Source organism: Kribbella sp. CA-245084 (assembly GCF_050942355.1).
Taxonomy (GTDB): Bacteria; Actinomycetota; Actinomycetes; order Propionibacteriales; family Kribbellaceae; genus Kribbella.
Window position 1 is genome coordinate 7,069,299 of the sequence record NZ_CP192053.1, and the last position, 56,289, is coordinate 7,125,587.

Sequence of the window (56,289 nt, forward strand, 5' to 3'; positions counted from 1 at the left end):
GGCTGCTCGCCGGGATCTTCGAGGCCGTCTGGGCGTTCGGCAGCCTGGTCGGCGGCGCTGTCGCGGGCGCATTGCCTGCTCGGTGTACGTCGTACCTGTGGCGGCGAGCTGCGCTGGTGGCGGCCGGGATGCTGTTGTGCGTGTTCGCGACCTGGTCGTCGGTCTCGTTGGGGATCGCGTTGCTGTTGTCGGGGCTGACATTGGCGCCGGCGATCGGCGCGCTGTACGAGCGGCTCGGTGCGTTGACGCCGGATGTGGCGCGGACCGAGGTGTTCGGCTGGATGGGCAGCGCGGCGATGGGTGGCGCTGCGATCGGTGCCGCGGTGTCGGGTGCGGTGATCGAGGGATTCGGCGTGCGGTACGTGTGGCTGCTGGCCGCCGTACTCGCCGGCGCGTCGATGGTGTTGCTGCTCAGAGTGCCGCCGGAACAGCACCCAGAGGCGGAGTCGACGGCGCAGGTCGAGCCGGAGCTACCGGCCGGTGGACTGCTCAGCGAGGGTGCGTAGGTTCTCGACCATGGCGTTGGGGTCGTCCGCGGCGTAGACGGCCGAGCCGGCTACGAACACATCGGCGCCGGCCTCGGCGCACTGCTCGATCGTGTCGGCCGCGACACCGCCGTCGATCTCGATCCACAGGTCGAGGCCGTGCTTGTCCAGCAGCTGGCGGGTACGGCGAATCTTGGGCACGCAGATGTCGAGGAACTTCTGGCCGCCGAAGCCGGGCTCGACGGTCATGATCAGGACCATGTCGAGCTCGGGCAGCAGGTCCTCGTACGGCTCGATCGGCGTTGCGGGCCGGAGCGCCATCGCGGCCCGCGCACCCTTGGCCCGGATCTCCCGCGCGGTCCGGATCGGCGCCCGGCAGGCCTCGATGTGGAACGTGACGCTCGAAGCGCCCGCCTCGACGTACCCAGGCGCCCAGCGGTCCGGGTCCTCGATCATCAGGTGACAGTCGAGCGGCATGTCGGTCGACTTCGCCAGCGACTCGACCACGGGCATCCCGAGAGTCAGATTCGGCACGAAGTGGTTGTCCATCACGTCGACATGCAGCCAGTCCGCATTGGACACCGCAGCAGCCTCGTCAGCCAGCCGGGCAAAATCGGCGGCCAGGATGCTAGGCGCGATCTGAATCCCCATGGCGCCAATCTATCGAGCCGCCACCGGCGCTCGCGAAGTGGCCGGGGACTGGGTCGTCGACGGGCGGATGTCAGTGGCTGGCACGCACCGCCCACTGAAGTGCCTGGTCGACGGACTCGACAGTCTCCAGACCTTCAGGAAGCGGTGGCCGGCGGATCACGACGACCGGGAGGTGGAGCTGACGGGCAGCGTCGAGCTTGGCCGAGGTGGCCGGGCCGCCACTGTCTTTGGTGACCACGACATCGATGCGGTGTTCGCGGAGCAGGGCCAGCTCGTCGTCGACAGCGAACGGGCCGCGGGCGAGGATCAGCGTGCACCACGTCGGCCGGGGTTCGGGCGCGTCGACGCAGCGAGCGAGCGTGCAGAGCCCGGTGGTCGCGAAGGCGTCAAGGCCTTGCCGTCCGATCGTGAGGAAGGCTCGGGAGCCGAAGGTTGGTAGCAGGTTGGCGGCTGCGGATGGGGAGTCCGCCCAGTGCCAGTTGTCGTGCGGGCCAGGGGTCCAGCCGGGGCGGCGGAGGACAAGGAGAGGTAGGCCGGTCTCGCGGCTCGCGGCGGCTGCATGCGCAGTCATCGTCGCGGCGAAGGGATGGGTAGCGTCGATCACCGCGTCGACCGGATGATCGCGAAGCCAGTCCGCAAGCCCTTCCGCGCCGCCGAATCCACCCGTCCGAACCTCGCCGACAGGCAGCCGTGCGTCAGTCGTCCGTCCGGCCAGCGACGAGACGACAGCGATCCCCTCGGCGGTCAGAAGCTCGGCAAGCGTCCGCGCCTCACCGGTCCCGCCGAGGAGCAGGACCTTCATCGCGTCCGGTCAGCCGAGTAGAGGTGGCTGTCGCGGAAGGTCGTTGCCGAGAGCACCTTTCCGACGATGATGACAGCGGTACGACGGATGTCCGCGGACTTCACCTGGTCCGCGATGTCGGCGAGGGTTCCGCGGAGGATCAGCTCGTCGTCGCGGGAGGCACGGGCCACGACGGCGACCGGGCAGTCGGGACCGTAGTTCGGCACCAGTTCGTCGACTACGCGGTCGATCTGTTGGACGGCGAGATGGAGGACGAGGGTCGCCCGGCTCGCGCCGAGGGTTGGAAGGTCTTCGCCTGCGGGCATTGCGCTCGCGCTGCCGCCGATGCGGGTCAGGATGACGGTTTGGCCGGCTTCGGGGACGGTCAGTTCGCGGGCGAGGGTTGCCGCCGCGGCGGCATAGGCGGGTACGCCGGGCGTCACGTCGTACGGGATGTCGAGGGTGTCGAGGCGGCGCATCTGTTCGGCCATTGCGCTGAAGACGGAAGGGTCGCCGGAGTGCAGGCGGGCGACGTCTTGGCCGGCGGCGTGCGCGGTGGCGAGCTCGGCGATGATCTCGTCGAGGATCAGGTTCGCGGTGTCGATCTTGCGGGCGCCGGGTGGGCAGTGGTCCAGGAGTTCGACGGGGACGAGCGCCCCGGCGTACAAGCAGACCGGCGACGCCGCGATCAGGTCGCGCCCGCGCACGGTGATGAGATCGGCAGCACCTGGGCCGGCCCCGATGAAGTGAACGGTCACTTCACCACGCTCCAGATCGTGACTGGCATGGCTGGACGCCAGCCGGTCATGGTGCCTACCGCGGAGGCGCGTTGCACCGAGAGGCGGACCAGGTCGCCGCCGTGGGATTTGTACCAGTCGGCGATAAGGGACTCGGTTTCGAGCGTCACGCCGTTCGTTACCAGGCGGCCGCCGGGTTTGAGTGCGCCCCAGCAGGCGTCGAACATGCCGGCCGCGGTCGCTCCCCCGCCGATGAAGATCGCGTCCGGCGCCTCGAGACCGTCGAGCGCTGCCGGCGCCGCACCTTCGACGACGGTGACTGACGCGCCGAGCGCGGCGGCGTTGCGTTCCAATCGCTTGGCCCGATCACCGTTGCGTTCGACGGCGATCGCTCGGCAGGACGGGTGATGACGGGACCATTCGATCGCGATACTGCCGGCGCCGCCGCCGACGTCCCACAGCAGTTGCCCGGGTACGGGGGCGAGTCGCGACAGGGTGACCGCCCGTACTTCGCGCTTGGTGAGCTGACCGTCGTTCTCATACGCGTCGTCGGGCAGACCGGGTGCGGTGGAGAGGACAGGACCCTCGCATGCGATGGCGATCACGTTGAGGGCGTCGACGTCCTCGGACCAGTCGGCGGCGCGTGATCGTCGTACCCGCTCGGTTGGTCCTCCGAGCTGTTCGAGGACGGTGAACTCGCTGGAGCCGTAGCCGCGGGCAACCAACAGCTGGGCGACCTCGGCCGGAGTCTGGGCGCCTCGGCTGAGGATGAGCAGCAGTCGACCGGGCTGGAGGTGCGGGTGGAGACGCTCGACCGGTTGGTTGACCAGGCTCACCACCTGCACCTGATCCTGCGGCCAACCGAGTCGCGCACAAGCCAGCGAGACGCTCGACGGATGCGGAATCACTCGTACGGCGTCCGCGCCGAGCATCCGCACCAGCGTCGTACCGATGCCGTGGAAGGTCGGATCGCCGCTTGCCAGCACGCAGATCCGCTGGCCGGCGTACTGCGAAAGCAACCCGGGAAGCGCCTCGGACAGGGGCGAAGGCCACGCGACACGCAAGCCTGTCGGCACGAGGGCCAGTTGGCGGGTGCTGCCCATGACGACGTCGGCTGACTCGACGGCGGCGCGGGCTGCGGGGGACAAACCGGGCCAGCCGTCGGCACCGATGCCTACGACCGTGATCGGGTCAGGCATTGCCGAGGACCTTGGTGATCGTGATCTCGATGACCACGCGTTGCGGGTTCACTCGCGGTTCCTTGTAGCGCTTGGCGTAGCGGCGCTCGGCATCACGCACACGCTCCGGGTCGTCGCTCACGACAGCCCGCCCCTCGAGCGTGCTCCAGCGCCGGCCGTCCACCTGCGTCACCGCGACGGCAGCCTCCCCCAACCGCCGGATCGCGCGCGCCTTGTACGACGTACCCGAGCAGATGACCCGCACGAGCCCCGCCTCGACGTCCAGCGTCGCCCCGACGGGCGTCGCGTGCACGGTCCCGTCAGCGCGGACGGTACTCAGCACGCACAGATGCCGCTCGGTCCAGAACTCGGCCAGTCGCTCACTCAACACCCAGCGATCGTAGACAAGACGGCCCGCCCGGTGCGGTGCCGGGCGGGCCGTGGTGCGCTGGACCCCTCAGACCAGCGCGGTCTATCAGCCGATGTCTCGGCGGCGGAAGGTGGCGAAGCCGGCCAGGGTCAGAGCGGCGGCGATCGCGGTCAGCCAGAGGACCGGGGTGACGGAGAAGTCGCCGCCGGGCAGGCGCGGGGTGTGGCCGTACGGGCTGAGGTTGATCATCCATTGCGGCAGGTTGAAGATCTCGCCGAACTGGCCGATCAGCAGGAACACGCCGTACAGGACCCAGCCGCCGGTGACGAGCTTCGGCGCGAAGCCGAACAGGATGACGACCAGCGCGGTCACCAGCCAGATCGCCGGCAGTTGTACGGCGGCCGCGCCGAGCATCCGCGGGACCTGACGACCCATGTTGCCGAGCGACGCCCCACTCGAGATCCCCGAGCCGAGTCCGGCGACCAGGATCAGTGCGCCGGTCCCCAGCAGTGCCATCAGCACGTGGCTACCGAGCCAGCGCGCCCGGGTGACGCCGGTCGCCAGCAGCGGCTCGGCGCGCAGCGCGGTCTCCTCGGAGCGGAGCCGGAGCGCTGCCTGGATGCCGAACGCCGACGCGAGCAAACCCATCACGCCCATCTCCGTCGCCAGGAACGCGTCGGTGATGCCCTCCACGCCGCCGAGCTTCTGCACCATCTCCTTGGCGCTATCGCTTGTGACGAACCCGTCGACGTTGCTGGCGATATTGCCGACCAGCAGGCCCAGCAGCAGGAACGCGAACCCCCAGGCGTAGAACGAGCCTCGGTGCAGCCGCCAGGCCAGTGCAAGCGGCGAGCGCAGCGACGCGGCTGCCCGCGGCGGACCGGGACGTGGTGGAACCAGTCCGGCGCCGAGGTCGCGCCGCCGAATCAGTGCGGTTGCAGCAGCGATCAGCACGACCAGGAACACCAGCGGGATCAGCAGTACGACGATCCGGTCACCGGCGTACGCACGGACCTGCTGCGACCATCCGATCGGCGACAGCCACGACACCCACTGGGTACTGCCATCCCCCGACGAGTCACCGATCGCCCGCAGTACGTACGCGACGCCGAGGACGACCGCAGTCAGTCCGTTGGCGGCCCGAGCGCTCTCGGTGACCTGCGCGGTCACTGCGCCCACACCGGCGAACGCCAGCCCGGCGCCGGCCCACATGAGCCCGAACGCGAACGAGCCCCTTGTGTCCAGCCCGCTCCCCATCAAAGCGAGTGCGGTGACCAGACCGAGCACGATGACAGTCACCGCGGAGACGATCAGCGCTGCGGTCAAAGCGGCGTACCGCCCGAGCACTCCGGCGCTCAGCAGCTCCAGCCGGCCGTTCTCCTCTTCGGACCGGGTGTGACGTACGACGAGCATGCCGGCGAGCAACCCGACCAGGAGCGCGCCAAAGGCCGTGAGCTTGAACAGCGAGACCTCCCCGAGCGAGGACTCGTCGAAGATCCGCCCGTACAGCGACACCAGCGCCGGCGACGCGTTCGACGTACGCGCGGCCTCGACCAGCGCGTTCTGGTCGGAGTACAGGTCGATCGACGCCTTGGCCGACCCGGCCGCCGAGATCACGAACACGACGATCCAGATCGGGATCAGCAGCCGGTCACGGCGCAGCGCGAGCCGCACCAGTGTCCCGGTACCGACGAAGTCGTTCATCGCACGGCCGCCTCAGACTCAGCCGGGGCGTCGTCCTCGTAGTGGCGCAGGAACAGCTCTTCCAAAGTCGGCGGCTGCGCGACCAGGCTCTTGATGCCGCTGGCGGACAACTGCCGCATCACTGCATCGAGCTGGGCGGTGTCGACCTCGCACCGGACACGGTTGCCCTCGACATCCAGATCGTGGACGCCGGGCAGTTGCGCGAGCCCGTTCGGCGATCCGGCCAGCTCGGCGTGGATCGACGTACGCGTGAGATGGCGGAGGTCGGACAGGGTGCCGGTCTCGACCACCTTGCCACGGCGGATGATGCTGATCCGGTCGCACAGAGCCTCGACCTCGGACAAGATGTGGCTGGACAGCAGCACGGTGCGGTCCTCGCGCTTGTCCTCCTCGATGACCTGCCGGAACACCTCCTCCATCAGCGGGTCCAGGCCGGAGGTCGGCTCGTCCAGGATCAGCAGCTCGACGTTCGACGCGAGGGCGGCGACCAGCGCAACCTTCTGCCGGTTGCCCTTCGAGTACGTCCGGCCCTTCTTGGTCGGGTCGAGGTCGAACCGGCGCAGCAGGTCGTCGCGCTTCTTCTCGTCCAGCCCGCCGCGGAGCCGGCCGAGCAGGTCGATCACCTCACCGCCGGTCAGATTCGGCCAGAGGTTGACGTCACCGGGGACATAGGCGAGCCGCCGGTGCAGCGTGGCGGCGTCGTGCCAGGGGTCGCCACCGAGCAGCGAGACATCGCCGGCGTCACCCCGCAACAGGCCGAGCAGGACGCGGATGGTGGTGGACTTCCCGGCGCCGTTCGGGCCGAGGAATCCGTGCACCTCGCCGGTCGCGACCTCCAGATCGAGACCATCGAGCGCGTGCGTACTTCCGTACGACTTGTGTAGTCCAGAGACCACGATGGCTGATGTCATGATTCATAACGTACACTGCGTTCAGAAGATTGTGAATCTTGCTAACAGCTTCCTGACAGCTCAGAGGGGATGATGGGGCGGTGAGTGCAGATCGAGACGACGACGCCGTCAAGCGGTACACCGAGCAGTTCGGCAACCTGCTCGCCGAGACAGGCTGGCCGCGAATGGCGGCCCGGGTCTTCGCCGCGATCCTGTCCAGCGTGTCCGGCCGGATGACCGCCGCCGAGCTGTCCGACCAACTGCAGGCCAGTCCCGCCGCGGTCTCCGGTGCGGTCAACTACCTGCTGCAGCTGCGCCTGGCCACCCGCGAACGCGAGCCCGGCACCCGCCGCGACGTGTACGTCGTTCAGGACGACGCCTGGTACCAGACGATGATGAGCGAGGACGCGTCGCTGCTGCGCTGGTCGGAGTCCCTCCGCAAGGTCCTCGACGCCTCCGGCGACGGCACCGACGCCCACCGCCGCATCCGCATCTCCCTGGGCTTCATCGACTTCATCAGCGAAGAAGTCAAAGGCCTCAGCGAACGCTGGATCAAACGCAAAGCCGACCTGGACGCAGAGATCGACGCCGAGCTCGCCACCTAATCGGAGCGGGGTTGACACAGGAACTGGGGCCCCGACACAGGTTATTTCCTGTGCCAGGGCCCCAGCTGTTGTGTCGACCAGTTATCCCCAGGTCGGGATTCGACGGCTGGCCGGAGGTGGTACGGCGGCACGTTGCCGGTATGAATCCGAAGTTGAGAATGCAGACCGATGTCCGAGGGGGATGGTTCAGCCGGGCCGACGCGTTGGCAGCCGGCTACGCAGACAGCCAGATCCGGGTGCGACTGCGTTCCGGTCAATGGCGACGGTTGACCCGGGACGCGTACGTCGAGCCCGCCGCCTGGCCCGTCGACGAGACCCCCTGGGAACGGAGCAGGCGTCTGCACCTGCTGATGATCAGGGCGGCGCTGGGACGGCTGTCTCCAGACGTGGTGGTGAGTCATCAGTCGGCCGCCGTGCTGCACGGGCTTCCGACCTGGGGGCTGGATCTGAGCAAGGTCCACGTGACCCGCATAGAGGGTCGACCTCGCTCGGACTCCTTGGCCGCCGTACACCGAACTCAGATCGGCATGGACGAGATCGTCGAGGTCGACGGGCTGCGGGTTGTCACGCCTGCTCGTGCGATTACCGAGACCGCCTGCGTCTCGTCGTACGAGGTTGGCGTCGTACTGGGGGACGCTGCGCTTCATCAGGGACTGGCGACTCCCGCACAGCTCGTGGCGCAGGCGGATCGGCATGCGTGCAGGCCGGGTTCGCCGGCGGCTCGTGCAGCGGCACGGTTCGCTGACGGGCTCAGCGAGTCGGTCGGTGAGTCGCGGTTGCGGGTGCTGATGGCCGACGAGCAGCTGCCGGCACCGACTCTCCAGGTGGAGATCCGCGATGACGACGGCAGACTCATCGGGCGGGTGGACTTCCTCCTGCTCGGCAAGGTGATTGTCGAGTTCGACGGCGCGGAGAAGTACGGCGACGCGCCTGCGGCCGTCGTACTCGCGGAGAAGCAGCGTGAGGATCGCCTGCGCGCCCGGGGCTACCGGGTTCTCCGGACGAGCTGGGGCGATCTCGACCGGCCTCGCATCACAGGTGCGCGACTTCGCGGCGCTTTGTGAGCAGCAGGTCGACCCACCCTGCGGTGGGTTGACACAAGCTATTACCTGTTCCGACCCACCATTTCCTGTGTCGACCCCCGCTGGGGTCAGAGCTCGTAGACGGTGAAGATTGTGCAGTAGATGGGTGGGGACTCGAGGCCGGGGTAGTACAGGCGGCCGGCCTCGTCGGTGATTTTGAAGTACGCCGTTGACGCGCCGACCTGCGCCGGGGCTTGGAGGTGCATCGTAACGATGACGGTCTCCCCCGGTGCGGCATCGGGGACTCGCGAGCGGGAGGGCGAGCGGAGCCAGCCTGGTGCGCCGGCGGCGCCTTGGCGGGTGAGCCAGCGGTCCTGCCACGGGCGCTCGCCGCTGTTGCGGATCTCCCAGGTCTTCTCGAAGGACTGATCGCGACAGACTCGTGTGCCGTCCGGGACCGTCTCCCCCGCCAGCTCGGCGCGGTCGTCGGGGTGATGGTCGATGGGTACGGATCCACCGAGCAGCACGGGTTGGACGTGCCGACGCATGTCCCGTTGGGAGACGTCGCGGCCGGCGCGTACGGCGGCGTCGAGCTCCATCAACTGGTTCACGAGGGACTGGCCGGCGCCGAACGAGACGTCGTACCACTCGGTGAGCTCGCGGCTGGGTTTGGTGTGGCCGCGCTCGACCCGGGACAGGTGCCCCTTGTCCCAGCCGGACTCCGCGGCGGCGCGACTCAAGGGCATACCGACCGCTTCCCGGAGCTCGCGCATCCGGGATCCGATCACAAAGCGAGCCTGTGCTGGCCTCACGGCGGACTCCCCGGTCCTGCTAACGGTCGTTGCCCACTGCGACAACACGGTAACCCTTTGATTCTCTGTAAATCAGTGTCACTTCGCCAGTCGCCCAGCGAAAAGGACCAACATCATGCGTACCGCCCTCCTGCGCATCACCCTCACCACCGTGCTGGCCACCACCGCCGCCCTCGGCACCGGCACGCTGACGGCCAACGCCGCCACCGGGACCGTGGTCACCGACAGCGGCCAAGGCGTCGCCATCCGATCCGGCAACGCGACCACCTTCGGCTCGGTCGGGACCCAGCCGAACGGACCGGTCGAGATCGACTGCCAGATCTACGGCGAGCCCGTCACCGGCAAGTACGGCCGCAGCCTGGTCTGGGACCACATCCCCGGCAAAGGCTTCATCACCGACTCCTACGTCAACACCGGCAGCACCGGGCTGATCGCCCCGCTCTGCACCAGCAACCCGCGCGCCGACGCCGCGATCGCCTGGTACGCCGCCCGCAGCGGCTCGACCGCCTACCAGGGGTACTGCGAGATGGCCGCCGAGAACTCGTACGGCAAGACCGCGATCTGGGCCTCCGCCAAGGCCGACTGGAACGACGCCGTGGCCCGCGGGGTCGCCCATCGCGGTGACCTGAACCCGCCGAAGGGCGCCCTGGTGTTCTGGGACCTCGCCGCGCCGTACGGCCACGTCGGAGTCGCCAAGGGAGACGGCACCTTCTGGGCCACCAGCGTCAGCGGCGCGATCGGCACCCGCGCACTGCCCTACTTCAACAGCTATCTCGGTTGGGCCTGGCCCAACTTCTGATCGCGAGCACCCGGACGCGCGTTCCGCCCCTCACGCGTCCGGGTGCTCGACCCTGTCCAGCCAGTCCGACACCAACGCGCGGTACGCCGCCAGTCCGGGCCCAGGCAGCAGGTGATCCTCCTGGTCCAGTACGGCGAACGTCGCGCGCGGATAGTCCTCGAGGATCGCCCACGCGTCGGCGTACCCGGCGGTGGTGTCCTGACGACCGGTCACGATCAGCGTCGGACGTTCGAAGCGGGCCGCGGGATCCTCACGCAGCGAATAGGTCGAGACCTCGCGCTGGATATGCCGCAGGAACGGCAGGTCCGCAGCGGCCTCTGCTGCGTCGTAGTACTCGTGCTGGCGTTGCCGAGCGGGTGCCCCGGGGGCGAGGTACTCGTCGGTCGGGACCGTACGCCGGGCGCGATCGACGACGATGCCCGGGGCCCTCAGCAACAATCCGAGAATGCGGGCCGGGTCGCGGCGCACGATGCCGCGGGCGTGCAGCCCGCCGGCCGACGTACCGGCCAACGCGAACGGCTCGCCGCCGGACAGGTCGTCGACCAGTGCGGCGATCGCGTCGAGCATCCCGTCCTGGTCGGTGATCGACGGAACCGCCGGCGACTTCCCGGTGCCGGGCGGGTCGACGTAGATCCGTCGCCAGCCCGCTCGGTCCGCGAAGACCGGCTCGTGGACGTCGCGACCTTCACCGGCATCGCCGCCCCAGCTGGGCAGGAAGAAGATCGGGCGGCCGGCACCGAAAGACTCGTAGTACACGTGCCGACCCTAGCGAGCGGTCCGCGGCTCATCGAGCCTTTCTCTTGGCAGCAGAATCCGGTGGGCGTTCGCCGGACCCGCGCTCGATCAGCCCGCACGGCAGCACGATCCGCTGCGGCGGACGGGTGTCGGCGCCGGACGCGCGATCGAGCAACAACCGCGCCGCGCTGCGACCGAGCTCGGCGATGTCCGAGGCAACGACCGTGACCGGCGTCGGCAGCATGTCGGCCAGCCGGAAGTCGTCGAACCCGACCACGGCCGGCTCGCTCTTGAGTTGGTTGCCGAGCTCGCCGAGCGCACGCAGTACACCCTCGGTGAGGAAGTTCGTCGAGGCGAAGATCGCGGTTGGCGGGTCCGGTCGCAGCATCACCTCGCGGGTCGCCTTCTCGGCAGCCTCCGCGTTGCCCTCGGGCAGCTGGATGACCAGCGACTCGTCGACGTCGATCCCAGCGGCCCGGTGCGCCCGCCGGAACCCGCGCAGACGGCGGCCGATCGTGTAGTACGACGGGGCGAGGAGGATCGCGATCCGCTCATGCCCTTGCGCCAGCAGGTGCTCGGTCGCGAGCCGCCCGCCGCCCTCGTTGTCGACCATCACGATGTCCGCGTCGATACCGGTCGCCGGGCGGTCGACAAACACCACCGGCACCCCGGCGCCTTCCAGAAACGCGTGATCGCCCTGGTCCGGCACGATCATCAGGCCCGCGACCTGCCTGCTGACGAGTTCTTGGATGGCCCGCTTCTCGCCCTCCGGATCCTCGTCGACACTTCCCAGTACGACGGCGAACCCGGACTGCCCCGCGATCTCCAGCGACGACTTCGCGATCGTCGCGTAGAACGGGTTGGTCAGGTCACCCAGCACCAGGGCCAGACTGGTCGACTTCTTCCCGGGCCGGAGCGCCCGCGCGACCTCGTTGCGCTGGAACCCGAGCTCGTCGATCGCGGCCCGGACCCGCTGCGCGGTCTCGTCCCTGACACCGTGGCCGCCGTTCACCACACGCGACACCGTGCCGAGCCCGACACCGGCCCGTCGGGCGACGTCGATCATCGTCGGCCGGGAGACTTCCGGCTTGGTTGGAAACGTTTCGGACACGGGGTTGACTTCCTTTTCGCGACACGGCATCGTCACCCCACAGTAAAACGTTGGAAACGTTACCGTCCAGGAGGTCGGATGAATCGTTCTTCTCTTGGGACTCCGGGCCGACGGCGATCCTCCCGGGCCGGCATGAGCCGCAACGCCGGGTCCGATGTGAAGGCGGCGTACCTGTTCATCGCACCGGCGATGATCGGGTTCCTCGTCTTCGTGGGGTACCCGCTGGTCCGGTCGTTCTACCTCGCGCTGACGAAGTACAACGGGCTGACCGATCCGATCTTCGTTGGCCTGGGCAACTTCCGCCGGATGTTCACGACCGACCCGGCGTTCTGGCCTGCGCTGCGGGCAACCGGGTACCTGGTGGTCCTGTATGTCCCGCTGTCGTTGGTCATCGGGCTGGCGCTGGCGATGTTCTGCAACCAGCGGTTCGCGGGCGTGCGGGTGGTCCGGACGCTGGCCTATCTGCCGGTCGTGCTGCCCGCGGTCGCGACGATCACGCTGTGGAAGTTCATGCTCGACCCGCAGGTCGGGCTGCTGAACACGCTCCTCGACCGGATCGGGCTGCCGACCGGCCTGTGGTTGCAGAGCCCGAACATGTCGATGCCCTCGGTCGTGCTGGTGATGCTGTGGGGCGTCGGCGGGACGATGATCATCTTCCTGGCCGCGCTCCAGTCGGTGCCGACCGAGCTGTACGAAGCGGCCCGGGTCGACGGCGCCGGGCCGTGGTCGGTGTTCTTCCGGATCACGATGCCGATGATCAGCCCGATCATCCTGCTGCAGGTGATCCTGCAGACCACCGCCGCACTGCAGACGTTCAACCAGCCGAAGATCCTGACCGGCGGTGGACCGGGGTTCAGCACCAACGTGCTGATGCTCTCGATCTACAACAACGGCTTCCCCACCCTGGGCCGGATCCCGCAGCTCGGGTACGCGTCCGCGCAGGTGTGGGTGCTGTTCATCATCATCATCGCCGTGATCGCCCTGACCGCGAAGTTCTCCTCACTCTGGACGTACAGTGACAGCACTTCAGACTGAAGCCTCCGTGACGGAGGCGACCGAGACCGCGCCCCCGGCGAAGAAGAAGCCCCGCGTGCTCGGTACGACGTCGTGGTACGTCGTCGCGCTCTTCATCTGCGCCGTGATGGTGGTCCCGCTGCTGTGGATGATCACGATCGGCCTGAAGAGCCGGACCGCCGTGTTCGACATCCCGCCGAAGCTGCTGCCGCACGAGTTCCACTGGAGCAACTTCATCAACGGACCGCAGGTGATCCACTTCCCGCGGCTGTTCCTGAACTCGATGATCATCACCTCGCTCAGCGTGCTCGGCGGCGTGATGACCGCGATGATGGCCGGCTACGCGCTGGCCCGGTTGCGGTTCCCCGGCCGCAAGTTGTGGTTCTACCTGTTCGTCGGCAGCATGTTGCTGCCGGGTGTGGTCGGGCTGATCCCGTTGTTCCAGCTGTACAAGAGCATCGGCTGGTACGACACCTGGCTGCCGCTGATCGTGCCGGCGTTCCTGGGCGGGAATCCGCTGTTCATCTTCCTGGCCCGGCAGTACTTCCTCGCGATCCCCTATTCCATCGATGAAGCGGCCAAGATCGACGGCGCCGGACACCTGCGGATCTTCGTCAGCGTGATGCTGCCGTTGACCCGGCCGGCCTGGCTGACGATGGCCATCCTCGCGTTCCAGGCGTCCTGGAACGACTTCCTGAACCCGCTGGTCTACCTGTACTCGTCCGGCAAGTGGCCGTTGTCGGTGGGGATGGCGTCGTTCATCTCCCCGTTCGCCGGGAAGACGCCGGACTGGAGCTACTACATGGCCACCAACCTGCTGTACATGCTGCCGCCGCTGATCATCTTCTTCGCCGCGCAGCGCTACTTCATCCAGGGCCTCGGCGCTCTCGGCAGCACGAACCAGAAATAAGAAGGAGAACCTTGTGAAGACGACATTGGGCGTCACCGCGCTCGCCTGTGCCGGGTTGCTGGCGGCAACGGCCTGCAGCGGGTCGGACTCCGGCGGCGGCTCGAGCAACGGCCCGGTCACCGTCACCGTGATGACGTGGGAGTCGGCCGAGACCAACGCCGCGATCAAGAAGTCGCTCGCGGACTTCAAGGACGACAACATCACCGTCCAGCTGCTCGACACCCCGGCCGGCAACTTCGGCGACAAGCTCGCCTCGCTGACCCAGGCGAAGAAACTGCCGGACCTGTTCTGGTGCGGTAACGACACCGAGCAGCAGTACACGTCGCAGGGCCTGCTGGTCGACTGGGCCGACAAGGTCAAGAACGGCGACGGTGACTTCAAGGCGGACAACTTCGTGTCGTCCGCGATGGACAACTGGAAGACGGCGGACGGTCAGATGGGCGGCTTGCCGTCGCTGATGAACACGTACGGCGTCTGGTACAACGCCGACGCGTTCACCGCGGCCGGTCTGGCGCTGCCGAAGGCTGGCTGGACGTGGGACGAGATGTACGCCGACGCCGCCAAACTGGCGAACAAGAACGGCGCGAAGTACGGCCTGGTCGCCGACCAGCTGACCTCCGCCGACGGTCCCTTCACGATGAGCATGTACTCCGTGTCCGCCGGCGGCGCGCCGTTCACCGACAACGTGAACCACCCGACCAAGGCCGAGGCCGACGACAAGTACACGGAAGGCGTCGAGAAGCTGACCGCCGCGATCAAGAACGGATCGGTCGCGCCGCCCGGGTACGACGCGTCGAACGTGCAGTCGCTGTTCTCGGCCGGCAAGGTGCCGATGACGTTCGGCGGGCAGTGGCTGGCGGCCGGGTTCCAGACCGACAAGCCGAAGGTCAAGTACGGGTTCGCGCCGTTCCCGCAGGTGCAGACGGCGACCACGCTGTACGACTCGGTCGGCATCTGCACGCCGCAGTACACGAAGGACCAGGACGCGACGTACAAGGTGCTCGAGTACATCAACACCAAGGTGTGGGATGCCGTACTGCCGGCCTCCCCGGTGGCGCCGCCGGCGTACAAGCCGGCCCAGACGAGCTACTTCGACGCGCTCACCAAGGCCCAGCAGCCCACCGTCGCCGACACGGTCAAGGCCGACCTCGGCGCCGAGAAGACGGTCGGCGTCCGCTTCACCACCCAGTGGGCACAGCAGGTCGGTGACCTGACCACGGCCAACTACCAGCCCATCCTGAGCGGTAAGAAGCCGATCACCGACCTACCTGCCTACATCGACAAGATCAACGGATTGATCAAGCAGGGCGGCTAGAGGATCAAGGAAGGCAAGGCAGGTCTTTCAAAGACAAGATTGAAGAAAAGACCAAAGAAGGAAGAGATTCAGGATAGTGGCCGGCTTCGGCGGCCGACCGGAAGTTTCTGCGCATCGACCCACCGCATGTGAAGGATCACATCGGTGGGTCGGTGATGCGGTCCTTCCGCAAAGCGCGCCGGACCCGAAAGCCGGGTTGAGCCGAGCCAGTGGTCCTGAAGGCCTTCGAGAGCGTCACGGACCGCCAGACTCAGCCAGGCACCCAACTCCCACTCTATCTTTTGCTTTTCCTTTCTTTCCTTGTCTTTTTCTTGTTCCTTCTCATTTCAGCGCTTCTGAATAGCCTTCCATTTCGTCACACTGCTTGCCAGAGCGAGAGAGCGAAGCGGGCTTCGTTGTCGGTCCACCATGCGGCCGGCGTGAAGCCCGCTTTGTCGAGTTCTGCCTCGACGCCGGAGCGGTGGAACTTGGCGGAGATCTCCGTGCTGAGCTCCTCGCCCTCGTCGAAGGTCACTTCCAGATGGATCTCCGGGATCAGCACCTGCATCGCCCGGGTGGCGCGCAGGTGCATCTCGATCCACTCGTTGTCGGCGTCCCAGATCGCCACATGCTCGAACGCGTCGACGTCGAAGTCCGCGCCGAGCTGCCGGTTGATGACCCGCAGTACGTTCTTGTTGAACTCCGCGGTGACGCCGGCCGAGTCGTCGTACGCCGCGACCAGGGTGGCCGGATCCTTGACCAGATCGGTGCCGAGGAGCAGCCATTCGCCGGCCTCGAGGACGTCGCGGATCGAGGTGTAGAACGCCTCGCGCTCGGCCGGGATCAGGTTGCCGATCGTGCCGCCGAGGAAGGCGACGATCCGCGGCGGCTCGCCGGGCAACTTGTCCAGGTGCGCGGTGAAGTCGCCGACAACACCGCGTACGTCGAGCGTCGGGTAGTCGACGTTGATGGCGTCGGAGGCCTCTCGGAGCGCGGACTCGGACACGTCGAGCGGCACGAAGCTCGTCAGCGTGCCGCGGTCGCGCAGCCCGTCGAGCAGCAGCCGGGTCTTCTCCGACGATCCGGATCCGAGCTCGACCAGCGTGTGCGCCTTGGTGATCGCCGCGATCTCTGCGGCCCGGGCGCGCAGGATCTCCCGCTCGGCCCGGGTCGGGTAGTACTCCGGCAGGCGGGTGATCTCCTCGAACAGCTCACTCCCCCGCGCGTCGTAGAACCACTTCGGCGGCAACCACTTCGGCGTCGCCGACAACCCGGCCCGAACGTCCTCCCGCAGCGCACGGGCCACGTAGTCCGGCGTCAGATGTACGTCGATGAGGGTCACTCTTGTCCTTCCATCGGGGTGATGTGCAAGGTCGTGGCGGTAGCCACAAGCAATGAGCGATCAGGCACTTCGGTCCACTGGTGGGGACCGAACGGTTCGGAGCTGACGGTCACCGAATCGGCCGTCTGGTGGACGTGCAGGGAGTGGGTCCACGTCGTTGCGATGAGCTGCTCGCCGTCGGTGAGCAGAACATTCAGCCGGGCGCCGGGTGCGGCCGCTTCGACTTCTTGTACGACGGTTGCCACGGCGTCGGCCGGCGGGACGCCTTCGGTGAGGCGGTTGGTGATGAGGGCCCAGAGCAACGCCGAGTCGACCGAGGCGTCGAGCTGGAGCAGGTCGGCGACGGGGAGTCGCTCGGCCAGCTTCAGGGTCGAGTCCGGCCAGCCGGGAATCCGTCCGTTGTGGCTGAACAGCCAGTCGCCGAGCATGAACGGCGCGACCGCCGCCTGCCCGTACGGCATGTTGACGGTGCCGTTCCGGATGGCGGCGATGACGGCGCCGGAGCGGATCGAGCCGGCCAGACCGGGGAGGTTCTCGTCGGTCCAGATCGGCACGTTCCGCCGATAGCGGACCGGGCCGCCGGACACAGCGACATCACCTTCGGGGTACCAGCCCAGGCCGAAGCCGTCGGCGTTGACCGAGCCGCCGCCGCGCATGTCGGCGGGGGCCCAGCTTTGTTCGTAGATCGAATGGTCGGGCTCGAGGACGAGCGACGCCAGGGTGACCGGCGGGCCGAGGTAGGCGAGATGGCGGCACATCAGTCGTGCAGCTCCTCGGTGTGCAATTCATCAGGGCGCGGGTCGCGGGCGCAGCGGAAGCCGGCGAAGATCTGCCGCCGGATCGGGTAGTCCCAGTTCCGGAAGGTGCTGCGGGCAACGACCTCGTCGGTGCCGAACGAGCCGCCGCGAAGCACCTTGTAGTCGGGACCGAAGAAGACCAGCGAATACTCGTCGTACGGCCAGGCGCGGAAGCCGGGGTAGCCGTGGAAGTCGCTCGACGTCCACTCCCAGATGTCCCCGATCAGCTGCTCGACACCCAGCGGCGAAGCGCCCGCCGGATACGCCCCGACCGGGGCCGGCCTGAGGTGGCGTTGGCCGAGGTTGGCATGCTGCGGGCCCGGTGACTCGTCGCCCCACGGGAACCGCCGCGTCCGGCCGCTGGCCGGGTCGAACCGCGCCGCGAACTCCCACTCCTCCTCGGTCGGCAGCCTCTTGCCGGCCCACTTCGCGTAGGCCGCGGCCTCGTAGAAGCTGACGTGCATGACCGGCTCGTCCAGCGGCAGCCGCTCCTGGTGCCCGAACCTGAGGCGCGACCACTCCCCGCTGTCGTGAGACCAGAACCGCGGCGCGACCAGCGAAGCCTTCTGCACATGCGCCCAGCCGGCATCGGACCACCATTGCGGATCCTGATACCCACCGGCGAGCACGAAGTTCAGGTAGTCCCCGTTCGTCACCGGGACCGTGTCGATCACGTACGGCGCGACATGCACCGCATGGGCCGGTCGCTCGTTGTCCAGCGCCCACGGCTCGATCGACGTACCCATCTCGAACACACCGCCCGGGACGAACACCTCCTTGCGGGGCAGCTCACGTCCCGGAGGCGGCGGCGGTGCGTCGAGCACAGGTGCACCGGCCCGGAGCTGATGCGTCGCCAGCATGGTCTCGTCGTGCTGCTGCTCGTGCTGCGTGATCATGCCGAACGCGAACGCGTTGTCGACCAGCTCACGACCGGCGTCGAACTTCACGTGGTCCAGCACGTCCATGACTTTGTCGCGTACTTCGGTCACATACGCACGGGTCTCGGACGGGCCGAGCAGCGGCAGCGAGGGCCGCTCCGCGCGCGGGTGCTCGAACGCGTCGTACAGCTCGTCGATGTCCTGGCGCAGCGGCTCGCGGCCGCCGACATCGCGGACCAGCCAGAGCTCCTCCTGGTTGCCGATGTGCGCGTAGTCCCAGACCAGCGGTGACATCAGCTTGGAATGCTGGCGGACCAGGTCGTCGGTGTCGACCGCGTCGGTCAGCTGCACGGTCCGCGACCGGGACCGCTCCAACTGCTCGCCGACGAAGGTCCGCAGGCCTTCCGGTGACAGATCTGATAGTTGGTGATTCACGAAGCTCGCCTTCCGTGGGTGTCGTCGACGATGCGCTGCAGCCGGGTTGCGACGGCAGCGATGAGTTCGGGATCCGCACCGGTCCGGTCCAGCACCTCGGTGCCCAGGTCGACCACGTCTCGCGCGGCCTGCAGGACCAACTTGTCCTCCAGCCCTTCACGGGCCGCCGGGAACCAGCGGCCTGCCGCGGGCTCGGCCGCGGCCAGCACCTGGTCCATCGGTGCGGACATGAGTGCGGTGAGCAGCAGAGTCGGGGCGATCCACCCGTCCCCCGGCTGCGCGTCGAGGTAGCGCACCTCGAGGTACCCACGCGGTCGCACGGGCGGGAACAGCGTGGACAGGTGATAGTCCAGGTCGTCGTACGTCGGTCCGTCGCCGGGCACGTCCGCCAGTCCGTCGGCCCAGGCGCCGAAGGTCAGACCGGTCGGTGCATCCCAGGTGTCGCCGCGCCGTAGGCACAGCACCGGCGCCTCCATCGCCATCCGCGCCCACGCCGCAGCCGGGTCGCCGTCCAGCGGCGGTGGCTCGGTGAACGGGGCACAGGTCCCGAAGGTCGCCTCGGTCCGGGCAGAGGCCCACCCGGTGTCCGAACCGGCGCGACGGCGGGAGTTGGCGAAGAGGCCGACTAGCGCGGGACCCAGATCGTGCAGCGCGCGCCAGCGCAGTGCGGTCTCGTCCTGTTCGCCGGCGTCGAGGCAGATCTGCAGGCCCGCCGTACTGCACATCATCCGCGGGCCGTGCGGTCCGAGCCGCTGGAATGCGTGTTCCATCGCCGCGTAGCGCGGGACGGTGAGGATGCGGCGAGGTGTGCGGAACGGGTCCAGGCCGTAGGCGCCGGGAATCAGGTCCGCGTCGAGGAGGAGCGCCGTGAGCTCGGCGGCGTCGGCGGCGGTGTCGTCGATCAACCGGGGAATCGATTCCGCCGCGGGCACTGAGATTTCGACCTGGCCACCGGGCTCGACGGTGACCAGAGCGCCCCGGCTCAGCGGCAGTTGCGGACTGCCTCTCACCAGGGTCGCGGGGGCATGCAGCCCCAGGGCTTTGCTCAACCGGCCGGCGTCGAGGGGCCGGTGCGGATCATCCGCGTGATGCACTGTCCACTCGAGCTCGACGCCGTACAGCCGAGGTGGACCGTGCTTGAAACAGACCATCGCGACGTACCCCTCCGCTTCGGCCCGGGAGCCGATCGGAGTCGTCGCCGGAGAACCACCGGACGAGGTCACGTCAGCGAACCTAGCTCCGGACCCAAAACTGGACAACCGACCAGGAATTACCCGTCGGTGACATCTGCACTACCTGTCGATTCATGCCCAGCATGCTTCCCGCCCCCACCGACACTTTCCGGCCACATCAGGACACCCAATTCCGCCCTGAGCGAAATCAGCGAAAACCCGGTTCGACGCCTGATCAGCTCACGGTGAAGTTCGCGGTGCCGGTGCCCTTCGCGCCGCCGTCCGTGACTACCGAGGCGGTCAGGTGGTACGTCCCCGGGTCGAGGGACTTGACGAAGTTGAACATCGTGAACCCGTTCCCCTCGCACGCCGTACCGCGGAAGGTCTGGATCACGCTCTGCCCCCGCTTGAGGCTCCACGTCGGGTAGCAGCCGTGGTTCAGTTGGCGCCCCGTCGCGTCGAACACGTCGGCGGTAGCACCCGGAGCCGACCCTTCGCGCCACTCGGACGGACCGATCTTGCCGCCCGTTCCGAGCTCGACGGTGACCGTCAGCGGACCCGCCGCGCCGGCGCCGACCGGAACCGAGCCGGTGTTGGCCGGCGGCGTGGCGGTCGCAGCCGCCGGATCGACGCTCGGGGTTGTCGTCACGGTCTCGGTGACGGTGCTCAGCGCTGTCGTCGTCACCATCTGGGTCGACAGGACCGTGGTGGGCGGCGGCGCGGGATTGATGGCGGACGGCAGGACATCCTTCTGGCCGAGGACGATGGCCAGGATGCCGCCGATCAGCGTGAAGACGGCCGGGATGGCGGCAATCAGCGCCGGATGCCGATGCCAGGCGTACTGCTTCTTCTGGTCCTGCTCCTCCGGGCCGTCGGCAGGCGTGCCGGTCTTGCTCTGGTGCACAGTGGTTCCCCCCACGTGACATGTCCGATGGCCCCCCCGGCCACGGTGTGATGCTCAACGATGGACCAAAAGTGAGCGCGCGTCCACTGCGGAGAGTGACGGCATCTAGGGTTCGGGGGTGACTGTTCTGACGCGGTGGCACGTGGGTCCGTGGACGACGCGTGGGACTCGACCTGGGGAGCCGTTTGAGCCTGGGGTCAAGCGGACGCCGGATGAGTTGAACTTCGATGTGGTGGGGCTGGCTCGGATTCTTGGGCGGCGGTTGTCGGGGCGGGATGAGTTGCAGGTTCGGCTTTGGCAGAACGAACTCCGTCCGACACACACGCGGCTGGTCGGAGTACACGCGCTGGCCGACCCGTCTAACGCTCAGTTGCTCCGCGATACCGCCGAAGAAGCGCTCGCGTGGCTGGGTGAGCGGGCGCCGGCTGGCTACCAGTTCGTGCTGACTGACGCGGTGGAGTTGCGGCCGGTGCTCGACGTTGACGCCGAGGTGGTGGCGGTTGATGCGGTTGTTGAGCTTGCCGGGGTGGATCTTCCGGCTGCACGGCTCGCGACTGCTCACGTACGCCGTGCTGCGTCGGGTGACTGGTACGCCGGGGACGCCGTGTGCAACTGGTCCGGTCCACACGAGTCGTCCGACGCGGCAGTCGCCGTCGTACGAGCTGCCCGCGCCGAGCTGATCGACCAACTGCGGGCAGCCGGTCGCGATGACATAGCTCGCACCTCGAGCCGCTGGGCGGACGTTCCGGTCGAGGACTAACCAGCGGTTTGCGGTGACTTTTCGGCGCCGGGCGACTGTTTTGTTCCGCAAAGGTGGCGGGTGAGGAAGGCGAGCTCGGCTTCCACTGCTTGCTCGTGGGCGTCGAGGAACGGGGCGTAGTGGCCGCCGGGGACCTGGAGAAGGTCTGCGTTCGGGGTGCGCTTGGCTGCGGCTATGGCGGGGGCTGCCAGGGCGGACTGGTCGTCTTCGCAGACGACGTACAGGAGCGGGCAGCGGACGTTCGGGGCGTACTTGGTGGGGCGGTAGAGGGTGGCTGGGAACACGGAGCGGGCGGCGAGAGTCTGTTCCCAGTCGCGGTAGCGGTTGTCGGGGTCCAGGGCCTCGTCGGTCTGCTGGGCGTCGGGGGTGTTGAGGAGGGCGACTGTGCCGGGTGGGCCGGCCAGCGCTACCAGTCGGGGTTTGCGGCCGAACAGGCCGCCTAGGTTGTCGAGGATGGCTCGGCCCACGAGGCGGAGGGCGGCGCCGGTGGTTTGGTAGCGGGAAGCGTTCCGGGTGACGGTGGGGCCGTCAACGTTCGGTGACTGGGCGATGGCGGCGGAGATGCCGAGGTCTTCCGAGGCGAGCTGAAGGATGTAGCCGCCGGGGAGTGAGAACGCCCAGATGGCTACCCGCTCGACGCCGGGAAGCGCGGCGGCGTAGGCGATCGCGGCCCGCCAGTCGTCGAGTTGGTCGGGGATCCGGGCGACCTGGCGCGGTTCGCCGGCACTCTCGCCGAAGTTCCGGTGGTCGAACGCCAGCACGCTGAACCCAGCTGCGTTGAACCGCTCCGCGAAGCGGTCCGTCCCCGGCTCCTTCGTCACTGCGAAGCCGCCGGTCATCACCACGCACCCACCGTTGGTTCCCGGGTAGTGCCAGGCCGCGCACGCGACCCCACCGCTGATGAAGCTCACTTTCTCGCGCATGAGAAAAGTGAACCACGTGGTTCGCAAACTGTCCAGGAGACTCAGGGGGTCTGTTCTTCACGCTCCAAAGCGCGGGTCAGGGCCGCCAGTCCGGCGTCGATCCCCGCCGCGTCGCCGCTCGTCCGCCACTCGATCAGGAAGCCGCGGAGGGTGGCGAGGATCAACTCGGCAACCTCCTGGCGGCGCTGCTCGGACCAGGACTGCGGGCACAGCGACCGGAGCGTCGGCAGGTACTGGCGCGAGGCGGTGCGCGCGAGATCGGCGTACCGCGGGGCGTCGTACATCGCGAGGCCGATCGCCTGGTCGAGGACCCACGATTCCTCGCCGATGAGCGTCGGCCACATGGAGCGCACGCGGTCCGCGAGCGAGCGGTCGGCGGGGGCTTCCGTTGCGGCGGCGAGTGCGCGGGTGATGCGTCGTTCGCGGAGCTGTAAGACCGCTTGGGTGAGCAGGTCTTCGGTGCCGTCGAAGTGATACAGGAGCACCTTGTGCGTCGTACCCGCCGCCCGCGCCGCGCGCCGGAGCGAGAAGTCGACCAGGCCGTTCGTCCCGAGTTCGTCCGCGACCTTGTCCAGCAGTTCGCGGCGCCGCGCTTCACCGCGCGGCGACTTCACCGATCGCCGATACCCCGTACGTTCCTCAGTCACCCGGTCAGTATCTAGGTGAATGATGCGACGAGGTAGCCGACGCCGTACGGGGCGGCGTTGTAGGTGAGGTCGGGCGTGAGTGTCGCACCTTCGAGAGCGCCGGCGAGTGCTTGCCAGGGGGCTCGGCCGGCGGCTTGCAGTTCGGTGGCGAGGTCTGGGTCGAGGGCTTTGAGTACGTCGAGATCGCTGTGCTGCAAGGCGGATGCGACTGTCGTGTCGAAGATCTCCGCGCGGGGGTGGAGATGTACCGGAGAGTGCTCGCTGCGGCGTGCGGAGCCGTCGCCCATCACCAGCAGGCCGATGCGGTCGTTGCCTGCAGCAATTTCTCGACCGAGGCGGACGCAGTCGGCCGGTGTTTCGGTTGCCGGTACGGCGACGTACGTGCGGGGCAACCCGGCCGCCTTCGATTGCTCGAGCAGCCAACCGCCCATTGCCAAGGAGAGCGGGAGAACGGGATCGCCGGAGCCAATGCGCACCTGCGGTGCGCCATACGCCGCAAACGAGCCGCCTGCGGCGGCGGGGAAGGTGAAGGGAGAGGTGGAGGTGCTGGCGGTGGGTGTTGAGCCGATGACGACGATCGTGGAGGCGGTGGCGAGGGTGTCCACGGCTGCTAGGCAGGTGGCGCGCAGGGCGGCTAGGTCGGGGGCGGCGCCGGAGGCTAGTTCGGGGATGAGGAGGGGTGGGTGGGGGCAGACCGCGGCGGCGACGACGGGCACGGGGTCAGGCCTCTCGGGTGTAGCGGAAGAAGAGGTAGTCGTCCTCGGCTTGCAGGGTTGTCCGGAGTTTCATCTGGCGGGTGAGGGTCGTCGGAAGACCTGCCGTGATGCGACCGGAGCCCGGGCCGGCCAGGAGCGGGGCCAGGGCCAAACAGAGCTCGTCTACCAGGTCGGCCTCGGTGAGCGCACCAAGTAGGTGCGGCCCGCCCTCGCAAAGGATCTGCGGCATCTCCCGCGCCGCGAACTCGTCGACAACCGCCTGCAGATCGACCTCACCAGACCCCAGGACGATCAGGTCCGCGACCTCCCCCAGCGCCTCCCGCCGGTCCGCCGGCGACGCCTCGTGCGTGACGACGATCGGCCGTACGGCGGACTGGAACACGGGGTTCACCGGGCTCAACTCGAGCCGCGACGACACGATCGCCAACGTCGGGTTCTCCGCGAGCCCCGCCGCCGTACGCCACTCCCGCGCCGCCTTCGACAACCGCAGCGGGTTGTACCCCTCGTCGCGGATCGTCCCGGCGCCGACCAGCACCACATCCGCCAGCCGCCGCACCATGCTGAACACCCGGCTGTCCGAGTCGCTCGACAGCGCCTTCGACTTCCCGTCGATCTCGACCGCGCCGTCCAGGCTGGAGACGAAGTTCGCCCGCAGGTGCGGCGCCGACCGGTCCTCGACCTCGTAGACGCCGATCAGTTCCTCGTCGGACAGTTCCTCGAGTCCACGCATCAAGCCAGGCTCCTTCGGGTTCCGGCGGGCTGCGCACTCCCCCGCAGTACGGCGATGAAATCGAGCGCCTGGCGAGCCGCCGGTACGTCGTGCACCCGGAAGACCCGCGCACCGAGCCACGCGGAGACGCTCAGTGCCGCCAGCGTCCCGTTGCCACGCTGCCCCGGGGGCAACTCCAGCGTCTCGCCGATGAAGTCCTTGTTCGACACCGCGACCAGGACCGGCCAGCCTGTCGCGGCGAGCTCGTCGAGGCGGCGGGTCAGCTCGAGCGACTGCAGCGTGTTCTTGCCGAAGTCGTGCGTCGGGTCGATCAGGATCCCGTCCGGTCGTACGCCGGCTTCGACGGCCCGATCGGCCAGCGCAGTGGTCGTACGGATCACGTCGGCGACCACGTCGTCGAACGCCATCCGGTGCGGGTCCGTGCGCGGAGAGAGACCGCCGACATGGCTGCAGACCAGCCCGGTCCCGGCCTCGGCGGCGGCGTACACGAGGTCCGGGTCGGCGCCCGCCCAGGTGTCGTTGAGGAGATCCGCGCCGGCCTCGGCGACCCGACGCGCGACCGCGCTGCGATAGGTATCCACGCTGATCACCAGCGACGGGTGGCGTGCCCGGATACCGGCCACGAAGTCCACCGTCCGGCGAAGCTCCTCGTCCTCGCTGACGGGTTCGCCGTACCCGGCCTTCACGCCACCGATATCGACCAGGTCGGCACCGTCCGCGACCGCCTTGTCGATGGCCTCGTACGCCGCGTCCGTCGCGAACGTCGCGCCGCGGTCGAAGAACGAGTCCGGCGTCCGGTTGATGATCGCCATCAGGGCGAACTCACCCGCCGCGAACGACCGGTTGCCCAGCCGGAGTACCCCGTCGCGCTCGTCCGTCACGCCACCGACTGTAACGGGGGCCCTTGTCCACACGCCTAATCAGGTGCCACGATCGCCACATATCCTATAGGATTCACCTCGACAGTCCCGCCCACCGCTGCAGATCGGGTTCTCGATGCCACGATTCACCGAGTTCGAGACGTACGACGTCCGCTTCCCCACGTCGCTGGACCTGGACGGCTCCGACGCGATGAACACCGATCCGGACTACTCCGCGGCGTACGTGATCCTGCGGACCGACGCCGGTGACGGGCTGGAGGGACACGGCTTCGCGTTCACGATCGGCCGGGGCAACGACGTCGAGACCGCGGCGATCGAGGCGCTCCGCGACCATGTCGTCGGGCTCGACCTGGACGCGACGCTGAGTGATCTCGGCGGGTTCTGGAAGTCGCTCGTGCACGACTCGCAGCTGCGCTGGCTCGGCCCCGAGAAGGGCGTCATGCACATGGCGATCGGCGCGGTCGTCAACGCGGTCTGGGACCTGGCCGCCAAACGCGCCGGCGTGCCGCTGTGGAAGCTGCTGTCCGACCTGACCCCGGAGCAGATCGTCGACCTGATCGACTTCCGCTATCTGACCGACGCGCTGACGCCGGAGGACGCGCTGGAGATCCTCCGGCAGGCGAAGCCCGGGCGGGCGGAGCGCGAGGCGGTACTGCGGGAGCGCGGCTACCCGGCGTACACGACGACACCCGGCTGGCTCGGGTACGACGATGCGAAGCTGGTCCGGCTCTGTCACGAGGCGATCGCCGATGGCTTTACCCAGATCAAGCTCAAGGTCGGCGCCAACCTCGACGACGACATCCGCCGGATGCAGCTGGCCCGCGAGGCGGTCGGGCCGGACATCCGGATCGCGGTCGACGCCAACCAGCGCTGGGACGTCGCCGAGGCGATCAGCTGGGTCGAGGCGCTGGCGCCGTACGACGTCTATTGGGTCGAGGAGCCGACCAGCCCGGACGACATCCTCGGGCATGCGACGATCGCGCGGGCGATCGCGCCGATCAAGGTCGCGACCGGTGAGCACGTGCAGAACCGGGTGATCTTCAAGCAGATGCTGCAGGCCGGGTCGCTGTCGGTGCTGCAGCTCGACTCGGCCCGGGTCGCCGGCGTGAACGAGAACATCGCGAACCTGCTGCTGGCGGCCAAGTTCGGCATCCCTGTGTGCCCGCACGCGGGCGGGGTAGGACTGTGTGAGCTGGTCCAGCACCTGTCGATGTTCGATTACGTCGCGGTGAGCGGATCGATGCAGGACCGGGTGATCGAGTACGTCGACCACCTGCACGAGCACTTCCTGGACCCGGTCGTGATCCGGGACGGGCACTACGTGGCACCGGTGCGGCCCGGGTTCGGCGCCGAGATGGATGCTGAGACGCTGACCGACTTCCGGTTCCCGGGTGGCAAGATCTGGACCGACCTGACAGAGGAGAAGAAGTGACGGACTTCGCCGGCCTTCGGGCCGTGGTGACCGGCGGTGCATCAGGGATCGGACTGGCGGCGGCGAAGCTGCTCGCGGCCCGCGGTGCCCAGGTGGTCGTGTTCGATCTGAAGCCCGAGGTCGACGCGCCGCTGACCGGGATCGCCGCGGATGTCACCGACGACGGCTCGATCCGGGACGCGGTCGCCGCCGCGGCGCTGCAGCTCGGCGGGATCGACATCGTGGTGAACAACGCCGGTATCGGCGCACAGGGCACGGTCGCCGCGAACGACGACGACGAGTGGCACCGGGTGTTCGACGTGAACGTGGTCGGCATCGCCCGCGTGACCCGGGCCGCGCTGCCGCACCTGCGCAAGTCGCAGGCGGCCGCGATCGTCAACACCTGCTCGATCGCTGCGACCGCCGGCCTGCCGAACCGCGCGCTGTACTCCGCGAGCAAGGGCGCCGTGCTCGCGCTGACGATGGCGATGGCCGCGGATCACGTCCGCGAAGGCATCCGGGTGAACTGCGTGAACCCGGGTACGGCGGACACGCCCTGGGTCGGCCGATTGCTCGACGTGGCAGCCGACCCCGAGGCCGAGCGGGCCTCGCTCGAGGCTCGGCAGCCGATGGGCCGGCTGGTCTCGGCGGACGAGGTCGCGAACGCGATCGCCTACCTGGCCAGCCCGTTGTCGGGTTCGACCACGGGTACGGCGCTGGCCGTCGACGGCGGCATGCAGAACCTGCGGCTTCCGGCGGCGCGCTGATGAAGCTCTTCCCGGACGACCAGCGCGTCGGGCTCGGCGGTGCGCCGCTGGGCAACCTGCTCGGCGAGGTCAGCGACGTCGAATCCATCGCCACCGTGAACGCGGCCTGGGACGAGGGCTGGCGGTACTTCGACACCGCGCCGCACTACGGTCTCGGACTGGCCGAGGAGCGGCTCGGGGCCGGGCTGCGGGACAAGCCGCGCGACGCGTACGTGCTGTCGAGCAAGGTCGGGCGGATCATCTACCACGCCGAAGACGCGGCGACCGACGACGAAGGTTTCGCGGTCGACACCACCCGGCGCCGGCGGTGGGACTTCAGCCGGGACGGCGTACTGCGCAGCATCGAGGACTCGCTGCAACGGATCGGGACCGACCGGCTCGACGTGGTGTACGTACACGACCCGGACGATCACTACGACGAGGCGATCGCGACCGCGTTCCCGACGCTGATCGAGCTCCGCGAGCAGGGCGTCATCGGGGCGATCGGGTCCGGGATGAACCAAACGGCGATGCTGACCCGGTTCGTCCAGGAGATCGACATCGACGTGATCATGCTGGCCGGCCGGTACACGCTGATCGACCCGGACGGCCTCGACGACGTACTCCCCGCATGCCTGGAGCACGACGTCCAGGTAGTTGCCGTCGGCATCTTTAACTCGGGGCTGATGTCGCAGCCGCGCCCGGTTGCCGGCGCCACCTTCAACTACGAGCCTGCCGCGCAGACCCTGCTCGACAAGGCCAACAAACTCGCCGACATCTGCGAGTCCCACGGCACGACGCTCCCGGCCGCGGCACTCGCCTTCCCCCTGGCACACCCCGCAGTAGCCGGTATCGCAGTCGGCTGCCGCACCCCGGAGGAAGTCCACACCAACGCAGCCCTGGCCCGAGCTGAAGTCCCAGCGGCCCTGTGGTCGGACCTGAGGTCAGCAGGCCTCCTCCGCGACGACGCGCCTACTCCCGCCTAGCACGCCAGGAGCACCCGTGGCCCGACGCGGGCGCAGGGACCGAGCTGTTCCACACCTCTCTAGTGGGTATGCCAACCAGACTGTGGGTTGGCGCACCGGATTCCGGTTGGCCAACCCCCGGTCTGGTTGGCGTACCCACCAGGCAGGCCCGTCAGCCTGGGGTGGTGCGGGAGGCCAGATGGAGGGCGAGGCGTTCGTCTGGGTTGGTTAGGTCTACGCCGAGTAGGTGCTGGATCTTGGTGATGCGGGCGGCTGCGGTGTTGCGGTGGATGCCTAGTACTGCGGCGGTTTCGGCGACGGACGACTCCGTGTCCAAGTAGACCGCGAGCGTGGCGACGAGGTCGCCGGGCTGGTCTTTGATCGGGGCGAGCAGGGCTTGGGCGGCGGGCTGGAAGGTGTCGGTGCGGGTCCAGGCCAGCAGCAGTTGAGCGAGGCCCAGGCGGTCAACGTGTAGGAAGCGCCCTGTCTCAGCCCGGCCGCGCGCGAGCCCGGCGGCGTCACCGGCTTCGGCCAGCGTGGTGGCGATTCCGCTCGGACCAGCCTGCACGCGGCCGACGCCGACGTACGCATCAACGGTCTGCACCAAACGGCGCTGAACCCGCCGGATCGTTGCCGCTTGCTCCTGTACCTCGGTCGCGGTCGGCTCACTCATCGCGGTGATCCACGCCGACCACCCATCACCCTGCTCCACGACAACCGCCTGCAGACCCTCAGCGTCGAACGCCTCCACCACATCGGTACGCCGACCCGCGACATCCACCTGTCCGTCCGCGCCGATCCGGATGCCCGTGTGCCACCCGTCGAGCTGCCAGCCCAGATCCACCGCACGTCGACGCGTAGCCTCCGACGGCTCACCATGCAGCAGTTCACCGAGCAGCGACGTACGTTGCCGCGCATCCCGCTCCAACTCCAACCGCCGCAACGCCAACCGCTCCCCCACCGCCGGCGCGACCACACTCAACACCTCAGGTACGGCGGCAACCTCGGCCGGCACCACCGCAGGCAAACGCGCCACCAACCAGCACACCGGCCCAACACCCAGCACTGCAACAGCTATCAGCACCGCACCACTGGCCAGATCCACCCGGTACGGCGCAGCCCAGCCAATCGGCACCCGCGGCAACGCAGCCACCAACGCGGTCCGCTCCGACGGCTCCAGCGGATCACCGTCCAGCGTGCCGCCGTCAGCACCCGCCAGCGTGACCGGCCGCTCCAGTACGCGGGCAGTAGTCCGCAGTACCGACGCCAGATCACCGTTCGCCCGGCGCAGCGCTGAGACGGCCCGGAGCACCAGGTCAGACCGCACTACCTCCGGCTCGGCCGTGACCCGTCGCAGGTGCTCATGCGCTGCCAGCGGGTCCGGGCATCCCAGCACCGGCAACTGCAACCGCTCAGCCAGCAACTGAGCCCCGCGTCCCAACGGCTCGACACCGGCCAGCAGAACCGCCCCTGCCCCGGCCGCCGATGCCCGGCTGATCAGAGCATCGATCCGCCAGTCGGTGTGATCACTTGCCAGCAGTACTACGAGCACGTGACCGTCCAACGGCTCCGGATGCACAGACACCTCCAGCGCCACCACGGACCCCGTCAGCCGCGGACCAGGATCCGCACCGCCACCCAGCACCACCACATCTCGCCAGCCGGGTGAGGTGAGCATGGCCGCCAGCGAGGGAGACAACCCCGGTCTCATGACGCCTCCAACAGCTGTGGCGCGCAGGTGAGGCCGAAGGCTTCAGGGCCGACGTGCGTGAGGCGGTCTGGGCGACGCCACCACATGGGTCCGGGCAGCGCGAGTACCAGCACCTCGTCTCCGGTGCGGATGGCATCAACAGCGATGGGCTGCAGCGTACGGCGGTCCAGCAGGCACAGCAGGTCCGGTGTGGTGACCGCAGGCGTGCCGTCGACCAGCGCGAGGAGGTACTCGTTCTCCGTCTCTATCCGGATCACCGCACGGCTGCCGGAGTCGACCACGCAGACGCTGCCGCGACCGAACGCAGCACCACCGTCAGCGATCAGGTGACGAGCGACCTGCTCCACTCGACCGCTCGCCAGCAGCCGACCGCCCAGACCTTCAGCGACATCAGCCGGCGTAGCCCACGGCTGTAAAGCTGCATGAGCTCGACCGAGCGCCAGAGCCCGCCTCAAACTCCCCTGTACGGCGTCCGCCGCCGCTGCCTCCACCGGAGTAGGTGCCAACGCCAGCACCGCCCAGCCACCCGTGTGAGCGACGAAGCTGCGCACTGCACGCTCCAGACCGGCCGCGTCGACGTTGTCGACGACAATCACCTGACCACTCGGCTCACTGAGCGCACAGGGCGTCAGCGAACGGCCTGCCACCGCCCACGAGAACTGGTCAAGCCGCGGCAACGCTCGACCCATCAGGTCGGCGTCGACCACCGGAAGACCCAGATCCAGCGCAGCGATCAACGGAGTCAGCCCGTTGAGCCCACCGGCCTCCAGCGGCATCAGCCCAGTGACGTCCGCACCGGCCCACCGGCTGACCGCCCGCACCGCGGTGTCGAACTCACCACCGCTCGGCAGCTTCTCCATCAGCACGCTGGTCGCCCCGACCACGCCGATGGGGCTCACCAGCGCATCCGGCACGTCGGCGGCGTCCCGCAGTACGAGCTCGCCGTCACCCAGCCGCCGGCGCAGCATGCGCCCGAACGACCCCGTGTCGCCGCCACCACCCGATCCCAGGAGGGTGACGCCGACAACCAGCGCCTCCAGATCTTGCGGCCTGACGACAGTCGTCATGGGGCGATCCTCGCACTGCGGGACGCGCGGCACTCATCAAACGCGCCAAACTGATCGCCGCGGCCGCTGCCTGAGCGTGCGGGCCGCGGGAGCCGCGAGGTTGGTGAGTGGTGGACGTCCGGGTGGAATCTCGGCCCGCCGCGGAGGGGTCAGCACGACGGGCCGAGAGCTAGAGGGTGGTGACCAGGTCGCCGCGGCGTTCGACCGGGTTGAACTCCACGTCGAGTCCGAAGCAGGCCGGTCCGAAGACCGCGAGTGCCTCCGGTGTCCGCATGAGGTCAGGTGTCGAGATGCCGACCACGGTGACCCGCTGGCCGTACCGCAGGCCTTCCGTAGTGATCGGCTCCGCGGTGTCCGCCTCGAGTACGCAGATCAGGTCCGGCACCGTGCACACCACTTCGCCGTCGACCTCTGCGACCAGGTTCTCGTTCTGGAAACGCAACTCGAGCTCCGACGTCCCGTCGTACCCGGTGAACCGCGCCCGCCCGCGGGCGAAGCCCTCGAGGGTACGGCGTTCCACGTCGACCACCTTCCCGCGGAACAGCACCCGCAGGTGGTTGTAGAGCGTTGGCGCCAAGGCAGCCCGCAGAGCCTCGATCGGATCCCGGTGCGCCTCGCGGGCCTCCCGGACCGCACGACCGATCGACAACCCGAGCGACAGCGTCCGCGGTACGGCGGTGCGCTTCATGTCGGCGCCCGTCATCGAGTACTCCGCGATGTGCGCGACGCCGCCGAGCCGGATCGTGATCCCGCGCGCGAGCCACTCCATCTGCTTGTTGTCGGTGCCGGTGTCGATCACTACGGTCTCGTCGTGCTCGCCCGCGATCGCCATCGGCGACCCCGGTACGCCGTACACCGAGAACGTCTCCATCTGCAGTTCGGGGAACGCCCGACCCATGCCGTCGGCATCGACCACCGGCAGACCGGTGCGGGCGGCAACGAGCAGCGGGATCATCGAGTTGATGCCGCCGCACTCGATCGGCATCGTCGCGTCGGCGGTCCGGCCGAGGTGCTTCTCGAGCGCGCGCAGGGCGCCGACCGGTTCGCTGCCGCGCGGGATCTTCTCCACGATCACGGTCGGCGCGCCCATTTGCGCGGTCGGGATGACGAACGCGTCGTCGTCCAGCTCGTCCGGGTCCAGGACCGTCACCGGCCCGTGTTCGCGGATCGCCTGCTCGACCAGCAGCCGCCCGATCAGCGGATCGCCGCCGCCACCGGTCCCGAGGATCGCGGCGCCCCGCGCGAGGTCCCGGAGATGCTCGATGTCCAACGTCCAGCTCATGTCCGTCCTCGCTTCGCTCCGGGCGGACAAGAGGCACGAATCGCGCTGTGTTGGTTGATGCCCTCGCTTCGCTCGGTCATGCGGTCTCCAAAGCCCGGATCGGGTCGAGGTCATAGCCGAAGTACCGCGGGCCGACCAGCTCGATACCTTCCGGCGAGTGCCAGCGCTCGTCGGCCGGTGCGGCGAGCACGCTGACCCGGTGGCCGTAGCGCAGCGCTTCGGTGGTGATCGGCTCGCCGGTCTCGGTGTCCAGCACGATGATCAGGTCCGGCGTGGTGGCGACCGCAGTACCCTCCAGCTCCGCGACCAGGTGCTCGTTCTGGAAACGCAGCACCATCACACGCCCGTGCGACGCGTCCAGCCCGTCGACGGTGGCATCACCGCGGGCGAAGCCGGTCGTCGTACGGCGTTGGACGTCGACGACCTTGCCGACGTGCAGGAGCCGGCCGCCGAGCTCGTCGACCACGGCCGCGACCGGATCGGCGTGCTCGCGTTGGGCCTGCTCGATCGCCCGGCCGATCGTGACGCATTTGCTGAGCGTCCCGGCGACGAACGCGCCGCGGATCTCGGCGCCGGTCATCGCGTACAGCGAGACGATCGCCGAGCAGCCCATGTCGATGGTCGCGGAGCGAGCCAGCCGCTCGGCCCATTCGTTCGTGGTGGTGTCGAAGATGCCGCGGTTGCCCTTCTCGTCGACGATCGACATCGGGGTCGCCTCGATCCCGGCGAGCGTCGGCAGCACCATCTGCAGTTCGGGGAACGCACGGCCCATCCCGTCGCCGTCCACCAGCGGCAGCCCGAGCTGCGCGGCGGCGATCACCGGTACGGTCGAGTTGACCCCGCCGGCCTCGATACAGGCCAGGTGGGTCGGTGTCTTCCCGACGTACTTCGCGAGGGTCTGCACCGCGACCGAGATCTGGTCCGCGGACGGCAGCTTCTCCACCATCACCGTCGGCGCGCCCATCATTGCCACCGGCAACACACAGGCATCGTCCGGAAGGTCGCCGACGGCAACGATCTCCACCGGACCATGCTCACGAACGGCCTGCTGGGCAAGCAACTTCCCAATGTGTGGATCCCCTCCGCCCCCGGTGCCCAGCACGGCGGCACCGCGAGCAAGGGACCCCAGGTCCTCAGCACGAAGCTTCATCGCAACCACTCCACCCCGGATCCCAGACAACCCGCGCCATACCAAACCGTTTGGTATGGCGCTCGGTCGCCGCCATACCAAACCGTTTGGTATGGCGGCAGGTCGGCGGCGCTCATGATGCCTCCCCGAGGCGGAGGTCGCCGACCGCCTTGCAGCGGATGCGGGTCGCGTTGCCGGGCAGGTACGGGATCGGCACCTCGTCGAAGTCGACGATCCGCACGGCGGCCGGATCGGCGCCGGCCGCGATCGCGCGGTCGACGGCCTCCTGGCGCGCCTCGTCCACCACCGCGTCACGGCGGCCGGGATCGATCGCGTACACCCGGTCGACCTCGCCGCCGACCTGCGCGATCGCCGCCCCGATCGCGTTCGCGACCGCGAAGTGATCCGGCCGATGTACTGCGAGACTGCCGGGCAGATCATCCGGCAGCAGGATCGATCCACCGCCGACCGCCACGACCGGCAGCGGATCGGGCGACGTACGCATCCGCTCCACCGCGTCTGCGATGTCCGCCGCCACCCGAGCCAGAGCCGCCTTCACCAGCGTCGGATCCAGCTCGGAGACCGCCGAAGGGTCACCGACCTCGGCCCGGCCGGCCGCGACCGCAATGTCTGTTGCCGTGAGCGTCTTGCCCCCGAAGACCAGGGCCTCCTCGGTCAGGCGGTATCCCACCGACCGCGGGCCGACCGTCACCACGTCGTTGCCCGAGGCCACCAAGCTGCCGCCGCCGATCCCGATGCTGAGCACATCAGGCATCCGGAAGTTCGTCCGTACCCCGGCCACGTCGACCTCGGTCGTCGCCTCACGCGGGAAGCCATGTGTGAGTACGCCGACATCGCTCGTCGTACCGCCGACATCGACGACCGCGCAGGTGTCGAGACCGGACAGCAGCGCCGCACCACGCATCGAGTTCGTCGGGCCGGACGCGAACGTGGCGACCGGGTACCGGCGGGCGAAGTCGACATCCATCAAGGTGCCGTCGTTCTGGCTCAGGTACAGCGGCGCGGAGATGCCGTGGCCGGCGACCGCACCGGAGAGTCCGTCGACGATGCTCGCGGCCAGCTCGCGGAGCGCGGCGTTGATGATCGTCGCGTTCTCCCGCTCCAGCAGGCCGATCCGGCCAATCTCGTGCGACAGCGAGATCGCCACGTCGTCGCCGAGCTCGGAGCGCAGGATCTCCGCCGCGCGCAGTTCGAACTCGTTGCTCACCGGCGAGAACACCGACGAGATCGCCACCGACCGTACGCCGTGCTTCACCATGTCGCCCGCGTGCCGGCGCAGCTCGTCCTCGTCCAGCTCGGCGATGTGCCGGCCGTCGAACTCGTGTCCACCGTGCGCCAGATAGCTCCGCCCGCTGATCGCCTCGACCAGCCGCTCGGGCCAGTCGACCAGCGGCGGCAGCGACGCGGTGGCGGGCAGTCCGAGGCGGAGCGCCGCCGTCGGGGCCAGTCGCCTGGCCTCGACCAATGCGTTGATGAAGTGCGTGGTGCCGATCATCACGGCCTGGACCTGCGCCGGGTCGAAGGATCGCTCCGCCTGCAGCCGGTCCAGTGTGTCGATGATGCCCGCGGTCACGTCCGCACTGGTCGCCGACTTGTTGGCGGCCAGCACGGACGTCCCGTCGAGCAGCACGGCGTCGGTGTTGGTGCCACCGACATCGATGCCGATACGCATTCAGATCCTCCCAGGTTCGGGTACTGCGCCACCGATCTCGGCCGGCGCGCTGTCCATCGTGCGGCTCGTTCCGACGCCGCGGATCAGGCCGAGCTTGCCGGCCACGACGTACGCCAGGAAGCCGACGACGAGTGAGTTGATGCTGGGCAGTCCCCAGCCGACGTACTTGCCGATCAGCGCGGCGCCGATCCAGATCACGATCGTGGCCGGCACCCAGGTCGGCGCGGTCGCAGGCAGTGTGCCCGCGGCTCTGGTCGCCTCGAGGTCAGGGCGCCAGCGCTTCACCACGAAGTACTCCGCGACCATGATCCCGGCGATCGGCGGGAACGCGACCCCGAGCACGGTCAGGAACTCGGTGAACTTGTCCAGGATCCCGCCGGCCGCGAGCACGCTGCCGAGGATGCCGACGACCAGCGTGACCACGGCCCGGTTGACGTGCCGGCCGAAGACGGTGCCGATGAAGTTCACGATGCCGAGGCCGGAGCTGTACAGGTTCCAGTCGTTGATCTTGATCGTGCCGAGGATGATCACCAGCGTGCCGACCCAGCCGACCGACGAGGTGACGATCGTGATCACGTTCGCCGATCCGACCGCGTGAGCGAGCAGGACGCCGACCAGACCGATCACGTACTCGCCGAGCGTGATGCCCAGGACGGTCTGCTTGACGACGTCACCGACGCTGCGGTTGAAGCGGGTCATATCCGGCGTGATCACCGCGCCGACGATGAATCCGCCGGCCACGAGCGTCGTACCCTCGAGCAGGCTCAGCTGCGGACCGGGCGGCGCGGCGTTCACCAGTGAGCTGAAGCTGTGGTCGGACAGCACGCTGATGATCGACCAGCCGACCAGGACCAGGAACGCCGGCACGGTCACGTACGCGACCCAGGCCATCGAGTGGAAGCCGCGCAGTACGACGAGCGTCACCGCGAGACCGAAGACGAGCGACCAGCCCCAGGTCGGGAGTACGCCGATCAGCTGGCTGAGCCCGGCCGCGGACACCGCGGACTGGATCCCGAACCAGCCGATCAGGCTGATCCCGATCGCGAGCCCGATCAGCGATGAGCCGGCCTGGCCGAACCCGGTCCAGCGCGCGATCACCGACGTCTGCAGTCCCTCGCGGGCGCCGATAATCCCGATCAGGATCGCGACGAGTTCGAGGATCACCGCGCCGAGCGTCAGCGCCCAGAACGCGGTCCAGAAGCTCATCCCGAACCCGAGCGTCGCGCCGAGCAGGAACTGACTCAGCGCCGAGATCTGCCCGAACCGCTGGGTCGCAACAGACCACCAGGAGTACCGCGCCTGCTCGGGGACGCGGGTGAGCGCGTAATCGTCCGCACCGACAGATGTACCGGCCATCGAAACCTCCAGCCCTGGGATTTCATCGAACGTACGACTCCTGGCAGGCGGTCTCACCGTCCAGTGTGCACACTCCACAGGCGCTGACTGTGCATGCAGCCCAGTTCAGGCGGGTCGCCAGGTGATCTGCAGTCCGTCACGGCGGGCGATCTGCTCGACTCGATGGGCTACTCGGGCGCTCTGCTGCTCGAGATCGGTCGGGTCGTCGGCCTGGACCCGCAGTATCAACTGGCCTGCAGTCGCGCGGATCGACCAGGTCGCCGGACCGAGATCGATGACGAGCTCGTCCGCCGACGTCGACAGGATCTTCAGACCGCCCGGCCCGTGTCCCATGTGACTGGTCAGCTGAGCGAGGTACCGATCGGCACGCGGGGTGTCGAGGTGGGCTTCGAGTGCGGGCACGTCAATCTCCTTTTTCGAGACACTGTGTCTCGATCATAGGCAGACTGTCCAGCTAGAGTCCCACCATGCCGAAGTTGTGGAACGACACCATCGCGACCCACCGCGAGGCGGTGCGGGAGGCAGTGCTGGACGCGGCGGCCGCGGTGGTTGCCGAGCACGGGCTGACCGGGGTAACGATGGCCGAGGTCGCCCAGCGCGCAGGGGTCGGGCGGGCGACGCTCTACAAGTACTTCGCCGATGTCGAGTCGATCCTCACCGCGTGGCACCAGCGTCAGGTCGCCGATCATCTTCAGCAGCTGTCCGAGATCTGGGAGCGGACGCGCCGCATCGACGACGTACTCGAGGCTTATGCGTTCATCCGGCACGAGCACCCGTCGTCAGAGGCGGTCGCCTCGTTGCATCGGTCGGAGCATGTGGCGCGGGCGCAGGAGCATCTGGTCTCGTTCGTCGCGGAGCGGTTGGGCGAGGTGCGCAACGACGTACCGGCGAAGGAGCTGGCGGCGTACTGCGTGCATGCGCTGGGTGCGGCAGGCGCCGTACCGTCGAAGGCTGCGGTACGGCGCCTGGTGGCGGTCGTGCTGAGCGGGCTACGCGGCGAGGCGGGCCGGTGAGAGGTTGAGGCGGCGCAGGAGCTGGGCGTTGAGGGCCACGACGATCGTGGAGATCGACATCAGCAGCGCGCCGACTGCCGGCGAGACGACGATGCCTGCGAAGGCGAGTACGCCGGCTGCGAGCGGGACGGTGATGACGTTGTAGCCGGTCGCCCAGATCAGGTTCTGCCACATCTTGCGGTAGCTGGCCTTGGACAGGTCGATCACCGAGAGGACGGCGCGCGGGTCGTCGGCGGCGAGTACGACGCCGGCGGATTCGATGGCGACGTCGGTGCCGGCGCCGATCGCGATGCCGACCTCGGCGCGGGCCAGGGCCGGGGCGTCGTTGACTCCGTCGCCGACCATCGCGACCTTCAGCCCGCGGGCCTGGAGCTCGGCAACCTTGGCGTCCTTGTCCTGCGGCAGCACCTCGGCGAACACCTCGTCGATCCCGAGCTCCTTCGCCACGGCGTCGGCGACCTGATGCGCATCCCCGGTGATCATCGCCACCTTCACCCCACGCCGATGCAACGCATCCACCGCCTGCCGAGACTCCTCCCGAACCTCATCCTCAAGCGCAACAGCCCCCAGCACGTCCCCATCCCTCACAACATGCAACACCGCAGCGCCACGTTCCTTCCACGCAGCAATCTCCGCCTCCAACTCCCGAGGCTCATCCACCCCACTCTCCCGCAAGTACGCAGGCCCCCCAACCGCAACCTCAGAACCATCAACAACCGCCTGAACCCCGCGCCCGGTCAAAGACCGAAAGTCCGACGCAACAAGCCTGTTGCCCCCAGCAACCGCCCGGACACCTCCACCCGAGTCACCGCCGCCAACCACAGCGCGGCCGCCATCCCAAGCAGCGCCATCGGCGCCCACCTCGGCACCGGCGCTCGCGGCTCCACCGCCATCCGTGGTGCGGCGCGTAGTGCCGGCTACTCGCGCGCCTGCGGGTTGTACGGCGTGGGCGCGGACGATTGCCTTTGCCAACGGGTGTTCGCTGTCTGTTTCTACAGCGGCTGCCAGCGCCAGCAACTCGTTGTGCGAGAGAGTGCCGACTGTGGCTACTCCGGTGACGGCCGGTTCGCCCTTGGTCAGGGTGCCGGTCTTGTCGAAGAGGACTGCGTCGATCGTGCGCATCCGCTCGAGGGCGAGCCGGTCCTTCACGAGTACGCCGGCCTTCGCCGCGCGCTCGGTGGAGATCGCGATGACCAGCGGGATCGCGAGGCCGAGGGCGTGCGGGCAGGCGATCACCAGCACGGTCACCGTCCGCGTCACCGCCTCGTCGACCTTGCCGAGCAGCGCCCACACCACGAACGTGATCAGCCCCGAGATCGACGCGAAGTAGAACAGGAACGCCGCCGCCCGATCAGCCAACGCCTGCGCACGCGACGAGGACGCCTGCGCCTCGGCCACCAACCGCTGGATCCCAGCCAGCGCAGTGTCGTCGCCGACCGCCGTGATCTCGACCCGCAGAGCGTTGTCAGTGGCAACAGTTCCCGCCACCACGCCATCACCGACCGCCCGGGAAACCGGCCGCGACTCCCCGGTGATCATCGACTCGTCAACCTCGGCCTGTCCGTCGACCACGGTCCCGTCCGCCGGCACCCGACCACCGGACCGCACGAGTACGACGTCCCCCGCCTGCAGCTCATGCAGCGAGACCTCGACGACCTCGCCGTCGATCACCTTCTCGGCCGTGTCCGGCAGCAACGCCGCGAGCGCGTCGAGCGCGCCGGACGCAGCGCCGAGCGCCCGCATCTCGAGCCAGTGCCCGAGCAGCATGATCACGATCAGCAGCGCGAGCTCCCACCAGAAGTCCAGGTCGAACCCGCCGAGCTTCAACGTCGTCACCCACGACGCGACAAACGCCACCGTGATTGCCATCGAGATCAGCAGCATCATCCCGGGCCGGCGGGACTTCAGCTCACTCCAACCGCCGGTGAGGAACGGCTGCCCCCCGTACACGAAGATCACGGTCCCGAGCACCGGCGCAATCAGCCCCGACCCGGAGAAGTCCGGCCGCGTATACCCCAGCAGATCCGCGAACATCGCGCTGAAGAACACCACCGGGACAGCCAGCCCGAGGCTGATCCAGAACCGGTCCTTGAACTGCGCCGCATGATCCCCATGCCCACCATGCCCGCCATGTTCGCCGTGCCCACTGTGCTCGCCATGCCCGCCGTGATCCATCTGCCCACCGTGCTCGTCCATGCCGAGAAGATACCCCTAGGGGGTATCCCAAATCAAGAAGCTCCGGGCACGGCGATCCCGGACTCATAGGCGTACATCACCAACTGAGCCCGATCCCGGCACCCCAATTTGGTCAGCAGATGACTCACATGGGTCTTGACCGTGCCGTACCCGAGGTGGAGCCGGCCTGCGATCTCCTGGTTCGACAACCCCTGCGCCACCGCGAGCAACACGTCGCGCTCCCGCTCGGTCAACCCGTCATCGTCGGCCGCCGACCGCGCCTCCGGCAGTGCGGCGAACCGTTCGATCAGCCGACGGGTGATCCGCGGATGCAGCAACGCCTCCCCCGCCGCCACCACCTCGATCGCCTCGAGCAGCTGCGCCGGCCGAGTCTCCTTGAGCAGAAACCCACTGGCACCCGACCGCAGCGCCTCCAGCACAAGATCGTCGTCGTCGAAGGTCGTCAGCACCACGACCCGCGTCCCCTGACAGGCCGGATCGGCAAGGATCGTGCGACTCGCGGACAACCCGTCGAGGTGCGGCATCCGGACGTCCATCAACACGACGTCAGGCGCAGTACGACGGCACAGCGCGATCGCCTCGAGCCCGTCCCGAGCCTCGCCGACCACCTCGATCTCCCCGGCCGACCGCAGCAGCAGCACAAACCCTGCCCGGACCAGATCCTGGTCGTCCACGACCGCCACCCGGATCATCGCCGTACTCCGACCGGCAACGTCGCCTGCACGCGGAAACCTTCGCCGTGAGCGCCGTAGGAAGCTCTGCCACCCACCAGCCGGACACGTTCGTCGAGCCCGAGCAGGCCATGACCCGCCGTCGACGACCCCGGCCGGCGCGGACCCGGATCGGTGACCTCCAGCTCGACCGTCGTACCGCTGACGGCCACCGTCACTGTCGCGATCCTGGCCGCGGAGTGCTTGATCACGTTGGTCAGCGACTCCTGCACGATCCGGTACGCCGTCAGCGAGATCGCGGTGTCGAGCCCGGGCGCCGTTCCCGACCGCTCCAGCGTGACGTCGAGCCCAGCCGCCCGGATGTCCTCGACCAACGCGGAGACATCGTCGAGCCCGCGGGTGGGCGGCCGGACCCCGTCCTCGTTCTCCGCGCGCAACATACCGAGCATCGACCGGGTCTGCTCGAGGGCCTGGCGACTGGTCTCGGCAATCACCTCGAGCGAATGCTCGGCCGCGTCCGCGTCAGTCCGGATCAAATGAGCACCGACACCGGCCTGTACGGCGATCAGCGACATGCTGTGCGCGACCACGTCGTGCAACTCGCGGGCGATCCGCAGCCGCTCCTCGGTGACCGCGGCCAGCAATTGGTCCTGCTGCTGCCTGCGTCGTGACCGGATCGCGTCGCCGACCGCCCACGCGGCGACCAGGAGCGCGACGGCCAGCAGCAGGTCCGACGTACCGAGGTCCGGTACGTCGAGCAGGGCCAGCCCCGCGAAGCACGCCACACCGACGGCCAACCCGACGAGCCCGTCCCGGCGCCGGCCGTGCGCGGCGAGCGAGTACAGACTGAACAGCATCAACACCGACAGCAACCCGATGTAGTGCCCGGACAGGCTCACCACCATGCCGCCGATCACCATCACGGCGTACGACGCGACCGGCCGGCTCCGTCGCCAGGCCAACCCACCGGCGGCCACCACAGTGGCGACCGCCGCTAGAACGTCCGGACTCTCCAGCCGCGGATCGATCGAGGCCGGATCGGTACTGAGCAGCGAGGCCAGCGCCGCCGCCGCGGCCACGATCCCGAGCACGGGGTCGAGGTACGGCGACAAGCGCTGCGACGCGACGATCCACCAACTCTGCCGACCCGGGGCCGGCCCAACCTGCCCCCTCATAGCCGGAGACTACGCGTGCAAGGCCGGTACCGGCTGCGGTTCAGCCGGGTGAACCACAGCGGCCGGCGTACGCCACACCCGCGCCCACCGCAGCAGCACCAGGGCCACCACGACACAGGCTCCAAGGGTGGCGAATCCGGTCTCGCCGGCGACGTACGCGAGGCTCGAACCGGAGGTCGCGACCACTGCCGAGGCGCCGAGATCGAACACGGTGTTGGCCGCGTTGTGGGCGATCGCGACCGGCCAGACGGAGTTCGACCGGTCCCGGAGCCACGCGTAGAGCACACCGGCCGCCGTGATCGTGAGCACCGCGCAGGGGGCGACGATCCAGCGTGCACCGCCGGTGTCGTACGTCGTCGCGATCAGGATCAGCGGCAGGTGGAACAGCCCATGGGCGAACCCGGTGATCACAGCTGCGCGCCGACGACCGGTCAACTGCTGGAAGCGCGGCAGCAGGTACCCACGCCAGCCGATCTCCTCACCGAGAATGATCACGGTCGGGACCACGAACGCCACGACGAGGTTAGCTACCGCCGAGGCCGAGATCGCACCGACGTGCAAATGCCCGGCGCCGATCAGCAGCGCGGTGCCGTAGGCGCCACCGCACAGCAGCAGCGGTACGACGATCGCGGCCGGCCAGGACCGGAAACCGGCCCGGCCCAGCCCGATCTCCCGCCACAGCCGGCGGCGGCTACCGCGCGGCGTGATCGTGAAGGTCAGGATGCCGACCGCCACGGTCGGCACCATGACGCTGAGCAGCAGGTTGATGTGCGCGTGCGGCAAGCCGAACGCGATCAGCAGGGCGAGCCCGTAGGTGATCGCCAGGTAGGCAACGATGTCGCGAAGAGGTGTTTTCATGCCTCCACGGTGCGGGTGGAGGCATGACTACCGCGTCTGCCTGGAGACCTGACTCGCCTCTGTCTGCAGACCCCTACAGCGGATCGATATCGGTCAGCGAGTCGGGTGTCAGCTCTACCCAGCGAGTGATCCCGATCTCCCGCAGGAACGGCAGATCGTGGCTCGCAATGATCAGAGCACCGTTGTACGACGCCAGCGCGTCCTTCAACTGCGCGACGCTCGACAGGTCGAGGTTGTTGGTCGGCTCGTCGAGCATCAGCAGCTGCGGTGGAGGCTCGGCGAGGAGCAACGCCGCGAGGGTCGCCCGGAAGCGTTCGCCGCCGGACAGTGTGCTGACCAGCTGATCCGCCGCCCGGCCCCGGAACAGGAACCGGGCCAGCCGCGACCGTCGTTCCTGGTTTTCGGTGCTTGGGGCAAGTAATGCGAGGTTGTCGACGATCGACAGGTCGTCGCGCAGCAGATCGAGTCGCTGGGGCAGGTACCTGAGTGGCACCATCGGCAGCTCGCCCGACACGATCGACTGCACCAGCGTCGTCTTGCCGGCACCGTTCGGCCCGGTCAGCGCGATCCGCTCGGGCCCGCGGATCTCCAGGTCGACGTGGGCACCGGTTCGCAGTACGTGGTCCTCCAACCGCAGCACCACGCGACCAGCAGGCACGGCGGTCTTCGGCAGGTCTACCCGGATCGAGTCGTCGTCGTGGACCTTGTCCTCCGCATCGGCCAACGCCTCCTGCGCCGAATCGAGCCGCTCGGACTGCATCCCGAGGTGCTTGCCCGCCGACACCTGCGCACCGCGCTTCAGGTTGCCGGCCATGATCTTCGGAATGCCGCCCTTCTCGAACGCCCGCTGACCGCGGGCCTGGCGCTGATCCATCTTCATCCGCGCCTCGATCAGGTCGCGCTTCTGCTTGCGTACGTCGGCCTCCGCCGACCGCAGCATCCGCTCGGCCGCCTCCTGCTCGACCGCGACAGCCTCCTCGTACGCCGTCAGGTTTCCGCCGTACCAGGTGACGTCGCCCTTGCGGAGATCGCCGATCTGATCGACCCGATCGAGCAGTTCCCGGTCGTGGCTGACGATCACCAGCGCGCCGCGGAACTGGTCGACGGCGTCGTACAGATGCCGCCGCGCCCGCAGGTCGAGGTTGTTCGTCGGTTCGTCGAGCAGCAGTACGTCGGGTCGCCGGAGCAGCTCGGCCGCGAGACCGAGCAGGATCGTCTCGCCGCCGGACAGCTCGCCGACGCTGCGATCGAGCCCGATCGCACCCAGGCCGAGCTTGCCGAGCAGCGCCTCGGCGCGTTCGTCGACGTCCCAGTCGTCGCCCACGATCGCGAAGTTCTGCTCCGAGGCGTCACCGGACTCGATCGCGACAATCGCCTTCCGGACGTCCTCGATGCCGAGCGCCTGGTCGACGCGCAGAGACGTGTCGAGGGTCAGGTCCTGCGGCAGGTACCCGAGCTCGCCGCTGACCCGGATCGCCCCGCGCTGCGGGGTGAGCCGGCCGGCGATCAGCCGGAGCAGCGTCGACTTGCCGGCGCCGTTCCGGCCGACCAGACCGGAGCGGACCGGTCCGGCGACGAAGGTCAGGCCGTCGAACAGGACCTCACCATCAGGCCAGGCGAAGAAGAGGTCGGTACAGGACAGGGAAAAACTCATAAGCGTTGAACTCCCAACGAGGTCTCGGACGAGACCGCGCACCAGACAGGTGGCGATCGATCGACTGAAGAAAAGACCTCGGAGCTACAACGCGGACCCCTGACGCCGGGAATGGGACGTTCACCAGGATACGGGCCGCCCGACGGCCCATCAACTATTTTCCGAACGCTTGCGCCAGGCAACGACTACCAGGTCCACCAGTGCGACCACCCCGAGCGCCCCGAAGGTGATCACCCAACCCGCCGGGAGGTCGTAGACGACCGACAGCACCACAGAAGCCGCGAACAGCACCACCCCGAACGCCGCCAGCACGATCCGCAGCGTCAACGCACTGCGAGGTGGCGGCGGTTCAAAGGCCATGAACCGCTTGTACCCCTAGGGAGCCTTGCGCAGCCAGGTCTCGACGCCGGCGATGTGAGCGGTCATCCAGGCGCGGGCCGCCTCGGCGTCGCCGATCTCGATCGCGTCGAGGATCGCGGCGTGCTCCGCCAGCGTGCGTTGGACCGCGCCGGCCTGGGTGACGCCGCGCCAGATCCGGGCCCGCTGGGTCGCGCCGGAGATGCCGTCGAGCAGCGAGCAGACGACCTGGTTCCCGGTCGCCTCGGCGATCGCGCGGTGGAACCGCAGGTCGTTCGCGACCAGTTCCTCGACGTCGGCCTCCGGCGTGAGGTCGCTGGTCAGCAGCCGTAGCTCGATCACCTGCTCCTGGCTGATCCGGGTTGCTGCCAGCGCGGCGACGCCCGGCTCGAGCAACCGCCGTACCTCGAAGAACTGCAGGACCGAGTCGTCCCGGTGCAGGTCGACCATGAAGTTGAGCGCGTCCAGCAGATGCGCCGAGTCGAGGCTGCTGACGTACGTGCCGTCACCGTGCCGGACGTCGAGCACGTTGACCAGCGTCAGCGCCTTGACCGCCTCGCGCAGCGAGTTTCGCGACAGGCCGAGCCGCGCGGCCAGATCCGCCTCTTTCGGCAGTCGATCCCCCGGACCCAGTTCCCCCGAGGTGATCATCCCTTTGATCTTGACGATCGCCTCATCCGTCAACGCCATCCAGTCAGTATGCCGCCCTAGCATCGGTTCATGACCACCTCCGGTTACTCCGGGAAGCCGCTGGCCGCGAAACTCGGCGTCAAGCCCGAGCACGTGGTCCTGCTCGACAACGCGCCGGACGGCTTCACGATCGAAGGATTGCCGGCCGGTACGACGCTCGCCCGCCGGGCGGGCCGTTCGTCGTACGACGTCGTGATGATGTTCTGCCCGGACCGATCGCGGCTCGCGAAGCGGCTGCCGGTGCTGCTGGAGAAGACGGTGACGGCCGGGATGATTTGGGCCGCCTGGCCGAAGCGGTCGTCCGGGGTCGCGACCGACCTCGACGAGAACGGGATCCGCGAGCTCGCCCTGCCGCTCGGCGTCGTCGACGTGAAGGTCTGCGCGATCGACGCGACCTGGTCGGGTCTCAAACTGGTCCGGCGGCTGACCAACCGATGAAGACCAATCATGCCCAGGTGGACTGATCTGGAGCGTGACGTTGGCCACACTTTTGCGCGGTTGTGATCATCACCGGTCGCGAGTGGACAACTGCATACAGTGGGCAGCCACGCTCAACGGCCCCCGTCCCGGGCATCGGAGAGGACGCCGGAAAGCCACCTCTGCAAGGGGTCCCGGAGCCGCCGCCGTTGCTCTCCGCACCGACAGGTGGTGAGAGGAGGGCGTGTGGCCTGAAACACCTTTGTGAGCAGTGTTTCAGGCGCCGACGGATCGACTCGCCGGAGCCCGACCACTCGACACACTGGTCCGGTGGTCCCGGGCTGTGGAAGTGGTCCCCCTGCTATTAGCCTTTGCTTGGGACACCACCCATAACATCTGAATTAACCGTGCTACCGGACCCGAAATCGGAAGAGGCGAACTGCCAAGTGGCCACCGAGCCATCAGACACCAACCCCCTAGCAGCCTTCGGTGCGAACGAATGGCTGGTCGACGAGCTGTACGAGAAGTACCAGCAGGACCCGAATTCGGTGGATCCGGCATGGCTCGCCTATTTCAAGAGTGACAGTTTCAAGACGTACAACCCCGACGGTGACGCGAAGCCGGCGACGAAGTCGCCCACCCCGGCCGACGCTCCCAGGCCCGACGCGGTGTCCGACAACAAGACGCCGGAGGCGCCGAGCCGCGGCAGCGCGCCGTCCGTGCCCGCTCCGAACGCTCCTGCCGCTGCCGCGGCGACGCAGTCCCCCGCGACTCAGACGCCGGCTCCTGCGCAGGCCGCCGTACCCCAGAAGGCAGCCCCGACCGGAGGCACGGTGAACCAGCCGACCAGCGCCCAGCCCAAGCCTGCCGCCCAGCCCGCGGCCGCGGCGACCGGCGACGCCGAGCGGAAGATCCTGCGCGGGGCCCCGGCCCGGACGGCGCAGAACATGGAGACCAGCCTCCAGGTCCCGACCGCGACCAGCGTCCGCCAGGTCCCGGTCAAGCTGCTGATCGACAACCGCATCGTCATCAACAACCACCTCAAGCGCGCCCGCGGCGGCAAGGTGTCTTTCACGCACCTGATCGGCTGGGCGCTGGTCAAGGCACTGAAGACGCTGCCGGAGATGAACGCGTCGTACGACGAGACCGACGGCAAGCCGACCCTGGTCAACCCGGCGCACATCAACCTCGGCCTGGCCATCGACATGCAGAAGCCGGACGGCACCCGGCAGCTGCTGGTGCCGTCGATCAAGTCCGCCGAGACGATGACGTTCGCCGACTTCTGGATGGCCTACGAGGACATCGTCCGCCGGGCCCGCGACAACAAGCTCGCGCTGCCCGACTTCCAGGGCACCACGATCAGCCTGACCAACCCCGGCACGATCGGCACGCAGCATTCGGTGCCGCGGCTGATGACGGGTCAGGGCTGCATCATCGGCGTCGGCGCGATGGAGTACCCGCCGGAGTACCAGGGTGCGGCCGACGAGACGATGGCCAAGCTCGCGGTCAGCAAGGTGATGACGCTGACCTCGACGTACGACCACCGGATCATCCAGGGCGCCCAGTCGGGTGAGTACCTGCGCCGCCTGCACCAGCTGCTGCTCGGCGCCGAGGGCTTCTACGACGAGATCTTCCAGTCGCTGCGGATCCCGTACGAGCCGATCCGCTGGGCCGCCGACCTCCCGCACAGCCACGAGGAGGACATCAGCAAGCAGGCCCGCATCCTCGAGCTGATCCACGCCTTCCGGGTCCGCGGCCACATCATGGCCGACACCGACCCGCTGGAGTACAAGCAGCGCAGCCACCCCGACCTCGACGTCGCCACCCACGGCCTGACGCTGTGGGATCTGGACCGCGAGTTCGCCACCGGCTCGTTCGGCGGCGACCGGCGGTTCATGAAGCTGCGCGAGATCCTCGGCATCCTGCGCGACTCGTACTGCCGGACCACCGGTATCGAGTACATGCACATCCAGGACCCCGAGCAGCGCAAGTGGCTGCAGGAGCGGATCGAGCGGCCGCACACCAAGCCGCCGCGCGAGGAGCAGCTGCGGATCCTGGCCAAGCTGAACGAGGCCGAGGCGTTCGAGACCTTCCTGCAGACCAAGTACGTCGGTCAGCGCCGGTTCTCGCTCGAGGGCGGGGAGACCACGATCCCGCTGCTCGACGAGCTCTGCGAGGAGGCGGCCGGCGCCGGGCTGGAAGAGGTCGCGATCGGGATGGCCCACCGCGGCCGGCTGAACGTGCTGGCGAACATCGTCGGCAAGTCGTACGGCCAGATCTTCCGCGAGTTCGAGGGCAACATCGACCCGCGGACCGTGCAGGGCTCCGGTGACGTCAAGTACCACCTGGGCGCCGAGGGCGAGTTCGTCTCGGAGTTCGGCGACAAGATCAAGGTGTCGGTGGCGGCGAACCCGTCCCACCTGGAGACCGTCGACCCGGTGCTCGAGGGCATCGTCCGGGCCAAGCAGGACATCCTGGACCGCGGCGCCGCGTTCCCGGTGCTGCCGGTGCTCGTCCACGGTGACGCGGCCTTCGCCGGCCAGGGCGTCGTGGCCGAGACGCTGAACCTGTCCCAGCTGCGCGGATACCGCACCGGCGGCACGATCCACGTGATCGTGAACAACCAGGTCGGCTTCACCACCTCGCCGGCCTCGTCCCGCTCGTCGATGTACTCCACCGACGTCGCGCGGATGGTGCAGGCGCCGATCTTCCACGTCAACGGCGACGACCCCGAGGCGTGCATCCGGGTCGCCGACCTGGCCTTCGAGTACCGGCAGGCGTTCAACAAGGACGTCGTCATCGACCTGGTCTGCTACCGCCGCCGCGGTCACAACGAGGGCGACGACCCGAGCTTCACCCAGCCGCTGATGTACGACCTGATCGAGCAGAAGCGCTCGGTCCGCAAGCTGTACACCGAGGCCCTGATCGGTCGTGGCGACATCACGATCGAAGAGGCCGAGCAGGCGATGATGGACTTCCAGCACCGCCTCGAGCGGGTGTTCGCGGAGGTCCGCGAGGCGAAGAGCCAGCCGGATACCCCGGCGCCGTACGTGACGGCCCCGGTCTACCCGGACAAGCCGGAAGGCCCCGACGCGACCGCGACGACGATCGAGGTGCTGAAGAAGATCGCCGACGCGCACACCACGCTGCCGGCCGGCTTCACCGTGCACCCGAAGGTGATGCCGCAGCTGCAGCGCCGGGCGCACGCCATCACCGAGGGCCCGATCGACTGGGCCAGCGCGGAGATCACCGCGTTCGGCACGCTGCTGCTCGAGGGCCGTCCGGTCCGGCTCGCGGGTCAGGACAGCCGCCGCGGGACGTTCGTGCAGCGGTTCGCCGCGGTCATCGACCGGGTCAACGGCCAGGACTACGTCCCCCTGCAGAACCTGGACGAGGGTCAGGCGAACTTCTACGTCTACGACTCGCTGCTCAGCGAGTACGCCGCACTCGGCTTCGAGTACGGGTACTCCGTGGCGCGGCCGGAGGCGCTGACCCTGTGGGAGGCGCAGTTCGGCGACTTCGTCAACGGCGCGCAGTCGGTCATCGACGAGTACATCTCGTCCGGTGAGGCGAAGTGGGGCCAGAAGTCCGGTGTCGTGCTGCTGCTGCCGCACGGCTACGAGGGCCAGGGCCCGGACCACACCTCGGCCCGGATCGAGCGGTTCCTCGCGCTGTGCGCGGAGAACGCGATGACCGTGGCCCAGCCGTCGACGCCCGCGTCGTACTTCCACCTGCTGCGCCGGCACACGCTCGGCGAGGAGCACAACCCGATGGTCGTCTTCACGCCGAAGCAGCTGCTGCGGCGCAAGGAGGCGGTGTCGCATCCGGAGGAGCTGACCCACGGCACCTTCCGGCCGGTGATCAACGACACCGAGGCGGAGGCCGACCCGGCGACCGTCGAGCGGGTCGTCCTGGCCTCGGGCCGGATCGTGTACGACCTGCTGGCCGAGCGCAAGAAGGTCGAGCCGGACAAGATCAGCACCGCGATCCTCCGGGTCGAGCAGCTGTACCCGCTGCCGGCCGAGGAGATCGCGGCCGAGCTGGCGAAGTACCCGAACGCGACCGAGATCCGCTGGGTGCAGGACGAGCCGGCGAACCAGGGTCCGTGGCCGTTCATGGCGCTGAACCTGACCGAGCACCTGGGCGGCAAGCCGTTCTACCGGGTGTCCCGGCCGGCGATGGCTGCCCCGGCGGTCGGCTCGCACGGTGTCCACGGCACCGAGCAGACGACGCTGCTGAAGCAGGCGTTCAGCTGACGTGTACTTCACCGACCGCGGGATCGAGGAGCTCGAGAAGCGGCGTGGCGAGGAGGATGTCACGCTCGCTTTCGTGGCCGAGCGGCTACGTGAGTTCGTCGACCTGAACCCCGAGTTCGAGACCCCGATCGAGCGCTTCGCCACCTGGCTGGCTCGACTGGACGACGAGGACGACTAGTAATCTGAACGAATGCCCTTCGCCACGCAGCCCGTACGCCGGGTCGCCGCGGCGGAGGGCATTCGTCCGTCGGGCCACTGGCCGCACACGATCCCGGCGGTCCACCAACTCCTCACCGACGGCCTCGACCTCGAACCGGGCGTGACGTTCCTCGTCGGCGAGAACGGCGCCGGCAAGTCGACGCTGGTCGAGGCGATCGCCGTCGCGTTCGGCCTCTCGCCCGAGGGCGGCTCGACCGGCGCGCGCCTGACCACCCGGGCAACCGAGTCACCGCTGGCCGACGACCTGCTGCTGACCCGCGGCGTCGGCGCCAAGCGGGCCGGCTTCTTCCTCCGTGCCGAGACGATGCACGGCTTCTACAGCTACCTCGAACGCAACCCCAAGACCTCCGGGCCACCCGATCCGGTCTTCCACGAGATGAGCCACGGCGAGAGCTTCCTCAAGCTGATCAGCAACCGCTTCTCCCGCCAGGGGTTCTACTGTCTCGACGAGCCCGAGTCGGCGTTGTCGTTCTCCAGCAGCCTCGCCGTCATCGGCGTGCTCAACCAGCTCGCCGAGCACGACTCCCAGGTCCTGTGCGCGACCCACTCCCCCGTCATCGCGGCCCTGCCCGGCGCCACGATCCTCGAGGTCGGCGAGTGGGGCATCCGGCGTACGACGTGGGAGGAGCTCGAGCTCGTGCAGAACTGGAAGGCCTACCTGCAGGCGCCGGAGCGGTACCTGCGGCACATCATCCAGTCCACTTGACCTGCGCGAGGGCGTCGGCGACCAGCGCGGCGGTCTGTTGTGGTGCCTCGTCCGGGAGGAAGAAGACTGCGCCGGGGATCGTCACCACGGTCACGTTGGAGGCCGCCTCGAGGGTGGCCCGCTCGGCGGCGCTGAGGCTGCCGTCCCCCTTCTCGGCGTGGACCACCCACACCGGGCAGCCTGACGCGGCCAGTTCGGCGGCATAGTCACAGTCGGCGGCAAGGTAGTCGAGGTACGGGCCGAGGAGCCGGAGCGCATCGCCGGCCCTGTTCTGCTTGAGGTCCTCGATCAGCTCCCGCTTGTGCGGGTCCGGCGTCTTGGCAGACCTGGCCATCAGCGGAAGCAGCTTGAACAGGGCGGCCATCGGCCAGCGGCCCACCTTCTGTGACGCCGACACGACGGCGCGGAAGAATCCGGCTTCGTCCTCGGTCGTCAGGCTGATGCCCAAGAGCACGACCGGGCCGTGGAAATGACCGCCCAGCAGCATCTCCACGGCAACCGTGGCGCCGTGCGAGAAGCCGACGACCACGTCGCACCGGTGCAGCTTGGCCAACTCGCCGGCACGATGCGCCAGGCCCGGAACGGACACGTCGCCCACGAGCGGGGCGCCCGCCATGCCCGGCAGCGTCGTGGCCACCAGGCGAACACCGGCCAGCGCCGGCTCAGCCATCACCAGGTCGAACGAACGGGCCGCGTTGGCGCCGCCGGGTAACAGCAGGACCGCCCGCTCCGCATCGTCAGGACCCGCGGTCAACAACTCCCAGGCTTCCCTCATCACTACCTCCCCTGACCTGAAGGTAGGACGCGGCGGACCCAGGCGAAACCTCCGGGCACCTTACGGGCCCGTGACGCAGTCCCGGGGACAGTCAGTCGGTGTGGGGCGGCCTGGTACGGCGTGGTGGGTCCGGCGCGAGGGAGCCGTCCGGGGCGATGTGCTCGAAGATCTGGTCGACCAGGTTGAGCACGTGCGGGTCGTCGACGGTGTAGATGTGTCGCCGGCCCTCGCGGCGGGCGGTGATGATCCCGGCCAGCCGGAGCTTGCCGAGGTGCTGGCTCGCGGTAGCGATACTCACGCCGACGCGCGCCGCCAGGGTGCCGACGTCGTACTCCCCCTGCGCGGCCAGCGACACCAGGTGCAGCCGGACGGGTGCGGAGAGCATGGCGAAGGTGCCCGCGGCGGAATCGAGCTGAGCCTTCGTCGGTTCAGGGTTGGTCATCGCGCAGTCATTGTGACCGGTAGACCGGTCTGCGGACAGCTCGCCGGGCCGTCGTGATGACGGTCTCACACTTTCGCAATTGCGAAAGTATCGAAACGGTGGCAGGCTGGAACCATGTTCCGAGTGCTCCGCCCCGTGCTGTTGCTGTTCCTGGTGGCGATCCCCGCGGTCGCCCTCCGGCTCACCGGTACGCATCCCCCGGCCCTGGCCTCGATGCTGATCTTCGGCCTCGCCGTGGTCGCCGCATCCTTCGTGCTGGCCTGGGCGGCCGAGGCGGCGGAGATGGACATTTCGGGCGGTCTGGCCATCGCTCTCCTGGCGGTCATCGCAGTCCTGCCGGAGTACGCGGTCGATCTGTACTTCGCCCACACGGCCGGCTCGAATCCGGCCTACGTGCAGTTCGCGGCCGCCAACATGACCGGGTCGAACCGGCTGCTCCTCGGCCTCGGCTGGTCGAGCGTCGTGCTGATCAGCCTGTACGTCGCATCGCGGCGTAGCGGGCAGTCCGTCAAGGCGCTGGTGCTCGAGTCCGGGTACCGCCGGGAGCTGGGGTTCCTCGCTGTCGCCGGTCTGGTCGCGTTCGTGATCCCGGTGACCGGCGAGATCCACCTGGTGCTGGGCATCCTGCTGCTCGCCTTCTTCGCCTACTACCTGTACCGCGCGGCCACGTCCGAGCATGACGACGAGCCGGACCTGATCGGCCCGGCCGCGACGATCGGTGCACTGCCCCGGTTACAGCGGCGGATCACCGTGACCGCGATGTTCCTGATCTCGGCCGGGATCATCCTGGCGGCCGCGGAGCCGTTCGCGGATTCGCTCGTGCAGGGCGGGCATGCGCTGGGGATCGACCAGTTCCTGCTGGTCCAGTGGCTGGCGCCGCTGGCGTCCGAGGCGCCGGAGTTCATCGTGGCGATCCTGTTCGCCTGGCGGGGCAAGGGCGCGGCGGCGCTGGGTCTGCTGATCTCGGCGAAGGTGAACCAGTGGACCCTGCTGATCGGCAGCCTCCCGATCGCCTACGGGATCGGTGGCGGCGGCCCGGCGCTGCACCTGGACGGGCGGCAGATCGAGGAGTTCCTCCTCACCGCCACGCAGACACTGCTCGGGATCGCGATCCTGCTCAACCTGCGCTTCCCGCGCTGGGCGGCGTGGACGCTGCTGGGCCTGTTCGCGATCCAGTTCGCCGTACCGGGTCAAACCGGGCGCTACGTGATCAGCGCGATCTACCTCGTGCTGGCGATCGGCGCGGCGATCCACAACCGCGACCAGGTACTGCGGACGATCACCTCACCGTTCCGCCGTACCGAGAAGCCCGTCGACGCCGAGCGCGCCGACGAGCTGATCAATGTCTAGCTGGCCTGCTGCTCTTCGATGATGCCCGGCCGGTTGCGGCGCTCCTGGGGGCCCGGGCGGCCGCGGCGGCGACCGTAGAGGAACTTCTCTCCGGCCGCGGTGCCGGTGAACTTCGTCCGGCGGGCCCACTCCCGGCACTCCTCGATCACGGGGCACGAGGTCAGGCAGAGCGCCTGCGCCTTGCGCTGCTCCCACTGGGTCGCCGTCTCGTCGTACGACGGCGCCTGTCCGACGCACGCGGCCTTCGTCATCCAGCGGTCGGCCGGGTCAACGATCACCGTCAAAGTAGGCCTCATGGGCTCCTCGTTCCTCATCGATCGGGCGGATCGGTAGGAACAGACTGAACCCGTCGCGTTGCCCCGGTGCGACGCCCATGTTTCCGGCGTGAAACGTCAGCTCCGGACGAGGCGGATCTCATACAGATCGAAGTACGGATCGTGCTTTCCGACGCCGTCCGGCGCGAACCCGTGCCGGCGGTAGAAGCCGAGCGCCTGCTCGTTTCCCTCGAAGACCCAGAGGAACGCAGGCTGTTTGCCGACGGCAACATCCAGCAGGCGGGTGCCGAGTCCGGTCTTCCAGAACGCCTGCCGGGTGTAGATCGACTCCAGCTCGAACGGCACCGGCGCGTCCTCGTCGCGGCCCGGGCCGATGCCGGCGAAACCGGCGACGCGGTCCTGGACCGGCGCGTCCGGGTCCGGGTTCACCGCGATCCAGCGGCGCCGGCCCTCGCCGAGGGGCGTGGTCCAGCGCTCGATCCGGCGTTCGAGGTTCGACGTACGCTCCAGGAGCAGGTCGGCCGGCACGAGCCCGGCGTACGCCTCCCGCCAGCAGAGCAGGTGACACCAGGCCGCGGCCTCGGCGTCGTCGGGCGTGACCGGGCGGATCTCGGGTTGCTGCACTCAGACAGTAAAGACGATCTTGCCGAAGACGTCGCCTGCGCTCATCTTGGCGAAGCCGTCGCGGGCGTCCGCGAGCGGGAAGATCGAGTCGATGTGCGGCGAGATCCCCGCGGTCGCCATGAACTGCATCAGCTCGGCCAGCTCGGTGCGGGTGCCCATCGTCGAGCCCTGGACGCGCAACTGGAGGAAGAAGATCCGGTTCAGCTCGGCGGACTTCGGCGCCTGGCCGCTGGTCGCGCCGGAGATCACCAGCGTGCCGCCCTGCTTGAGCGACTTGAGCGAGTGCGACCAGGTCGCCTGCCCGACCGTCTCCATCACCGCGTCGACCCGCTCCGGCATCCGTGCGCCGGACTCGAACGCCTCGTGCGCGCCGATGTCAACCGCCTTGGCCCGCTTCGCCTCGTCCCGGCTCGTCGCCCACACCCGCATCCCCGCGGCCCGTGCCAGCGTGATCAGCGAGCTCGCCACGCCACCGCCCGCACCCTGCACGAGCACGGTGTCGCCCGGCTTCAGCCCCGACTGCGTGAACAACATCCGGTACGCCGTGAGCCACGCCGTCGGCAGGCACGTCGCCTGCTCGAAGGACAGCCCGGCCGGCTTCGGTACGACGTTCCGCGCAGGTACGGCGACCTTCTGCGCGAGCGTGCCCTGGTATCGCTCGCTCAACAGCGAGCGCTTCGGGTCGAGCGTCTCGTCGCCCTTCCACGCCGGGTCCGAGACCACTGCGTGCACGACGACCTCGTTGCCCTCCGGGTCCACGCCGGCCGCGTCACACCCGAGGATCATCGGCAGGTTCTTCTCGGCCAGCCCGACCCCCTTCAGCGACCAGAGATCGTGATGGTTGAGCGCCGTTGCCTTCACCTCGATGGTCACCCAACCCTCGGGGACCTCGGGCTCCGGCCGCTCCCCCACCTCCAACGCGGAGATCGGGTCTTCGGCGTCGAACTTGGCGGCATAGGCAGCAAGCATGCTGACCACCTTAGACGCCCTTCCTCCGCGCCACGGACCAGAGCTTGTAGAGCTCCTGGGCGTGCTCCGGGCGGGCCGCCAGGATGCCGCCGGACCCGGGCCAGACGGTTTCGTTGCCGTTGTCATCGAGGAGGACGCCGCCGGCTTCCCGGACGACGAGCGCGGAGGCCAGGTGGTCGATCGGGCTGAAGCGCTCGATCACGGCTCCGACGCCGCGACCGGCCGCTGGGCCGGCGAGGGTGAGGGTTCCGGATCCCATCACCCGAAGCGTGCAGAACCGGTCGCGGAGTCCGTCGAGGAAGAGGTCCATGCCGGGCCACGGCGAGTGGTTCAGCAGCTCGGTGCTCACGATCTTCCCCTCCAGACCGGACTCGGAACTGACCGAGGGCTGAAGTTCGAGGGGCCGCCCGTCGAGTTCGGCACCCTTGCCCGCGACCGCGGCGAACACCTGGTCGCGCCAGACATCGCCCACCACGGCCACGAACGGCTCGCGGTCGATGGCCAGGGCGAGCGAGAAGGCCGTCCACGGCACGCCGTTCGCCAGGTTCGCGGTCCCGTCGACGGGGTCGACGTACCAGCAGGGAACACCTGGACGGGCCACCCCGCCGAGTTCCTCGCCCACCACGAGGTGGCCGGGGAGCCGTTCGGCGATGACCTTCCGGACATGCTCTTCGACGGCGAGGTCGACGGCTGTCACGTGGTCCGCGGCGTTGGCCTTCGTACGGACGTCGCCGAGGTCAGCATTGCGGGTGAAGTCGTTGGCCCACCGCGCGAGTTCACCGGCGACGGCAATGGCCTCCACAAGCTCGTCGCCTGTGAGCTTGACCGGCCGGGGCGCTGCTTCCCAGGACGCCCGGCCTTCCGCGACGACCTTCCGGAGTACGCCGAGCCGGTTGGTCGTGACGACGTCCGCGCCGAGGGCGAGGACCCAGCGCATCGCGTCCTCGTCGTCGACCGTCCAGCAGGCCATGTCGAGTCCCGCACGATGGACGACGTCGA

Annotated in this window: 57 protein-coding genes (2 of these 57 running past the window's edge); 17 read left to right on the forward strand and 40 right to left on the reverse strand. The window is 68.6% G+C overall.

The features are described 5' to 3' along the window. Positions 1-506, forward strand: the end of a protein-coding gene (locus ACQPYH_RS33490; protein ID WP_432879635.1) for an MFS transporter. 730 nt of this gene lie to the left of the window's left edge; the window shows 506 of its 1,236 coding nt (coding positions 731-1,236); the start codon falls outside the window, past its left edge; the stop codon is at positions 504-506. On the opposite strand, the gene rpe is transcribed toward ACQPYH_RS33490, so the two are convergent. From rpe to ACQPYH_RS33525, 7 genes are all read right to left on the reverse strand, one after another. Continuing rightward, complete coding sequence (rpe, locus tag ACQPYH_RS33495; protein WP_432879637.1) at positions 471-1,136, reverse strand: ribulose-phosphate 3-epimerase; 666 nt, start codon at positions 1,134-1,136, stop codon at positions 471-473. The genes ACQPYH_RS33490 and rpe overlap by 36 nt on opposite strands. Positions 1,137-1,206: 70 nt before the next feature. Continuing rightward, positions 1,207-1,938 (reverse strand): cobalt-precorrin-6A reductase, encoded by a 732-nt coding sequence (locus tag ACQPYH_RS33500; protein WP_432879639.1) that lies wholly within the window; start codon positions 1,936-1,938, stop codon positions 1,207-1,209. After that, the gene (cobM, locus tag ACQPYH_RS33505; protein ID WP_432879641.1) at positions 1,935-2,675 is read right to left on the reverse strand and encodes a precorrin-4 C(11)-methyltransferase; all 741 of its coding nucleotides are present in this window, start codon (positions 2,673-2,675) and stop codon (positions 1,935-1,937) included. The genes ACQPYH_RS33500 and cobM overlap by 4 nt, the downstream gene beginning before the upstream one ends. Then, a complete protein-coding gene (gene cbiE, locus ACQPYH_RS33510; protein ID WP_432879643.1) occupies positions 2,672-3,853 on the reverse strand; it encodes a precorrin-6y C5,15-methyltransferase (decarboxylating) subunit CbiE in 1,182 nt (393 codons plus the stop codon). The genes cobM and cbiE overlap by 4 nt, the downstream gene beginning before the upstream one ends. Then, positions 3,846-4,223: a pyridoxamine 5'-phosphate oxidase family protein gene (locus ACQPYH_RS33515; RefSeq protein WP_432879645.1), complete on the reverse strand. Its 378-nt coding sequence runs from the start codon at positions 4,221-4,223 to the stop codon at positions 3,846-3,848. Before ACQPYH_RS33515 ends, cbiE begins: the two co-directional genes overlap by 8 nt. Before the next feature lie 84 nt (positions 4,224-4,307). Further along, on the reverse strand, positions 4,308-5,906 hold the full coding sequence (locus ACQPYH_RS33520; protein ID WP_432879648.1) for an ABC transporter permease: 1,599 nt from the start codon (positions 5,904-5,906) through the stop codon (positions 4,308-4,310). Beyond that, positions 5,903-6,817 (reverse strand): ABC transporter ATP-binding protein, encoded by a 915-nt coding sequence (locus ACQPYH_RS33525; protein WP_432879650.1) that lies wholly within the window; start codon positions 6,815-6,817, stop codon positions 5,903-5,905. Before ACQPYH_RS33525 ends, ACQPYH_RS33520 begins: the two co-directional genes overlap by 4 nt. Before the next feature lie 80 nt (positions 6,818-6,897). Here ACQPYH_RS33525 and ACQPYH_RS33530 point away from each other — a divergent pair, with 80 nt between their 5' ends. Next, positions 6,898-7,401 (forward strand): GbsR/MarR family transcriptional regulator, encoded by a 504-nt coding sequence (locus ACQPYH_RS33530; RefSeq protein WP_432879652.1) that lies wholly within the window; start codon positions 6,898-6,900, stop codon positions 7,399-7,401. A gap of 140 nt (positions 7,402-7,541) precedes the next feature. Continuing rightward, positions 7,542-8,465, forward strand: coding sequence for a type IV toxin-antitoxin system AbiEi family antitoxin domain-containing protein (locus ACQPYH_RS33535; RefSeq protein ID WP_432879655.1), 924 nt, complete (start codon positions 7,542-7,544; stop codon positions 8,463-8,465). Positions 8,466-8,551: 86 nt separating this feature from the next. Here ACQPYH_RS33535 and ACQPYH_RS33540 read toward each other — a convergent pair whose 3' ends face one another. Continuing rightward, the gene (locus tag ACQPYH_RS33540) at positions 8,552-9,211 is read right to left on the reverse strand and encodes an NBR1-Ig-like domain-containing protein (RefSeq protein WP_432879658.1); all 660 of its coding nucleotides are present in this window, start codon (positions 9,209-9,211) and stop codon (positions 8,552-8,554) included. A gap of 139 nt (positions 9,212-9,350) precedes the next feature. Between ACQPYH_RS33540 and ACQPYH_RS33545 the strand changes: the two genes are divergently transcribed. Further along, on the forward strand, positions 9,351-10,034 hold the full coding sequence (locus ACQPYH_RS33545; protein ID WP_432879660.1) for a CHAP domain-containing protein: 684 nt from the start codon (positions 9,351-9,353) through the stop codon (positions 10,032-10,034). Between the two features lie 30 nt (positions 10,035-10,064). Here ACQPYH_RS33545 and ACQPYH_RS33550 read toward each other — a convergent pair whose 3' ends face one another. Together ACQPYH_RS33550 and ACQPYH_RS33555 are read right to left on the reverse strand one after the other, a co-directional pair. Then, positions 10,065-10,790 (reverse strand): alpha/beta fold hydrolase, encoded by a 726-nt coding sequence (locus tag ACQPYH_RS33550; RefSeq protein ID WP_432879663.1) that lies wholly within the window; start codon positions 10,788-10,790, stop codon positions 10,065-10,067. A 28-nt stretch (positions 10,791-10,818) separates the two neighbouring features. After that, complete coding sequence (locus ACQPYH_RS33555) at positions 10,819-11,880, reverse strand: LacI family DNA-binding transcriptional regulator (RefSeq protein ID WP_432879665.1); 1,062 nt, start codon at positions 11,878-11,880, stop codon at positions 10,819-10,821. Between the two features lie 78 nt (positions 11,881-11,958). Here ACQPYH_RS33555 and ACQPYH_RS33560 point away from each other — a divergent pair, with 78 nt between their 5' ends. From ACQPYH_RS33560 to ACQPYH_RS33570, 3 genes are read left to right on the forward strand one after another with little or no spacing between them, the layout of a single operon-like run. After that, positions 11,959-12,915, forward strand: coding sequence for a carbohydrate ABC transporter permease (locus ACQPYH_RS33560; protein ID WP_432879668.1), 957 nt, complete (start codon positions 11,959-11,961; stop codon positions 12,913-12,915). A 7-nt stretch (positions 12,916-12,922) separates the two neighbouring features. Then, positions 12,923-13,804: a carbohydrate ABC transporter permease gene (locus ACQPYH_RS33565; RefSeq protein WP_432879670.1), complete on the forward strand. Its 882-nt coding sequence runs from the start codon at positions 12,923-12,925 to the stop codon at positions 13,802-13,804. A gap of 13 nt (positions 13,805-13,817) precedes the next feature. Beyond that, positions 13,818-15,119, forward strand: coding sequence for an extracellular solute-binding protein (locus ACQPYH_RS33570; RefSeq protein WP_432879672.1), 1,302 nt, complete (start codon positions 13,818-13,820; stop codon positions 15,117-15,119). A 355-nt stretch (positions 15,120-15,474) separates the two neighbouring features. Here the strand turns inward: ACQPYH_RS33570 and egtD are convergent, their stop codons facing one another. The 5 genes from egtD to ACQPYH_RS33595 form a co-directional block, all read right to left on the reverse strand. Beyond that, a complete protein-coding gene (egtD, locus tag ACQPYH_RS33575; RefSeq protein WP_432879674.1) occupies positions 15,475-16,440 on the reverse strand; it encodes an L-histidine N(alpha)-methyltransferase in 966 nt (321 codons plus the stop codon). Beyond that, on the reverse strand, positions 16,437-17,198 hold the full coding sequence (egtC, locus tag ACQPYH_RS33580) for an ergothioneine biosynthesis protein EgtC (protein WP_432879677.1): 762 nt from the start codon (positions 17,196-17,198) through the stop codon (positions 16,437-16,439). The genes egtD and egtC overlap by 4 nt, the downstream gene beginning before the upstream one ends. Next, positions 17,198-18,550, reverse strand: a complete 1,353-nt coding sequence (gene egtB, locus ACQPYH_RS33585) for an ergothioneine biosynthesis protein EgtB (protein ID WP_432879680.1) — start codon at positions 18,548-18,550, stop codon at positions 17,198-17,200. Before egtB ends, egtC begins: the two co-directional genes overlap by 1 nt. Then, positions 18,547-19,773, reverse strand: coding sequence for a glutamate-cysteine ligase family protein (locus ACQPYH_RS33590; RefSeq protein WP_432879683.1), 1,227 nt, complete (start codon positions 19,771-19,773; stop codon positions 18,547-18,549). The genes egtB and ACQPYH_RS33590 overlap by 4 nt, the downstream gene beginning before the upstream one ends. Positions 19,774-19,957: 184 nt before the next feature. After that, the gene (locus tag ACQPYH_RS33595) at positions 19,958-20,626 is read right to left on the reverse strand and encodes a hypothetical protein (RefSeq protein WP_432879686.1); all 669 of its coding nucleotides are present in this window, start codon (positions 20,624-20,626) and stop codon (positions 19,958-19,960) included. A gap of 118 nt (positions 20,627-20,744) precedes the next feature. On the opposite strand from ACQPYH_RS33595, the gene ACQPYH_RS33600 reads away from it, so the two are divergent. Then, positions 20,745-21,386: a hypothetical protein gene (locus tag ACQPYH_RS33600; RefSeq protein ID WP_432879687.1), complete on the forward strand. Its 642-nt coding sequence runs from the start codon at positions 20,745-20,747 to the stop codon at positions 21,384-21,386. Here the strand turns inward: ACQPYH_RS33600 and ACQPYH_RS33605 are convergent. The 5 genes from ACQPYH_RS33605 to folP are packed head-to-tail and all read right to left on the reverse strand — an operon-like array spanning position 21,383 to position 25,214. Continuing rightward, a complete protein-coding gene (locus ACQPYH_RS33605; RefSeq protein WP_432879690.1) occupies positions 21,383-22,309 on the reverse strand; it encodes an alpha/beta hydrolase in 927 nt (308 codons plus the stop codon). The genes ACQPYH_RS33600 and ACQPYH_RS33605 overlap by 4 nt on opposite strands. Before the next feature lie 41 nt (positions 22,310-22,350). Next, on the reverse strand, positions 22,351-22,956 hold the full coding sequence (locus ACQPYH_RS33610; RefSeq protein ID WP_432879693.1) for a TetR/AcrR family transcriptional regulator: 606 nt from the start codon (positions 22,954-22,956) through the stop codon (positions 22,351-22,353). An 11-nt stretch (positions 22,957-22,967) separates the two neighbouring features. Beyond that, on the reverse strand, positions 22,968-23,672 hold the full coding sequence (locus ACQPYH_RS33615; protein ID WP_432879696.1) for a class III extradiol dioxygenase subunit B-like domain-containing protein: 705 nt from the start codon (positions 23,670-23,672) through the stop codon (positions 22,968-22,970). A gap of 4 nt (positions 23,673-23,676) precedes the next feature. Continuing rightward, positions 23,677-24,402 carry a pyrimidine reductase family protein gene (locus ACQPYH_RS33620; RefSeq protein WP_432879699.1) on the reverse strand — a complete coding sequence of 242 codons (726 nt, stop codon included), beginning with the start codon at positions 24,400-24,402 and terminating at the stop codon, positions 23,677-23,679. Continuing rightward, a complete protein-coding gene (folP, locus tag ACQPYH_RS33625) occupies positions 24,402-25,214 on the reverse strand; it encodes a dihydropteroate synthase (protein ID WP_432894550.1) in 813 nt (270 codons plus the stop codon). The genes ACQPYH_RS33620 and folP overlap by 1 nt, the downstream gene beginning before the upstream one ends. A 184-nt stretch (positions 25,215-25,398) precedes the next feature. On the opposite strand from folP, the gene ACQPYH_RS33630 reads away from it, so the two are divergent. Genes ACQPYH_RS33630 through ACQPYH_RS33640 form a run of 3 tightly spaced genes read left to right on the forward strand, consistent with a single transcriptional unit; the run spans position 25,399 to position 28,426 of the window. Then, complete coding sequence (locus ACQPYH_RS33630; protein WP_432879701.1) at positions 25,399-26,715, forward strand: L-fuconate dehydratase; 1,317 nt, start codon at positions 25,399-25,401, stop codon at positions 26,713-26,715. Next, positions 26,712-27,461, forward strand: coding sequence for an SDR family NAD(P)-dependent oxidoreductase (locus ACQPYH_RS33635; RefSeq protein WP_432879704.1), 750 nt, complete (start codon positions 26,712-26,714; stop codon positions 27,459-27,461). The genes ACQPYH_RS33630 and ACQPYH_RS33635 overlap by 4 nt, the downstream gene beginning before the upstream one ends. Further along, positions 27,461-28,426, forward strand: coding sequence for an aldo/keto reductase (locus ACQPYH_RS33640; RefSeq protein WP_432879706.1), 966 nt, complete (start codon positions 27,461-27,463; stop codon positions 28,424-28,426). The genes ACQPYH_RS33635 and ACQPYH_RS33640 overlap by 1 nt, the downstream gene beginning before the upstream one ends. Before the next feature lie 151 nt (positions 28,427-28,577). On the opposite strand, the gene ACQPYH_RS33645 is transcribed toward ACQPYH_RS33640, so the two are convergent. The 7 genes from ACQPYH_RS33645 to ACQPYH_RS33675 form a co-directional block, all read right to left on the reverse strand. After that, positions 28,578-30,116 carry a PucR family transcriptional regulator gene (locus ACQPYH_RS33645; RefSeq protein ID WP_432879709.1) on the reverse strand — a complete coding sequence of 513 codons (1,539 nt, stop codon included), beginning with the start codon at positions 30,114-30,116 and terminating at the stop codon, positions 28,578-28,580. Then, positions 30,113-31,183, reverse strand: a complete 1,071-nt coding sequence (locus ACQPYH_RS33650; RefSeq protein WP_432879711.1) for a DUF917 domain-containing protein — start codon at positions 31,181-31,183, stop codon at positions 30,113-30,115. Before ACQPYH_RS33650 ends, ACQPYH_RS33645 begins: the two co-directional genes overlap by 4 nt. A gap of 169 nt (positions 31,184-31,352) precedes the next feature. Beyond that, a complete protein-coding gene (locus ACQPYH_RS33655) occupies positions 31,353-32,465 on the reverse strand; it encodes a DUF917 domain-containing protein (protein WP_432879714.1) in 1,113 nt (370 codons plus the stop codon). A gap of 76 nt (positions 32,466-32,541) precedes the next feature. Continuing rightward, positions 32,542-33,615, reverse strand: a complete 1,074-nt coding sequence (locus tag ACQPYH_RS33660; RefSeq protein WP_432879717.1) for a DUF917 domain-containing protein — start codon at positions 33,613-33,615, stop codon at positions 32,542-32,544. Between the two features lie 112 nt (positions 33,616-33,727). Next, the gene (locus ACQPYH_RS33665; protein WP_432879719.1) at positions 33,728-35,287 is read right to left on the reverse strand and encodes a hydantoinase/oxoprolinase N-terminal domain-containing protein; all 1,560 of its coding nucleotides are present in this window, start codon (positions 35,285-35,287) and stop codon (positions 33,728-33,730) included. After that, positions 35,288-36,643 (reverse strand): purine-cytosine permease family protein, encoded by a 1,356-nt coding sequence (locus tag ACQPYH_RS33670; RefSeq protein ID WP_432879722.1) that lies wholly within the window; start codon positions 36,641-36,643, stop codon positions 35,288-35,290. 105 nt (positions 36,644-36,748) lie between these two features. Next, the gene (locus tag ACQPYH_RS33675; RefSeq protein WP_432879724.1) at positions 36,749-37,045 is read right to left on the reverse strand and encodes a DUF2218 domain-containing protein; all 297 of its coding nucleotides are present in this window, start codon (positions 37,043-37,045) and stop codon (positions 36,749-36,751) included. Between the two features lie 65 nt (positions 37,046-37,110). Here ACQPYH_RS33675 and ACQPYH_RS33680 point away from each other — a divergent pair, with 65 nt between their 5' ends. After that, on the forward strand, positions 37,111-37,656 hold the full coding sequence (locus tag ACQPYH_RS33680; protein ID WP_432879727.1) for a TetR/AcrR family transcriptional regulator: 546 nt from the start codon (positions 37,111-37,113) through the stop codon (positions 37,654-37,656). On the opposite strand, the gene ACQPYH_RS33685 is transcribed toward ACQPYH_RS33680, so the two are convergent. The 7 genes from ACQPYH_RS33685 to ACQPYH_RS33715 all read right to left on the reverse strand — a co-directional run bounded on the left by ACQPYH_RS33685 (position 37,633) and on the right by ACQPYH_RS33715 (position 45,257). Then, positions 37,633-39,852, reverse strand: coding sequence for a heavy metal translocating P-type ATPase (locus ACQPYH_RS33685; protein WP_432879730.1), 2,220 nt, complete (start codon positions 39,850-39,852; stop codon positions 37,633-37,635). The genes ACQPYH_RS33680 and ACQPYH_RS33685 overlap by 24 nt on opposite strands. Before the next feature lie 32 nt (positions 39,853-39,884). After that, positions 39,885-40,544 (reverse strand): response regulator, encoded by a 660-nt coding sequence (locus ACQPYH_RS33690; RefSeq protein WP_432879733.1) that lies wholly within the window; start codon positions 40,542-40,544, stop codon positions 39,885-39,887. Beyond that, positions 40,541-41,698, reverse strand: coding sequence for a sensor histidine kinase (locus ACQPYH_RS33695; protein ID WP_432879735.1), 1,158 nt, complete (start codon positions 41,696-41,698; stop codon positions 40,541-40,543). Before ACQPYH_RS33695 ends, ACQPYH_RS33690 begins: the two co-directional genes overlap by 4 nt. Before the next feature lie 9 nt (positions 41,699-41,707). After that, complete coding sequence (locus tag ACQPYH_RS33700) at positions 41,708-42,556, reverse strand: CPBP family intramembrane glutamic endopeptidase (protein ID WP_432879738.1); 849 nt, start codon at positions 42,554-42,556, stop codon at positions 41,708-41,710. A gap of 73 nt (positions 42,557-42,629) precedes the next feature. Further along, positions 42,630-44,210, reverse strand: a complete 1,581-nt coding sequence (locus ACQPYH_RS33705; RefSeq protein WP_432879741.1) for an ABC-F family ATP-binding cassette domain-containing protein — start codon at positions 44,208-44,210, stop codon at positions 42,630-42,632. Positions 44,211-44,360: 150 nt separating this feature from the next. Beyond that, positions 44,361-44,570, reverse strand: a complete 210-nt coding sequence (locus ACQPYH_RS33710; RefSeq protein ID WP_432879744.1) for a DUF6343 family protein — start codon at positions 44,568-44,570, stop codon at positions 44,361-44,363. A gap of 15 nt (positions 44,571-44,585) precedes the next feature. After that, positions 44,586-45,257, reverse strand: a complete 672-nt coding sequence (locus tag ACQPYH_RS33715) for a FadR/GntR family transcriptional regulator (protein WP_432879746.1) — start codon at positions 45,255-45,257, stop codon at positions 44,586-44,588. Between the two features lie 30 nt (positions 45,258-45,287). Here ACQPYH_RS33715 and ACQPYH_RS33720 point away from each other — a divergent pair, with 30 nt between their 5' ends. The 4 genes from ACQPYH_RS33720 (at position 45,288) to ACQPYH_RS33735 (ending at position 50,855) form a co-directional block, all read left to right on the forward strand. Beyond that, positions 45,288-45,695: a DUF3052 domain-containing protein gene (locus ACQPYH_RS33720; protein ID WP_432879748.1), complete on the forward strand. Its 408-nt coding sequence runs from the start codon at positions 45,288-45,290 to the stop codon at positions 45,693-45,695. A gap of 425 nt (positions 45,696-46,120) precedes the next feature. Further along, positions 46,121-49,930 carry a multifunctional oxoglutarate decarboxylase/oxoglutarate dehydrogenase thiamine pyrophosphate-binding subunit/dihydrolipoyllysine-residue succinyltransferase subunit gene (locus ACQPYH_RS33725; protein ID WP_432879750.1) on the forward strand — a complete coding sequence of 1,270 codons (3,810 nt, stop codon included), beginning with the start codon at positions 46,121-46,123 and terminating at the stop codon, positions 49,928-49,930. Between the two features lies 1 nt (position 49,931). Further along, positions 49,932-50,108 (forward strand): DUF6104 family protein, encoded by a 177-nt coding sequence (locus tag ACQPYH_RS33730; protein WP_165546322.1) that lies wholly within the window; start codon positions 49,932-49,934, stop codon positions 50,106-50,108. Between the two features lie 12 nt (positions 50,109-50,120). Then, entirely contained in the window at positions 50,121-50,855 is a 735-nt protein-coding gene (locus ACQPYH_RS33735; RefSeq protein WP_432879753.1) for an AAA family ATPase, read from the forward strand. On the opposite strand, the gene ACQPYH_RS33740 is transcribed toward ACQPYH_RS33735, so the two are convergent. After that, positions 50,839-51,630, reverse strand: coding sequence for an alpha/beta fold hydrolase (locus ACQPYH_RS33740; protein WP_432879755.1), 792 nt, complete (start codon positions 51,628-51,630; stop codon positions 50,839-50,841). The genes ACQPYH_RS33735 and ACQPYH_RS33740 overlap by 17 nt on opposite strands. 91 nt (positions 51,631-51,721) lie before the next feature. Continuing rightward, positions 51,722-52,072 (reverse strand): ArsR/SmtB family transcription factor, encoded by a 351-nt coding sequence (locus tag ACQPYH_RS33745; RefSeq protein ID WP_432879757.1) that lies wholly within the window; start codon positions 52,070-52,072, stop codon positions 51,722-51,724. A 114-nt stretch (positions 52,073-52,186) separates the two neighbouring features. On the opposite strand from ACQPYH_RS33745, the gene ACQPYH_RS33750 reads away from it, so the two are divergent. Then, positions 52,187-53,422: a sodium:proton exchanger gene (locus ACQPYH_RS33750; protein WP_432879759.1), complete on the forward strand. Its 1,236-nt coding sequence runs from the start codon at positions 52,187-52,189 to the stop codon at positions 53,420-53,422. Here the strand turns inward: ACQPYH_RS33750 and ACQPYH_RS33755 are convergent. The 4 genes from ACQPYH_RS33755 to ACQPYH_RS33770 form a co-directional block, all read right to left on the reverse strand. Beyond that, the gene (locus ACQPYH_RS33755; RefSeq protein WP_432879761.1) at positions 53,419-53,718 is read right to left on the reverse strand and encodes a WhiB family transcriptional regulator; all 300 of its coding nucleotides are present in this window, start codon (positions 53,716-53,718) and stop codon (positions 53,419-53,421) included. The two genes, ACQPYH_RS33750 and ACQPYH_RS33755, sit on opposite strands and share 4 nt — an antisense overlap. A gap of 96 nt (positions 53,719-53,814) precedes the next feature. Further along, complete coding sequence (locus tag ACQPYH_RS33760) at positions 53,815-54,321, reverse strand: N-acetyltransferase family protein (protein WP_432879764.1); 507 nt, start codon at positions 54,319-54,321, stop codon at positions 53,815-53,817. After that, positions 54,322-55,290, reverse strand: a complete 969-nt coding sequence (locus ACQPYH_RS33765; RefSeq protein WP_432879766.1) for a zinc-binding dehydrogenase — start codon at positions 55,288-55,290, stop codon at positions 54,322-54,324. It lies immediately after the preceding gene. Positions 55,291-55,300: 10 nt separating this feature from the next. Beyond that, positions 55,301-56,289, reverse strand: the 3' portion of a protein-coding gene (locus tag ACQPYH_RS33770; protein ID WP_432879769.1) for an inositol monophosphatase family protein. 532 nt of this gene lie beyond the right edge of the window; 989 of the gene's 1,521 nt are visible here — the last part of the coding sequence; its start codon lies beyond the right edge, outside the window; the stop codon is at positions 55,301-55,303.

Coding starts and splice junctions, on each gene's coding strand:
- rpe (WP_432879637.1), bottom strand. CDS start 1,136: ATGGGGATTCAGATCGCGCCTAGCATCCTGGCCGCCGATTTTGCCCGG.
- ACQPYH_RS33500 (WP_432879639.1), bottom strand. CDS start 1,938: ATGAAGGTCCTGCTCCTCGGCGGGACCGGTGAGGCGCGGACGCTTGCC.
- cbiE (WP_432879643.1), bottom strand. CDS start 3,853: ATGCCTGACCCGATCACGGTCGTAGGCATCGGTGCCGACGGCTGGCCC.
- ACQPYH_RS33520 (WP_432879648.1), bottom strand. CDS start 5,906: ATGAACGACTTCGTCGGTACCGGGACACTGGTGCGGCTCGCGCTGCGC.
- ACQPYH_RS33525 (WP_432879650.1), bottom strand. CDS start 6,817: ATGACATCAGCCATCGTGGTCTCTGGACTACACAAGTCGTACGGAAGT.
- ACQPYH_RS33535 (WP_432879655.1), top strand. CDS start 7,542: ATGAATCCGAAGTTGAGAATGCAGACCGATGTCCGAGGGGGATGGTTC.
- ACQPYH_RS33545 (WP_432879660.1), top strand. CDS start 9,351: ATGCGTACCGCCCTCCTGCGCATCACCCTCACCACCGTGCTGGCCACC.
- ACQPYH_RS33560 (WP_432879668.1), top strand. CDS start 11,959: ATGAATCGTTCTTCTCTTGGGACTCCGGGCCGACGGCGATCCTCCCGG.
- egtC (WP_432879677.1), bottom strand. CDS start 17,198: ATGTGCCGCCATCTCGCCTACCTCGGCCCGCCGGTCACCCTGGCGTCG.
- ACQPYH_RS33605 (WP_432879690.1), bottom strand. CDS start 22,309: ATGCGCGAGAAAGTGAGCTTCATCAGCGGTGGGGTCGCGTGCGCGGCC.
- ACQPYH_RS33620 (WP_432879699.1), bottom strand. CDS start 24,402: ATGCGTGGACTCGAGGAACTGTCCGACGAGGAACTGATCGGCGTCTAC.
- folP (WP_432894550.1), bottom strand. CDS start 25,214: ATGGCGATCATCAACCGGACGCCGGACTCGTTCTTCGACCGCGGCGCG.
- ACQPYH_RS33630 (WP_432879701.1), top strand. CDS start 25,399: ATGCCACGATTCACCGAGTTCGAGACGTACGACGTCCGCTTCCCCACG.
- ACQPYH_RS33640 (WP_432879706.1), top strand. CDS start 27,461: ATGAAGCTCTTCCCGGACGACCAGCGCGTCGGGCTCGGCGGTGCGCCG.
- ACQPYH_RS33645 (WP_432879709.1), bottom strand. CDS start 30,116: ATGAGACCGGGGTTGTCTCCCTCGCTGGCGGCCATGCTCACCTCACCC.
- ACQPYH_RS33650 (WP_432879711.1), bottom strand. CDS start 31,183: ATGACGACTGTCGTCAGGCCGCAAGATCTGGAGGCGCTGGTTGTCGGC.
- ACQPYH_RS33655 (WP_432879714.1), bottom strand. CDS start 32,465: ATGAGCTGGACGTTGGACATCGAGCATCTCCGGGACCTCGCGCGGGGC.
- ACQPYH_RS33660 (WP_432879717.1), bottom strand. CDS start 33,615: ATGAAGCTTCGTGCTGAGGACCTGGGGTCCCTTGCTCGCGGTGCCGCC.
- ACQPYH_RS33665 (WP_432879719.1), bottom strand. CDS start 35,287: ATGCGTATCGGCATCGATGTCGGTGGCACCAACACCGACGCCGTGCTG.
- ACQPYH_RS33670 (WP_432879722.1), bottom strand. CDS start 36,643: ATGGCCGGTACATCTGTCGGTGCGGACGATTACGCGCTCACCCGCGTC.
- ACQPYH_RS33680 (WP_432879727.1), top strand. CDS start 37,111: ATGCCGAAGTTGTGGAACGACACCATCGCGACCCACCGCGAGGCGGTG.
- ACQPYH_RS33685 (WP_432879730.1), bottom strand. CDS start 39,852: ATGGACGAGCACGGTGGGCAGATGGATCACGGCGGGCATGGCGAGCAC.
- ACQPYH_RS33690 (WP_432879733.1), bottom strand. CDS start 40,544: ATGATCCGGGTGGCGGTCGTGGACGACCAGGATCTGGTCCGGGCAGGG.
- ACQPYH_RS33695 (WP_432879735.1), bottom strand. CDS start 41,698: ATGAGGGGGCAGGTTGGGCCGGCCCCGGGTCGGCAGAGTTGGTGGATC.
- ACQPYH_RS33700 (WP_432879738.1), bottom strand. CDS start 42,556: ATGAAAACACCTCTTCGCGACATCGTTGCCTACCTGGCGATCACCTAC.
- ACQPYH_RS33705 (WP_432879741.1), bottom strand. CDS start 44,210: ATGAGTTTTTCCCTGTCCTGTACCGACCTCTTCTTCGCCTGGCCTGAT.
- ACQPYH_RS33710 (WP_432879744.1), bottom strand. CDS start 44,570: ATGGCCTTTGAACCGCCGCCACCTCGCAGTGCGTTGACGCTGCGGATC.
- ACQPYH_RS33715 (WP_432879746.1), bottom strand. CDS start 45,257: ATGGCGTTGACGGATGAGGCGATCGTCAAGATCAAAGGGATGATCACC.
- ACQPYH_RS33720 (WP_432879748.1), top strand. CDS start 45,288: ATGACCACCTCCGGTTACTCCGGGAAGCCGCTGGCCGCGAAACTCGGC.
- ACQPYH_RS33735 (WP_432879753.1), top strand. CDS start 50,121: ATGCCCTTCGCCACGCAGCCCGTACGCCGGGTCGCCGCGGCGGAGGGC.
- ACQPYH_RS33740 (WP_432879755.1), bottom strand. CDS start 51,630: ATGAGGGAAGCCTGGGAGTTGTTGACCGCGGGTCCTGACGATGCGGAG.
- ACQPYH_RS33745 (WP_432879757.1), bottom strand. CDS start 52,072: ATGACCAACCCTGAACCGACGAAGGCTCAGCTCGATTCCGCCGCGGGC.
- ACQPYH_RS33750 (WP_432879759.1), top strand. CDS start 52,187: ATGTTCCGAGTGCTCCGCCCCGTGCTGTTGCTGTTCCTGGTGGCGATC.
- ACQPYH_RS33755 (WP_432879761.1), bottom strand. CDS start 53,718: ATGAGGCCTACTTTGACGGTGATCGTTGACCCGGCCGACCGCTGGATG.
- ACQPYH_RS33765 (WP_432879766.1), bottom strand. CDS start 55,290: ATGCTTGCTGCCTATGCCGCCAAGTTCGACGCCGAAGACCCGATCTCC.